Annotated in this window: 45 protein-coding genes (2 of these 45 cut by a window edge); 30 read left to right on the forward strand and 15 right to left on the reverse strand. The window is 54.3% G+C overall.

The window, feature by feature from the left end:
• Window positions 1-426 carry the beginning of a formate transporter FocA gene (focA, locus tag ACMV5I_RS15575; protein ID WP_121606466.1) on the reverse strand. It extends 435 nt beyond the left edge of the window, so 426 of the gene's 861 nt are visible here — the first part of the coding sequence; it begins with the start codon at window positions 424-426; its stop codon lies off the left edge, out of view.
• Between the two features lie 525 nt (window positions 427-951).
• Complete coding sequence (gene ycaO, locus ACMV5I_RS15580) at window positions 952-2,715, reverse strand: 30S ribosomal protein S12 methylthiotransferase accessory factor YcaO (RefSeq protein ID WP_414824766.1); 1,764 nt, start codon at window positions 2,713-2,715, stop codon at window positions 952-954.
• A gap of 148 nt (window positions 2,716-2,863) precedes the next feature.
• Between ycaO and ansB the strand changes: the two genes are divergently transcribed.
• The 10 genes from ansB (at window position 2,864) to lpxK (ending at window position 15,799) form a co-directional block, all read left to right on the forward strand.
• Window positions 2,864-3,910 (forward strand): L-asparaginase 2, encoded by a 1,047-nt coding sequence (gene ansB / locus ACMV5I_RS15585; RefSeq protein ID WP_414824767.1) that lies wholly within the window; start codon window positions 2,864-2,866, stop codon window positions 3,908-3,910.
• 86 nt (window positions 3,911-3,996) lie between these two features.
• Window positions 3,997-4,689 (forward strand): DUF421 domain-containing protein, encoded by a 693-nt coding sequence (locus tag ACMV5I_RS15590; RefSeq protein ID WP_248946599.1) that lies wholly within the window; start codon window positions 3,997-3,999, stop codon window positions 4,687-4,689.
• Window positions 4,690-4,937: 248 nt separating this feature from the next.
• Window positions 4,938-6,023, forward strand: a complete 1,086-nt coding sequence (serC, locus tag ACMV5I_RS15595) for a 3-phosphoserine/phosphohydroxythreonine transaminase (protein WP_024484605.1) — start codon at window positions 4,938-4,940, stop codon at window positions 6,021-6,023.
• Window positions 6,024-6,139: 116 nt separating this feature from the next.
• Window positions 6,140-7,426 carry a 3-phosphoshikimate 1-carboxyvinyltransferase gene (gene aroA, locus ACMV5I_RS15600; RefSeq protein ID WP_024484604.1) on the forward strand — a complete coding sequence of 429 codons (1,287 nt, stop codon included), beginning with the start codon at window positions 6,140-6,142 and terminating at the stop codon, window positions 7,424-7,426.
• A 192-nt stretch (window positions 7,427-7,618) separates the two neighbouring features.
• Window positions 7,619-8,308: a (d)CMP kinase gene (gene cmk / locus ACMV5I_RS15605; RefSeq protein WP_414824768.1), complete on the forward strand. Its 690-nt coding sequence runs from the start codon at window positions 7,619-7,621 to the stop codon at window positions 8,306-8,308.
• A 191-nt stretch (window positions 8,309-8,499) separates the two neighbouring features.
• Complete coding sequence (gene rpsA / locus ACMV5I_RS15610; protein WP_021804919.1) at window positions 8,500-10,176, forward strand: 30S ribosomal protein S1; 1,677 nt, start codon at window positions 8,500-8,502, stop codon at window positions 10,174-10,176.
• A 62-nt stretch (window positions 10,177-10,238) separates the two neighbouring features.
• Window positions 10,239-10,523 carry an integration host factor subunit beta gene (gene ihfB / locus ACMV5I_RS15615; RefSeq protein WP_004928264.1) on the forward strand — a complete coding sequence of 95 codons (285 nt, stop codon included), beginning with the start codon at window positions 10,239-10,241 and terminating at the stop codon, window positions 10,521-10,523.
• A 229-nt stretch (window positions 10,524-10,752) separates the two neighbouring features.
• Window positions 10,753-13,041: a ComEC family protein gene (locus ACMV5I_RS15620; protein WP_414824769.1), complete on the forward strand. Its 2,289-nt coding sequence runs from the start codon at window positions 10,753-10,755 to the stop codon at window positions 13,039-13,041.
• 35 nt (window positions 13,042-13,076) lie between these two features.
• Window positions 13,077-14,822 (forward strand): lipid A ABC transporter ATP-binding protein/permease MsbA, encoded by a 1,746-nt coding sequence (gene msbA, locus ACMV5I_RS15625; RefSeq protein ID WP_021804917.1) that lies wholly within the window; start codon window positions 13,077-13,079, stop codon window positions 14,820-14,822.
• On the forward strand, window positions 14,822-15,799 hold the full coding sequence (gene lpxK, locus ACMV5I_RS15630) for a tetraacyldisaccharide 4'-kinase (protein WP_141131820.1): 978 nt from the start codon (window positions 14,822-14,824) through the stop codon (window positions 15,797-15,799). The genes msbA and lpxK overlap by 1 nt, the downstream gene beginning before the upstream one ends.
• A 1-nt stretch (window position 15,800) precedes the next feature.
• Here lpxK and ACMV5I_RS15635 read toward each other — a convergent pair whose 3' ends face one another.
• A complete protein-coding gene (locus ACMV5I_RS15635) occupies window positions 15,801-17,207 on the reverse strand; it encodes a VOC family protein (RefSeq protein WP_261456970.1) in 1,407 nt (468 codons plus the stop codon).
• A 517-nt stretch (window positions 17,208-17,724) separates the two neighbouring features.
• Here ACMV5I_RS15635 and ACMV5I_RS15640 point away from each other — a divergent pair.
• The 6 genes from ACMV5I_RS15640 to ACMV5I_RS15665 all read left to right on the forward strand — a co-directional run bounded on the left by ACMV5I_RS15640 (window position 17,725) and on the right by ACMV5I_RS15665 (window position 21,946).
• The gene (locus ACMV5I_RS15640) at window positions 17,725-17,934 is read left to right on the forward strand and encodes a cold shock domain-containing protein (RefSeq protein WP_021804914.1); all 210 of its coding nucleotides are present in this window, start codon (window positions 17,725-17,727) and stop codon (window positions 17,932-17,934) included.
• 221 nt (window positions 17,935-18,155) lie between these two features.
• Window positions 18,156-18,377 (forward strand): cold-shock protein, encoded by a 222-nt coding sequence (locus ACMV5I_RS15645; RefSeq protein WP_021804913.1) that lies wholly within the window; start codon window positions 18,156-18,158, stop codon window positions 18,375-18,377.
• A gap of 110 nt (window positions 18,378-18,487) precedes the next feature.
• Window positions 18,488-19,714: a winged helix-turn-helix domain-containing protein gene (locus tag ACMV5I_RS15650; RefSeq protein ID WP_414824770.1), complete on the forward strand. Its 1,227-nt coding sequence runs from the start codon at window positions 18,488-18,490 to the stop codon at window positions 19,712-19,714.
• 272 nt (window positions 19,715-19,986) lie between these two features.
• The gene (locus ACMV5I_RS15655; RefSeq protein WP_021804911.1) at window positions 19,987-20,169 is read left to right on the forward strand and encodes a Trm112 family protein; all 183 of its coding nucleotides are present in this window, start codon (window positions 19,987-19,989) and stop codon (window positions 20,167-20,169) included.
• Window positions 20,166-20,915, forward strand: a complete 750-nt coding sequence (gene kdsB / locus ACMV5I_RS15660) for a 3-deoxy-manno-octulosonate cytidylyltransferase (protein ID WP_202672631.1) — start codon at window positions 20,166-20,168, stop codon at window positions 20,913-20,915. The genes ACMV5I_RS15655 and kdsB overlap by 4 nt, the downstream gene beginning before the upstream one ends.
• A gap of 134 nt (window positions 20,916-21,049) precedes the next feature.
• Window positions 21,050-21,946 carry a YcbJ family phosphotransferase gene (locus ACMV5I_RS15665; protein WP_059200397.1) on the forward strand — a complete coding sequence of 299 codons (897 nt, stop codon included), beginning with the start codon at window positions 21,050-21,052 and terminating at the stop codon, window positions 21,944-21,946.
• Here the strand turns inward: ACMV5I_RS15665 and elyC are convergent.
• Window positions 21,943-22,716 carry an envelope biogenesis factor ElyC gene (gene elyC / locus ACMV5I_RS15670; protein WP_121606473.1) on the reverse strand — a complete coding sequence of 258 codons (774 nt, stop codon included), beginning with the start codon at window positions 22,714-22,716 and terminating at the stop codon, window positions 21,943-21,945. The genes ACMV5I_RS15665 and elyC overlap by 4 nt on opposite strands.
• 152 nt (window positions 22,717-22,868) lie before the next feature.
• Here elyC and cmoM point away from each other — a divergent pair, with 152 nt between their 5' ends.
• The 7 genes from cmoM to ACMV5I_RS15705 all read left to right on the forward strand — a co-directional run bounded on the left by cmoM (window position 22,869) and on the right by ACMV5I_RS15705 (window position 33,635).
• The gene (gene cmoM / locus ACMV5I_RS15675) at window positions 22,869-23,654 is read left to right on the forward strand and encodes a tRNA uridine 5-oxyacetic acid(34) methyltransferase CmoM (protein ID WP_024484594.1); all 786 of its coding nucleotides are present in this window, start codon (window positions 22,869-22,871) and stop codon (window positions 23,652-23,654) included.
• A complete protein-coding gene (gene mukF, locus ACMV5I_RS15680) occupies window positions 23,651-24,973 on the forward strand; it encodes a chromosome partition protein MukF (protein WP_024484593.1) in 1,323 nt (440 codons plus the stop codon). Before cmoM ends, mukF begins: the two co-directional genes overlap by 4 nt.
• Entirely contained in the window at window positions 24,954-25,682 is a 729-nt protein-coding gene (gene mukE, locus ACMV5I_RS15685; protein WP_024484592.1) for a chromosome partition protein MukE, read from the forward strand. The genes mukF and mukE overlap by 20 nt, the downstream gene beginning before the upstream one ends.
• Entirely contained in the window at window positions 25,679-30,133 is a 4,455-nt protein-coding gene (gene mukB / locus ACMV5I_RS15690) for a chromosome partition protein MukB (protein ID WP_414824771.1), read from the forward strand. The genes mukE and mukB overlap by 4 nt, the downstream gene beginning before the upstream one ends.
• Before the next feature lie 205 nt (window positions 30,134-30,338).
• Complete coding sequence (gene ldtD / locus ACMV5I_RS15695; RefSeq protein ID WP_202712292.1) at window positions 30,339-32,189, forward strand: L,D-transpeptidase; 1,851 nt, start codon at window positions 30,339-30,341, stop codon at window positions 32,187-32,189.
• Window positions 32,190-32,370: 181 nt separating this feature from the next.
• Window positions 32,371-32,919, forward strand: a complete 549-nt coding sequence (locus ACMV5I_RS15700) for a YcbK family protein (protein ID WP_121606476.1) — start codon at window positions 32,371-32,373, stop codon at window positions 32,917-32,919.
• A gap of 68 nt (window positions 32,920-32,987) precedes the next feature.
• Window positions 32,988-33,635: an MBL fold metallo-hydrolase gene (locus tag ACMV5I_RS15705; RefSeq protein WP_021804900.1), complete on the forward strand. Its 648-nt coding sequence runs from the start codon at window positions 32,988-32,990 to the stop codon at window positions 33,633-33,635.
• Between the two features lie 226 nt (window positions 33,636-33,861).
• Here ACMV5I_RS15705 and ACMV5I_RS15710 read toward each other — a convergent pair whose 3' ends face one another.
• From ACMV5I_RS15710 to ACMV5I_RS15730, 5 genes are all read right to left on the reverse strand, one after another.
• Window positions 33,862-35,052 (reverse strand): amino acid aminotransferase, encoded by a 1,191-nt coding sequence (locus ACMV5I_RS15710; RefSeq protein ID WP_024484587.1) that lies wholly within the window; start codon window positions 35,050-35,052, stop codon window positions 33,862-33,864.
• A gap of 246 nt (window positions 35,053-35,298) precedes the next feature.
• Window positions 35,299-36,390: a porin OmpC gene (ompC, locus tag ACMV5I_RS15715; protein ID WP_414824784.1), complete on the reverse strand. Its 1,092-nt coding sequence runs from the start codon at window positions 36,388-36,390 to the stop codon at window positions 35,299-35,301.
• Between the two features lie 303 nt (window positions 36,391-36,693).
• On the reverse strand, window positions 36,694-38,094 hold the full coding sequence (asnS, locus tag ACMV5I_RS15720; RefSeq protein WP_141131828.1) for an asparagine--tRNA ligase: 1,401 nt from the start codon (window positions 38,092-38,094) through the stop codon (window positions 36,694-36,696).
• Window positions 38,095-38,371: 277 nt separating this feature from the next.
• On the reverse strand, window positions 38,372-39,577 hold the full coding sequence (gene pncB, locus ACMV5I_RS15725) for a nicotinate phosphoribosyltransferase (RefSeq protein WP_414824772.1): 1,206 nt from the start codon (window positions 39,575-39,577) through the stop codon (window positions 38,372-38,374).
• Window positions 39,578-39,830: 253 nt separating this feature from the next.
• The gene (locus ACMV5I_RS15730) at window positions 39,831-41,531 is read right to left on the reverse strand and encodes a GGDEF domain-containing protein (protein WP_414824773.1); all 1,701 of its coding nucleotides are present in this window, start codon (window positions 41,529-41,531) and stop codon (window positions 39,831-39,833) included.
• Window positions 41,532-41,875: 344 nt separating this feature from the next.
• Here ACMV5I_RS15730 and pepN point away from each other — a divergent pair, with 344 nt between their 5' ends.
• Window positions 41,876-44,491 carry an aminopeptidase N gene (gene pepN, locus ACMV5I_RS15735; protein ID WP_284121951.1) on the forward strand — a complete coding sequence of 872 codons (2,616 nt, stop codon included), beginning with the start codon at window positions 41,876-41,878 and terminating at the stop codon, window positions 44,489-44,491.
• A gap of 32 nt (window positions 44,492-44,523) precedes the next feature.
• Here the strand turns inward: pepN and ssuB are convergent, their stop codons facing one another.
• The 5 genes from ssuB to ssuE are packed head-to-tail and all read right to left on the reverse strand — an operon-like array spanning window position 44,524 to window position 48,818.
• A complete protein-coding gene (gene ssuB / locus ACMV5I_RS15740; protein WP_414824774.1) occupies window positions 44,524-45,297 on the reverse strand; it encodes an aliphatic sulfonates ABC transporter ATP-binding protein in 774 nt (257 codons plus the stop codon).
• Window positions 45,297-46,088 (reverse strand): aliphatic sulfonate ABC transporter permease SsuC, encoded by a 792-nt coding sequence (gene ssuC, locus ACMV5I_RS15745; protein ID WP_046808141.1) that lies wholly within the window; start codon window positions 46,086-46,088, stop codon window positions 45,297-45,299. The genes ssuB and ssuC overlap by 1 nt, the downstream gene beginning before the upstream one ends.
• 11 nt (window positions 46,089-46,099) lie before the next feature.
• The gene (gene ssuD, locus ACMV5I_RS15750) at window positions 46,100-47,248 is read right to left on the reverse strand and encodes an FMNH2-dependent alkanesulfonate monooxygenase (RefSeq protein WP_414824775.1); all 1,149 of its coding nucleotides are present in this window, start codon (window positions 47,246-47,248) and stop codon (window positions 46,100-46,102) included.
• Window positions 47,249-47,263: 15 nt separating this feature from the next.
• A complete protein-coding gene (locus ACMV5I_RS15755; RefSeq protein ID WP_414824776.1) occupies window positions 47,264-48,229 on the reverse strand; it encodes a sulfonate ABC transporter substrate-binding protein in 966 nt (321 codons plus the stop codon).
• 10 nt (window positions 48,230-48,239) lie between these two features.
• Entirely contained in the window at window positions 48,240-48,818 is a 579-nt protein-coding gene (gene ssuE, locus ACMV5I_RS15760; protein ID WP_414824777.1) for an NADPH-dependent FMN reductase, read from the reverse strand.
• A 476-nt stretch (window positions 48,819-49,294) separates the two neighbouring features.
• Here ssuE and pyrD point away from each other — a divergent pair, with 476 nt between their 5' ends.
• Together pyrD and ACMV5I_RS15770 are read left to right on the forward strand one after the other, a co-directional pair.
• Window positions 49,295-50,305 carry a quinone-dependent dihydroorotate dehydrogenase gene (gene pyrD, locus ACMV5I_RS15765; protein ID WP_414824778.1) on the forward strand — a complete coding sequence of 337 codons (1,011 nt, stop codon included), beginning with the start codon at window positions 49,295-49,297 and terminating at the stop codon, window positions 50,303-50,305.
• Window positions 50,306-50,461: 156 nt separating this feature from the next.
• A complete protein-coding gene (locus ACMV5I_RS15770; protein ID WP_024486044.1) occupies window positions 50,462-51,010 on the forward strand; it encodes a cell division protein ZapC in 549 nt (182 codons plus the stop codon).
• Window positions 51,011-51,016: 6 nt separating this feature from the next.
• On the opposite strand, the gene ACMV5I_RS15775 is transcribed toward ACMV5I_RS15770, so the two are convergent.
• Window positions 51,017-52,120 (reverse strand): YcbX family protein, encoded by a 1,104-nt coding sequence (locus ACMV5I_RS15775; RefSeq protein WP_414824779.1) that lies wholly within the window; start codon window positions 52,118-52,120, stop codon window positions 51,017-51,019.
• Between the two features lie 104 nt (window positions 52,121-52,224).
• Between ACMV5I_RS15775 and rlmKL the strand changes: the two genes are divergently transcribed.
• The 4 genes from rlmKL to pqiB all read left to right on the forward strand — a co-directional run.
• A complete protein-coding gene (rlmKL, locus tag ACMV5I_RS15780; protein ID WP_414824785.1) occupies window positions 52,225-54,345 on the forward strand; it encodes a bifunctional 23S rRNA (guanine(2069)-N(7))-methyltransferase RlmK/23S rRNA (guanine(2445)-N(2))-methyltransferase RlmL in 2,121 nt (706 codons plus the stop codon).
• 5 nt (window positions 54,346-54,350) lie between these two features.
• Window positions 54,351-56,255: an ABC transporter ATP-binding protein gene (locus tag ACMV5I_RS15785; RefSeq protein ID WP_024486047.1), complete on the forward strand. Its 1,905-nt coding sequence runs from the start codon at window positions 54,351-54,353 to the stop codon at window positions 56,253-56,255.
• A 118-nt stretch (window positions 56,256-56,373) separates the two neighbouring features.
• Complete coding sequence (gene pqiA, locus ACMV5I_RS15790) at window positions 56,374-57,648, forward strand: membrane integrity-associated transporter subunit PqiA (RefSeq protein ID WP_414824786.1); 1,275 nt, start codon at window positions 56,374-56,376, stop codon at window positions 57,646-57,648.
• Window positions 57,608-57,671 carry the 5' portion of an intermembrane transport protein PqiB gene (gene pqiB, locus ACMV5I_RS15795; protein WP_414824780.1) on the forward strand. It continues 1,610 nt past the right edge of the window, so 64 of the gene's 1,674 nt are visible here — the first part of the coding sequence; it begins with the start codon at window positions 57,608-57,610; the stop codon falls past the right edge of the window. Before pqiA ends, pqiB begins: the two co-directional genes overlap by 41 nt.

The raw sequence follows: 57,671 nt of genomic DNA on the forward strand, positions 1-57,671 counted from the left end.
ATTGGCTGCCATATACTCGCCAGAGAACCAGATCAGAGCAACGAAGAACAGGGCACCAATCAGGTTGCCAACATAGACGTTTAACCAGTTAAGGGCCAGTTGCCCCCAGGTAATACGCCCGCTGGCTTTGGCAATCACGGTCAGTACGGTGGAGGTAAACAGGTCCGCCCCGCAGACGACGACCAGCATTAACCCCATGGAGAAGCAGATACCACCCACCAGCTTGGCGAGGCCGAAAGGAATGGCGGCGGTGCCGGTGGTCGCTGTGATATAAAAAACAAAGGCGATAGAAATGAACACACCTGCGGTGATCGCTAAATAAAAAGTCGTCAGCGGATGCTTGGTGGCTTTATACACCCCCGCATCCTCGGCAACTTTCGCCATCGCGGCAGGTAACAGCATATCGAAGGGGTTGTCAGCTCTCACACTAACTCTCGCTCTTAAGGGTTATTACAACACACTGAGATACTAGCAAAGCAGTATAGGGTAAAAATTGACTTGGATCATAACGCGCGGAAGTAAAACGGCTTAAAACCGCAAAATTAGTAGGGTTTATTGAGTTATATTGTTGATTTTTATGTAAAAAATATTTTTTAATGTTTACAAATAATTTTGAAGTTAACGGCGTTTTGGGCTGGGAAGGGTTAAGTTTTTGTACTTATTGTCGCTTTTTGATGAATAAGCATTAATTGATGGTTAATTAATATTTCACACCGGCGTAACAATTGGCGATTTAATTATCCTGTTGGCTGATAAGTGCGCTTTTGATAAAAACATTCAACGCCAGGGTTTGCCTTTTTTTTGATCGGCAACCGAATAAAGGCTGCTTCTTGGGGAGTAACGCCGGTAAGGTTCTACCGGCGTATCAATCCAATTTATGACCAACTACATTGGCTCACAACATAAGGGCGCTGCATGCGGCGCCCCTACGGCCAAATTCAGCAATCAGGCTTATGCCTGCGCCCAGTGACGGCGTTTAGCGGTTTGCAGTTTTTCGTAAGCCGCCAACAGCGCTTGGTGGGCCGGCAGGGCTTTCAAATCACTGTCGATGGCAAACAGGCCGTTGAAGCGCTCTTCGCCGCTCATGGCCGCAGAGGCCGCGTCAACCGCATCCTGACCATACATCTTCACGAAGGCCGTGTGATATTGGGCAGGGTCGCGTTCTGGCTCCAACGCCAACAGCAGCAGCGTCTGTAGGCAACGGTAGTAGTTACTGCGCTCCGGGGTAAACAGCGAGGCGTTGAACTCCTGCGTCCACTCGGCCCAGATCAGTGCCTGCTCGAGATCGCCACCGGCCAATGCCAGCATGGATTTCAGTTCGCCAACACGCAGGGTGTACCAGGCGTTGTCTTTACCAGAGGCAATGCCCAGCAATTCACGTACGCGGGTGAAATCGTCCAGCCCTTCATCATCCAACTGCTGGATCAGAGCCAGGTACTCTTCTGGTTCCCATTCGCTGCCCGGCAGTTGCAGCAGGGTTTCACGCAGGTGTGCGCCCATACTGTTGTTTGCCAGCAGCAGATCCTCTGCCGGATAGATGTCGGACATCCCCGGAACGATGATGCGGCAGGCGTACACGTCCAGGTGCTCGTAATCGGCGATATACACTTCGGCATCTTCTTTATTAAAGATGCTCATCAGGGTGGCGAACTCTTCCTGCGTACTGCCGCTGAAACTCCAGTCGACAAACGGATAGTCGGCATCCTGTTTGAACAGATCCCAGGAGATCAAACCGCTGGAATCGATGAAGTGAGTTTCCAGGTTGGCGTGCTCGGCCACTTCTTCGTCATCGAAGGTCGGGGCGGTAAACACATCCAGATCTTTCAAGCCGCGGCCTTGCAGCAGCTCGGTAACGGTACGCTCCAGTGCGACCCCGAAATCAGGGTGAGCACCAAAGGAGGCAAAGCAGGTGCCGTTGGCGGGGTTGAACAACACCACGCAGATCACCGGGTAGTTGCCGCCTAACGAGGCATCATAAGAGAGGATCGGGAAGCCTTCGGCCTCCAGCTTGGCGATCGCCTCAACCACGTCAGGATAGCGGTTCAGCACTTCGCTCGGGATTTCCGGCAGGCTGATGGACTCGGCGATGATGCGGTTTTTCACATAACGCTCGAACACTTCGGAGAGGCCCTGAACCCGCGCTTCGTTGGCGGTATTGCCAGCGGACATGCCGTTGGACACATACAGGTTGCCGATGATGTTCATCGGAATATAAACGGTCTGCTGATCCGACTGGCGGGTGAATGGCAGGGCGCAGATGCCACGATCGCTATTGCCAGACTGCAGATCGATCAGATCGCCGGCTGTCAGTTCCTGCTCCGGATCATAGAAGGCGTGCGTGCGCTCATCCAGGATGCCTTTTGGCAGTGAGTTGTCAGCCGGGATCGGGAACCATTTCTCATTGGGATAGTGAACGAAATCGCCTTCGGCAATCTGTTGGCCCAAATAGAAATCGGCGAAGAAATAGTTGGTCGACAGGCGCTCGAAATACTCGCCCAGCGCGGAAGCCAGCGCGGCCTTCTTGCTGGCGCCCTTACCGTTGGTGAAGCACAGCGGGCAATCGCGATCGCGGATATGCACTGACCAGACGTGTGGCACCGGATTCAGCCAGGAGGCTTCTTCGATATTGAAACCCAGATCGGTTAATTTCTGCTGAAAACGGGCGATGGAGTCTTCCAGCGCAGCGTCTTTGCCAGGAATAAAAGTTTGCGTCATTGTCTTCACTTATATGGCGTACTAAAAACGCGCAATGATACGGGGTTTTGTTCTCAAGCTCCACGTATTCCGAAAGCCGATCAGATGTCACAGTAATTATGTGGATAAAGACGATAATTCAGCGGGTTATCAATAACGGAGAAACGTAATGAAATCAGTGAAACTTAGCGTATTGGCACTACTGTTGTCCGGGGTTTGTGGTTCGGCACTGGCGTTACCTAATATCACCTTGCTGGCCACCGGCGGTACTATCGCTGGCGGTGGCGACTCGGCCACCAAGTCTAACTACACTGCGGGTAAACTGGGTGTAGAGGCGTTGGTGGATGCGGTGCCGGAGTTGAAAAAAGTTGCCAACGTGCAGGGCGAGCAGGTGGTCAACATCGGTTCGCAGGATATGAATGACGAAGTCTGGCTCAAGCTGGTCAAGAAAATTAATGCGGACTGTGCCAAAACCGATGGTTTCGTGATCACCCACGGTACCGACACGCTGGAGGAGACCGCCTATTTCCTGGATCTCACCGTCAAATGCGATAAGCCGGTAGTGATCGTGGGGGCGATGCGCCCGGCAACGGCCATAAGTGCCGATGGCCCATTTAACTTGTATAACGCAGTTGTCACAGCCGCTGACCCTCAATCGGCCAAGCGTGGCGTGCTGGTGGTGATGAATGATACGGTGCTCGATGGCCGCGACGTGACCAAAACCAATACCACCGGCGTACAGACTTTCCAGTCACCTAATTTTGGCCCGTTGGGATACATCCACAACGGCAAAATTGACTACCAACGTTCGCCACAGCGCAAGCACACCAGCGAAACGCCGTTTAACGTCGACCAGATGAGTACGCTGCCGACGGTCGGTATTATCTATAACTATGCCAACGCGTCCGATGCACCGGCCAAGGCGCTGATCGCCGAAGGTTATCAAGGGATCGTCAGCGCCGGGGTGGGTAACGGCAACCTGTATAAAACCGTGTTTGATACACTGGCCACGGCGGCCCATAACGGCGTGGCGGTAGTGCGTTCCTCCCGCGTGCCTACCGGTTCCACCACCGAAGATGCGGAAGTGGATGATACTAAACTCGGTTTTGTGGCAGCTGGAACGCTGAATCCGCAAAAAGCGAGAATTTTGCTACAGCTGGCATTAACTCAAACCAAAGACGCTAAACAGATCCAGGCGATGTTTAATCAGTATTGATTCCTGACTCAAGTGGGGGCGTAATGCCCCCATTTTCCCCGCCCAGACTATGCTGTAGGAAATCACTTTTTCACAGGAATGATTTCATGCAGGCATTTGATATCCAAAGAATGGCATTTGACGAGACCACGCCAGAGTTCTTGGCCGAGGTGGCGCTACGCTGCCTGTTCACTTTTTTGCTGGTATTTATCTTTTTAAAAATGACCGGGCGGCGTGGCGTACGCCAAATGTCGCTGTTTGAAGTGCTGATCATCCTGACCCTGGGGTCCGCCGCTGGTGACGTTGCGTTTTATCACGATGTTCCTTTGCTACCGGTGCTGATGGTGTTTGTTTCCATCATGGTGATGTATCGCTTTTCCACCTGGCTGATGGATCGCTTTCAAAAACTCCAGACCTGGATGGAGGGTGAACCGTTGATTCTGGTCAGTGAAGGGCTGTTCGATTGGGACATCCTGTGCCGGGAAAATATCACTCATGATGAGTTCTTTATGGAACTCCGTCAGGCCGGTGTTGAGCACCTTGGGCAGGTGAGATTAGCCATCCTTGAGGTGAACGGCACCATATCTGTGTATTTTTACCCGGATGAGCAGGTACGGCCCGGGTTACCGGTATTACCGGCAAAATGCGTCAAAAGCGTGGTTGAGATTGATGTGGAGGGGGATTACGCCTGCGGCATGTGTAGCCTGATCTCCACCTTGACGCCATCACCGGAACACGACTGCCCACGCTGTGGCAACCGTAAATGGATCGCAGCCCTGTCCCATAGCCGGGTCAGCTGAATACAGCACAAAAAACCGCGTTAACCCGCTGAATACGCCAGTGTCACAGCGTTTTATGGCACAAATAAACCCTGAGGCCGCAGAGCCTGTTATTTGCGGCCTCGCCAGTTTCCCACCCTTGGAACAATAAGCATTGCAGCCGGGTTACGTGAGTGATAAAACCGATAGAGTTGGTTAACATCAGCGTTAACTTCGGGCATATGTCGAAAGCCGGTTTTTACGGCGCACAGTGAATGTGGTGAGGGGAAATGACTCAGGTTTATAATTTTAGCTCAGGCCCGGCGATGCTGCCGGTTGAAGTGTTGCGTCGTGCGGAACAAGAGCTGTGCAACTGGCACGGTCTTGGCACTTCGGTGATGGAAATCAGCCATCGCAGTAAAGAATTCATCGCCGTCGCCGAACAGTCCGAACAGGATCTGCGCGATCTGCTGAAAGTCCCCGCCAACTATAAAGTGCTGTTCTGCCACGGCGGTGCCCGTGCGCAATTCGCCGCGTTGCCACTGAACCTGTTGGGCGATAACACCACTGCCGACTATATCGATGGCGGTTACTGGGCGCACAGTGCTATCACCGAAGCGGAAAAATACTGCCAGCCCAACGTGATCGACGTTAAAACCACCGTTGATGGCTTAAGCGGCATCAAGCCAATGAAAGAGTGGCAGCTGAGCGATAACGCGGCTTACGTCCACTATTGCCCGAACGAAACCATCGACGGCGTGGCGATTGATGAAACGCCAGACTTTGGCGATAAAGTGGTGATTGGCGATTACTCTTCGACCATCCTTTCCCGTCCGTTGGATGTCAGCCGTTTCGGCGTTATCTATGCGGGCGCACAGAAAAACATTGGTCCCGCTGGCCTGACGCTGGTGATCGTGCGTGATGACCTGCTGGGTAAAGCACGTCGTGAAGTCCCGTCGATCCTGGATTACACCGTGTTGGCAGAAAATGACTCGATGTTCAATACGCCGCCAACCTTCGCCTGGTATCTGTCTGGCCTGGTCTTCAAATGGCTGAAAGAGCAGGGCGGCCTGGTGGAAATGCAAAAGCGCAACCAGGCCAAGGCCGAGTTGCTGTATAGCACTATCGATCAGTCGGACTTCTACCGTAGCCGCGTGGCCATTGCCAACCGCTCCTGGATGAACGTTCCATTCCAGCTTGCCGATCCTGCGCTGGATAAAGTGTTCCTGAGCGAAGCAGAAGCCATTGGCCTGCAGGCACTGAAGGGCCACCGCGTAGTAGGCGGCATGCGTGCTTCCATCTATAATGCGATGCCGCTGGCGGGCGTGAAGACCCTGACCGACTTTATGGTCGATTTTGAACGTCGCCATGGTTGATTGCCACCGCCCGCATTGAACGGGCGGTCGTACCGCTGTTGTCCTTTTGCATTAAAGCGGCTCCGGCATTATCCCGGGGCCGTTTCGTTTATCAGATTCTGGAGAGTTTTGTTCACATGGTGGATTCCCTGACGTTACAACCGGTTGCTTTGGTCGATGGCACCGTCAACTTACCCGGCTCCAAGAGCGTATCCAATCGGGCTTTGCTACTGGCTGCGCTGGCGCGGGGAACAACCCGGCTGACCAACCTGCTGGATAGCGACGACGTGCGTCATATGCTGAATGCCTTGCAAGCGCTGGGGGTGAGTTACCAGCTCTCCGACGATCGCACCACCTGTTCCGTTGAGGGTAACGCTGGCCCGTTGGTCGCCACGCAGCCGTTGGAGCTGTTCCTCGGTAATGCCGGTACGGCAATGCGTCCATTAGCGGCGGCACTGTGCCTGGGTGAGGGCGACGTGGTGTTGACCGGCGAACCGCGCATGAAAGAACGCCCGATCGGCCATCTGGTAGATGCCTTACGCCAGGGCGGAGCGCAAATCGATTACCTTGAACAAACCGATTATCCACCTGTGCGCCTGCGTGGCGGTTTCCGCGGCGGCGACGTCAGCGTTGACGGCAGCGTATCCAGCCAGTTCCTGACTGCCTTGCTGATGATGGCACCGTTGGCGGCCCAAGACACCGCTATCCATATTTTGGGGGAGCTGGTTTCCAAACCTTATATCGATATTACCCTGCACCTGATGAGTACTTTCGGCGTTGAAGTCACGCACGACAACTATCGCGTGTTCCATATCCGTGGGCAGCAGACTTACCGTTCGCCAGGCGACTATCTGGTGGAGGGTGATGCCTCTTCGGCATCCTATTTCCTGGCTGCTGCGGCGATTAAGGGCGGCACCGTGCGTGTCACCGGTATCGGTAAGAAAAGCGTGCAAGGCGATACCAAATTTGCCGATGTGCTGGAAAAAATGGGCGCGCGCATCACCTGGGGTGATGACTTTATCGAGTGTAGCCGCGGTGAGTTGAAAGGCATCGATATGGACATGAATCACATTCCAGATGCGGCGATGACCATTGCCACCACCGCGCTGTTCGCGACCGGGCCGACCACCATCCGCAATATCTACAACTGGCGGGTAAAAGAAACCGACCGTTTGGCGGCGATGGCAACAGAACTGCGCAAAGTGGGTGCAGAGGTCGATGAAGGTGAGGATTACATTCACGTCGTGCCGCCAAGCAAGCTGCAGTTTGCCGAGATTGGAACCTACAACGATCACCGCATGGCGATGTGTTTCTCGCTGGTGGCGCTGTCCGATACGCCGGTGACCATTCTTGATCCGAAGTGTACCGCCAAGACCTTCCCAGACTATTTTGAGCAGTTGGCGCGTATCAGCCAATTGGCCTAGTCTTCTCTATATTCGTTATCAATGGGCCTCGTTTGAGGCCTTTTTTGCGCATTGGTGCCCATCTTTTCGGCAATCAGACAGTTCGCGGTAACAGTAAACTCCACAGGCGCGTATAATACGCCCCCGAATCTGCTCCTATTTGGGCAGACAGCAGGCGTGTTCCTGTGAGGTTTCTACCTGAAGGAGAGAGAAATGACGGCTACAGTTCCGGTGATAACCGTTGATGGACCAAGTGGTGCAGGTAAAGGCACACTGTGCAAAGCGCTGGCAGAATCCCTTGGTTGGCGTTTGCTGGATTCCGGCGCGATTTATCGCGTCCTGGCCATGGCAGCGTTGCACCATCAGGTGGATATCACCTCTGAAGAGGCGTTAGTCCCCTTGGCCGCCCATCTCGACGTCCGCTTTGTTGCTCAGGACGGCAAGCTGCAGGTTATTTTGGAAGGTGAGGACGTCAGTAACGAGATCCGCACCGAAACCGTTGGCAATACGGCTTCGCAAACGGCCGCGTTCCCACGAGTTCGTGAGGCGCTGCTGCGCCGCCAACGCGCATTCCGCGAGGCTCCGGGCCTGATCGCCGATGGCCGTGACATGGGCACGGTGGTGTTCCCGGATGCGCCGGTTAAAATTTTCCTTGACGCCAGTTCCGAAGAGCGTGCGCATCGTCGCATGCTACAGTTGCAGGAAAAGGGCTTTAATGTTAACTTTGAACGTCTTTTAGCCGAGATAAAGGAACGGGATGACCGTGACCGTAATCGGGCTATTGCGCCACTGGTACCGGCTCTCGATGCCCTCGTGTTGGATTCTACCAGCATGTCGATCGAGGAAGTGATCCAGCGGGCGTTGGCATATGCACATGAAGTTTTGGCGTTGCCGCAGCAATAAGCGCGGCGGCGTTTTTAGCTTTTTGTTATATTTGTCATCGTACTGCATAGCAGTAACTGAATATATCGGGTAAAATTTTACCCCTGTAACCTAAACCTTGTCGGCAGGAAGCCAATGGCAAGGTATGTGAAACAACCCCATTCGGCGGGACGCTAAATGGACGTTAAACTATAGAACCCTGAAGATTAAACATGACTGAATCTTTCGCTCAACTCTTTGAAGAATCCCTGAAAACAATCGAAACCCGTCCGGGTTCCATCGTTCGTGGTGTTGTTGTTGCTATCGATAAAGATGTCGTACTGGTTGACGCCGGTCTGAAATCTGAATCTGCCATTCCGGCTGAGCAATTCAAAAACGCCCAGGGCGAGCTGGAAATCCAGGTTGGTGACGAAGTTGACGTTGCGCTGGACGCTGTTGAAGATGGCTTCGGTGAAACTCTGCTGTCCCGTGAGAAAGCTAAGCGTCACGAAGCTTGGATCACGCTGGAAAAAGCTTACGAAGAAGCTGAAACTGTCGTCGGTGTTATCAACGGCAAAGTTAAGGGTGGCTTCACTGTAGAGCTGAACGGTATTCGTGCGTTCCTGCCAGGTTCCCTGGTTGACGTGCGTCCAGTTCGCGACACTCTGCACCTGGAAGGCAAAGAGCTTGAGTTCAAAGTCATCAAGCTGGATCAGAAGCGCAACAACGTTGTTGTTTCTCGTCGTGCAGTAATCGAATCCGAAAACAGCGCAGAGCGCGATCAACTGCTGGAAAACCTGCAGGAAGGCATGGAAGTTAAAGGTATCGTTAAGAACCTCACTGACTACGGTGCATTCGTGGATCTGGGCGGCGTTGACGGCCTGCTGCACATCACTGACATGGCTTGGAAACGCGTTAAGCACCCAAGCGAAATTGTCAACGTGGGCGACGAAATCACTGTCAAGGTGCTGAAGTTCGACCGCGAGCGTACTCGTGTATCTCTGGGCCTGAAGCAACTGGGCGAAGATCCATGGGTTGCTATCGCTAAACGCTACCCAGAAGGCACCAAGCTGACTGGTCGTGTTACCAACCTGACTGATTACGGCTGCTTCGTGGAAATCGAAGAAGGCGTTGAAGGTCTGGTACACGTTTCTGAAATGGATTGGACCAACAAAAACATCCATCCGTCCAAAGTTGTTAACGTGGGCGATGTAGTGGAAGTGATGGTTCTGGACATCGATGAAGAGCGTCGTCGTATCTCCCTGGGCCTGAAGCAGTGCAAAAACAACCCATGGCAGCAGTTCGCAGAAACCCACAACAAGGGCGACCGCGTTGAAGGTAAAATCAAGTCTATCACTGACTTCGGTATCTTCATCGGCCTGGACGGCGGCATCGACGGCCTGGTTCACCTGTCTGACATCTCCTGGAACGTTGCAGGCGAAGAAGCAGTTCGTGAATACAAGAAAGGCGACGAAATCGCAGCTGTGGTTCTGCAAGTTGACGCAGAGCGCGAGCGTATCTCCCTGGGCGTGAAGCAACTGGCTGAAGATCCGTTCAATAACTACCTGTCTATGAACAAGAAAGGTACTATTGTTACTGGTAAAGTCACTGCAGTTGACGCCAAAGGTGCTACAGTTGAATTAGCAGGCGGCGTAGAAGGTTACCTGCGTGCTTCTGAAGCCTCTCGCGACCGTATTGAAGACGCAACTCTGGTTCTGAACGTTGGTGACGAAGTTGAAGCTAAATTCACTGGCGTTGACCGTAAGAACCGCGTTGTAAGCCTGTCCGTCCGTGCGAAGGACGAAGCTGACGAGAAAGATGCAATCGCTACGGTTAACAACACCAAGCCGGAAGAAAGCAACTTCTCTAACGCTATGGCTGAAGCCTTCAAAGCGGCTAAAGGCGAGTAATGACGGGGGGCGGTTTCTGACCGCCCCGATACGGTAGTTTAGCTGCAAAGCTTGGAGGAACTATGACCAAGTCTGAACTTATTGAAAGACTTGCTGGCCAGCAATCTCATATTCCGGCGAAGGCCGTTGAGGATGCAGTGAAAGAGATGCTCGAACACATGGCAGCTACGCTAGCCGAAGGTGAGCGCATCGAGATCCGCGGATTCGGCAGTTTTTCTCTTCACTACCGTGCTCCGCGCGTCGGCCGTAACCCTAAAACGGGTGATAAAGTTGAGTTGGACGGCAAGTACGTTCCTCACTTCAAGCCAGGTAAAGAGTTACGTGACCGTGCCAATATCTATGGCTAGTCGCTGACCACCCATAGTGTTGTTGCTTGTAAAGAATATAAAACGGTGCCTTAGGGTGCCGTTTTTTTTCGCCTAAAACCCCCCATACCTGCCAAAATTTGCGCTCTGCTACGCAACCTTTCCTGCAAATGCCAAATAGCCAACCGATTGTTTACGAACTGCTTTCCTGAGTAGCAACCTGCAACTGGCGGTTATCCGTCTGAGAAGTCACATTTGTTGCAGGATAAACTTGGCAAGGAGCGCGGAAATCAGGATCTCACTGGATAGGGCCGCCATCGCTTTGGTGATGGGGATGCTGCCAATACTGTTTTTGCCCCACTTACCGTCGTGGCTTTTATTGATGGGGCTAGCCGTTGCGGCTTTGTGGCTATGGCGATATAAACCGAATCCATGGCGTCAGGCACTGTGCTGCTGCCTACTGGGTTTTATTTACGCCACCGGCAGTGCCAGCCTGTTGATGCAACAAGTCGCAACGTTGACGACCAGCGGCGATAAAGCCGTGGTTGCTTCAGTGCGTAGCATTAGGCTGGACGGGGTTGAAACGCCACAGGTGCAACTGCGTATTGAGCAGGTTAGCGGGCGCTGGCTGGTGCCTGCACTGTCCTTTACGGCAAACTGGCGCGGCGAAAAGCCCTGTGCGGGGCAACGCTGGGCGATGAAGGTTCGCTTTCGCCCGGTACACAGCAGCCTGAATGAAGGGGGCTTTGACGGGCAGCGTTGGGCCATTGCTAATCGGCAACCGTTGCGTGGCTTTGTTCGTTCCGCAACGGCACTGGATAAGGGCTGCAACTGGCGCCAATTGATCGTCAAACAGAGGGATCGTTCGCTCATACCGCTGACGCAACGCCCAGTGTTGCTGGCGCTGGCGTTTGGCGAACGGACGCTGATGAGTAATGAGCTGCGTGGGCAACTGATGAAAACCGGCGTGGCTCACCTGATGGCGATTTCTGGCCTGCATATTTCCCTGGCCGCCGCCTTTGCCTGGGGGCTGGCGCGTGGCGTGCAGTTTTTATTGCCCGCGCGCTACATCGGCTACCGTCTGCCTCTGATCGTCAGTTGGTTGATGGCGCTGTGCTATGTGTGGCTGGCAGGTGGGCAACCTCCGGCAATGAGGGCCTTTATTGCCTTGTCTCTATGGCTCTGGTTGCGCCTCAAAGGGGTTTCCTGCACTTCCTGGCAAATCTGGCTGTGGTGTATCAGCCTGCTGTTGCTGTGCGATCCTATGTCAGTGCTTTCGGACAGCTTCTGGCTCTCTGCCCTGGCGGTTGCGGCCTTAATCTTTTGGTTCGAATGGGCGCCGTTGCCCAGGCGCTTCAGCACTTTTTTGGGGTGGGCACCTCTGCGTTGGCTACACATGCAACTAGGGATGACGCTGTTACTGATGCCGCTACAGTTTGGCCTGTTTCATGGCTTGAGCTGGACATCGTTACCCGCCAACCTTTGGGCGGTACCGATCGTTTCTCTGCTGTCGGTTCCGTTGATATTGTTAGCACTGATGCTGTTTTTTATTCCGCCGGTAAGTCGATGGTGTTGGCAATTGGCCGATCTTACCGTCAGTTGGGCCTTATGGCCGCTTCCCGGGCTCGAGCAAGGGTGGCTACAGGTTGGGGCTGCCTTGCTGCAATTTAGCGCCCTAGGGTGGTTAGCCGTGGTTTGCTGGCGTTTTCGCTGGTGGTATCACTTTCCTGTCGGTTGCGCCGTTGTGGTATTAAGTTGCCTGTTCTGGCGGGAAAGATCGCCAGATTATCGCTGGCGGGTCGATATGCTCGACGTAGGGCACGGCCTGGCGGTGGTAATCGAGAGGGAAGGAAAGGCCGTCATCTTTGATACGGGTAACCGCTGGCAAGCCTCTAGCGCGGCAGAGCGCAACATTTTGCCATTCCTGCGCTGGCGGCAGATCTCGCTGGAGCAAATCGTTATCAGCCATAGCCATCTGGATCATATCGGCGGCTTGCCGATATTGGCCGCCGCATTTCCACAGGCCAGCGTGCGTACGCCGATCGTTAACGTAGGCCACCTGCCTTGCGTACAAGGGCAACGGTGGGTGTGGCGAGAGCTAAACTTTCAGGTGTTGTGGCCACCTGCACGGGTGGATTATGCCGCTAACGATGATTCCTGCGTAGTGCGCGTCGATGACGGCAAGTTCAGCCTGTTGCTGACGGGTGATATTGAACGCCGGGCCGAGCAGGCGTTGCTGAAACAACGTGCGAATTTACCTAGCACTATCCTTCAGGTGCCTCATCATGGCAGCAAGACATCTTCAACGCCGCCATTTTTGCGTGCCGTTGCCCCCGAGCTGGCGTTTGCCTCGGCATCCCGCTATAACGCTTGGCGGTTACCGGCAGCAAAAATAGTCAAACGCTATCGGGAAAATCACATTCCCTGGCGTGATACGGCCCGCTCAGGGCAGCTCAGCGTGTTTTTTTATCGTCATGATTGGCAAGTTAAAGGCTTTCGCGAACAACTAAATCCACGTTGGTATCATCAGCGGTTTGGCGTTGAGGGGGATAATGAGTAGAATGGGCCGCTATTTCTTCCGATGCTGGTATTTGCATGATGAATGATAAAGATCTGTCCACCTGGCAGACGTTCCGCCGCCTCTGGCCGATGATCACACCTTTTAAAACCGGGTTGGTGGTCGCCGCCATTGCGCTGGTTTTAAACGCAGCGGGGGATACGTTAATGCTGTCCCTGCTCAAACCGTTATTAGACGACTTTGGTAAAGCCGATAGTCGAGTCTTGCATTGGATGCCGCTGGTCGTGATTGGACTGATGCTGATGCGTGGCATCACCAGCTATGTCTCCAGCTATTGTATTTCCTGGGTGTCTGGCATGGTGGTGATGCAGATGCGCCGTCGTCTGTTCGGCCATATGATGCGAATGCCGGTGGCCTTTTTTGACCAGCAATCGACAGGAACTCTGCTGTCACGTATTACCTACGACTCGGAACAGGTAGCTTCATCCTCTTCCAGCGCGTTGGTTACCGTGGTGCGTGAAGGGGCCTCGATCATCGGTCTGTTCATCATGATGTTTTATTACAGCTGGCAGCTCTCGCTGATCCTGATAGTGCTGGCACCGATCGTCTCCTTCGCGATCCGCCTGGTCTCCAAACGTTTCCGCAATATCAGTAAAAATATGCAAAACACCATGGGGCAGGTGACGACCAGTGCAGAACAGATGCTGAAAGGGCATAAAGAAGTGCTGATCTTTGGTGGCCAACAGGTGGAAACCGAGCGCTTCAACACCGTCAGTAACCGCATGCGCCAGCAGGGGATGAAGCTGGTTTCGGCTTCTTCTATTGCCGATCCTATTATTCAGTTGATCGCCTCATTGGCATTGGCGTTTGTGCTGTTTGCAGCAAGCTTCCCTAGCGTGATGGATACGCTGACAGCCGGTACCATTACCGTGGTGTTCTCCGCCATGATTGCCTTGATGCGCCCACTGAAATCCTTGACCAACGTGAATGCCCAGTTCCAGCGCGGGATGGCGGCTTGCCAGACGTTGTTCTCGATCCTGGATTTGGAACAGGAAAAGGATACCGGTACCCGCCAGGTTGAACGTGCCAAAGGTGATATCGAATTCCGTAATGTGACCTTTGCCTATCCGGGGCGCGAGATACCAGCGCTGCGTGATATCAATCTGAGCATTTCAGAAGGTAAAACGGTGGCGTTGGTTGGCCGTTCTGGTTCGGGTAAATCGACGATTGCCAACCTGTTGACGCGCTTCTACGACGTGCAGGAAGGGCAGATCCTGATGGATGGCCACGACCTGAGGGAATATACCCTGGCCTCGCTGCGCGATCAGGTTGCCCTGGTCTCACAGAACGTCCACCTGTTCAATGACACCATTGCCAACAACATTGCCTATGCTCGTGAAGAGCGCTACAGCCGCGAAGAGATTGAGAAAGCGGCGCGTATGGCCTATGCCACCGACTTCATTGATAAAATGGAGCAGGGTCTGGATACGGTGATCGGTGAGAACGGTGTGATGCTTTCCGGTGGTCAGCGTCAGCGTATTGCTATCGCTCGTGCCTTGCTGCGAGATTGCCCAATCCTGATCCTGGATGAAGCCACCTCCGCGCTGGATACCGAATCCGAGCGTGCGATCCAGGCGGCCTTGGACGAACTGCAGAAAAACCGTACCTCATTGGTGATTGCCCACCGTCTGTCGACTATCGAGAAAGCCGATGAGATCCTGGTGGTTGAAGATGGGCGTATCGTTGAACGTGGCCAGCATGCCGAGTTGATCGAGCAGAAAGGGGCTTACGCACAACTTCACCGCATGCAGTTTGGTCAGTAATGATAGAGCGCATCTGGTCCGGTAGTTCACTGGTTTACCTGCTGCTGTTGCCGCTCTCCTGGCTGTATGGCCTGGTGAGCGGCCTGATCCGCCTTAGCTACCGCTGTGGCTTGCGCAAGAGTTGGCGTGCGCCGGTACCGGTGGTTATCGTGGGGAACCTCACTGCGGGTGGCAACGGTAAAACACCGATGGTGATCTGGTTGGTTGAACAGCTGCAACAGCGTGGCTACCGGGTCGGCGTGGTTTCCAGAGGTTACGGCGGCAAATCGGCGGTCTATCCGCTGGTGCTGGATGCTCAGACTACCACCCGGCAGGCCGGTGATGAACCCGTGCTGATCTATCAGCGTACCGGGGCGCCGGTGGCTATTTCGCCAAAGCGCGCCGAAGCGGTGCAAGCCTTGTTGAATCAGGGCGAGCTTGATTTGATCATCACCGACGATGGCCTCCAGCACTACGCTTTACAGCGTGATTTTGAGCTGGTGGTGATCGATGGCGTTCGTCGCTTCGGCAATGGCTGGTGGCTGCCCGCTGGCCCAATGCGTGAGCGTGTATCCCGCTTAAAGACGGTGGATGCCTGTGTGGCAAATGGCGGAGTTGCCCAGCAGGGGGAAATCGCCATGAAGCTCCAGGCCCAGGATGCGGTGAATATCGCCAGCGGTGAACGCCGCCCGGCGATCGAATTGCCCCACGTGGTGGCGATGGCAGGGATCGGACATCCCCCAAGGTTTTTCGCCACGCTAGAAAAGTTGGGAGTTGAGGTCGAGCGCGAGGTGGCCTTTGCAGATCACCAGGAATACAACCACGGGCAGTTAGCCGCATTGGCGAGCCAAGGCCAAACGCTGCTGATGACCGAGAAGGATGCGGTGAAATGCCGTGCCTTTGCCCAGCCTGACTGGTGGTATTTACCGGTTGAAGCGATACTTCCCACCGAGCAGGCCGAGCAACTGTTGCAAGGAATTCAGAAGTTAATCAAATAATCTAAGCTTCCAAAGTGTGCAAGCCCAAGGCTTGCGCGCAAGCTTGCAGTGAGCGCTGCTGCGTTTGCTGATAAAGCGCCAATTCATCAATCACGCCTGCCCCTAATGCCTGTTCAAACGCCGCACGGCTTGATGACGCCGCGTATTGCGCATGGCTGCTCCCCCCCAGATTAGACTGAAAAATTCCGGCGGCGCTGACCGGCAGGAAATCCTCATACACCAACGGCTGGAAGCGGATGTAGTCCAATGCGATAAGCTGTTCGAGCGTGCTGTTCTGCTCAACGGTGTCTTTCGCTGCCAGCCCGCATTCGGTAGGGAAATAGCGGAACCAGGCTAATTGCTGCACGCGTAGTGCATCGTAATCATCCGGGAAGGCCTGGAAATGTTCAGCCAGCAGTTGGTAATAGCGTGGAGCATTATCTTCCGTAGCCGGAACCTGTAATGCATCCTGGGCGGCCTGCAGCAGGCGATCGTAAAGCGCACGCCCTTTGGCGGTCAGGGCGACTCCCCGTTGCTCAATTTCACCGAAACGCGCGGTATGATGCCCCATAACCTGATGACCGTCAGGTTCGATAAACAGGACTTGTTCCTCTAACGCTTTGAAACTGGTCTGGCGTAACAGAATAGGGCAGTGGCGCGTAGGCGGGCCTTCGATCACTGCTTTGGGCGGGATCCCGCGTTCTGGCATTGCCGCCTGTACCCGATCGATATCCAGCGTTCTTGGCGTCAGATGGTTGATATGTGGCCCTTTGAAGGCGACGATATCGGCGATCAGGCGATGTTGATTGTGCAACTGTTGATATTCACTGGCGCTGACGGTGGCCAAACGGTGCCAACGAAAGGTTTCGAGCGCCTGGGCGACGAATTCTTGCGCCTGCTCGGCATCCAGTCCGCCCTGGATTTCATGTAACGCTATCAACTCCAAAGCCCGCTCGGTAAAAATGCAGCGGCGATCCAGCAGCCGTTGTGCCAGCTCGCGCAGTGCCACGTTCTCAATCAGTTCCAGTCGTAGTAACGAAGTAAAGATGCGAAACGGGCTGACTTGCAGATCGGCTTCATGTACGGCACGAAAGGCGGTGGAGTGGACGGGGACGCCAGCAGCGGTCAGATCGTAATAACCCACCGCAGACATGCCCATGACGGCAAACAGTCGTCGTAAAGTCTGCAATTCAGCAGCCGTGCCGACGCGGATAGCGCCGTGGCGCTCCATCGATAATCGACCGATTTCACCGGTAATCTGTAACCCATGTGCCAAGGTTGAATCTTTACTCAGCACCTCCCGATTGGTTTCAGCGACCAGTTCTATCAAGTCACCGTACAGTGGCACCTCTTGTTGATACATGGCCGACATTGCCAGGGAAAATTTGGCGCGAATGTCATTCGGCGAGACGAAGTGCTGGTCGATCATACTGCTAGCTCCTTAGTTCAATAAAATCTGAAAAATGCGGTTTAGGCCGCCAATAGTGCTGGCTGGATGACACCTCACCGTGTTTTTGACTCAAGTCTAGTCAGTTGGTTCGTGATTTGTTATCGATTGGCTAACGATATTAGTGTTTTATGCGTTGGCTCTCATTTGCAGGCATCACCCCAAGTGGTGAGTGATAAGCGAGATGCTCCTTCGATGAGCTAAAAACATGAGGAATTTAAACTATTAAAATCAGTGTGATAGGAATGTTCTGGGCGGATGTGGCTAAAAAGTGTGATAAACCTCTTGTCTTGATGATGAGTTTATGAGTAAATGCATACCGGCCTGTGATGCAGCGCTATTTATGTACGAGTATAAATTAAGTAGTTCCTCCCAAGACGTTATCATCTGATTCCGCTTCAAAGACGAACCTTCTAAGTACCTCCCATAAGTAATGATTCTGAAAAACGGCCAAATTGCCATAGGGCAGGTTTTTGTAAATATTTAAAAGGTAATAGTAATGTCTAAGAAGACTGGTCAGGTTAAGTGGTTCAACGAAAGTAAAGGTTTTGGTTTCATTGAACAACAAGATGGCGGCAAAGATGTATTCGTACACTTCTCTGCAATCATGACCGAAGGTTTCAAGACTCTGGCAGAAGGCCAGCGTGTTGAGTATACCATTCAGGACAGCCCGCGCGGGCCGGCTGCCGCCAACGTTGTTGCTCTGTAAGTTTACAGGGAATAGCGTATAGAGAGCTTAATACAACCATAATGACGCGTTTATGCTGAGTTATGCGGAAGATATTAAGTTCAAACAGCCCGCCGTAGTGCGGGTTTTTTAATTTTTGCTCACGAGAGGTTTGTTACGAGAAACTTTAGGATGGGCTGGTAGCGTCCACACAATAACAAAAATAACGTTGTGAAGGATGCTCAAGTGAAAGGATATAAAATATGTTTAAGAATACAATGCTAAAAATGGGCCAAGTGAAATGGTTTGATCAGGCTCAAGGCTATGGTGTTATTTCACCGGTCGATGGTAGTGACGAAATTTATGTTAGCCGCCGTGCTATCGCCAATACCAAGAACAAGTCATTAAACGAAGGTCAGAACGTCGAGTTCTCGATTTATCGTAGCTCTCACGGGCTGTCAGCGGCAGACGTTATCGCGTTCTGACCCAAACTTTCCTCGCCAGTGCCGGTGCCGCCACCCCATGCACTGGCGAAGAAAATTTCTCCAGGATCCTCTATCATCAGGCCATTGCTCAATGACCCTTGGATATCAGGATGCCAATCCCCGTTATTTCGCTTTCCTCTGCCCGCGCGCTTCATCTTGCCGCTCAAGGGCTGCTATCCCCAATCAAACGCCAAGCTTGCCCCGATGATGTGATTACCGCCATCGATCGTATGGGGTTGCTGCAAATTGACACCATCAGCGTGGTGGCCCGCAGCCCTTACCTGGTGCTGTTCAGTCGCCTGGGCGATTATCGGCCAGAATGGCTGGAACAGGCTTTGGCTAGCCGCAAACTGTTCGAGTACTGGGCGCACGAAGCCTGCTTTCTTCCCATCGATGACTTTGGTCTGTTACGCCACCGCATGCTGCAACCGCAGGGGATGGGATGGAAATACTCGCAGGAATGGGTGCAACAGCACCAGCAGGCTATCGATGAACTGCTACAGCATATCGCGGTGCAGGGGCCGGTGCGTTCGGCCGATTTTAGCGCCGAAAAGAAAGGCGCAAACGGCTGGTGGGATTGGAAGCCGGAAAAGCGTCATCTGGAAATTCTGTTTACCTCTGGCAAGTTGATGGTGGCTGAACGCCGTAATTTTCACCGTGTCTACGATCTCACCGAACGTTTATTGCCGCAGTGGGATGATGATGTGCATGCCTTATCTCAGGCGACAGCGCAGCAACAGATGCTCACCCGCAGTTGCCGTTATCTCGGCGTGTTTAAAGCCGAATGGCTGGCAGATTATTACCGCTTGAAACGCGTCGCCCCCAAACCGTTGTTGGCGACGTTATTACAGCAGGGAGAGATCTCCCAGATCGCTATCGACGGGCTGGAAGGGGAATTTTATGTCCATCAGTCGCTGGCGGCCGAGTTGGCGCTGGCAGAACAAGGGAAGTTGACATCCACGGTAACCTGCCTGCTGTCTCCTTTTGATCCGGTGGTGTGGGATCGGCGGCGTGCGCTGGAACTGTTCAACTTTGACTATCGGCTGGAATGCTACACGCCAAAAGAAAAACGCCAGTACGGCTATTTCACCTTGCCGCTGTTACAGCGGGGCAAACTGATTGGCCGGGTAGATGCGAAAATGCACCGCAAGCAGGGCGTGTTTGAAGTGATCAGTTTCCATCTTGAATCTGGGGTCAAGCTGGGTAAGCAGCGTTGTCAGGATATTCGTCAGGCAATCACCCGTACGGCGAAATGGCACGGGGCGCAGCAGGTCACGCTAGGAGATGTACCAGCGCTGCTGGCCGCAGAGTGGGGGCAGGGCTGGGAAGTAGAATAGCTAACGCTCCTCGCCCTAAGCTTTGTTAGTTGCTGTAGTTGGCAAACAGCGCGATGATTTTATGAAGACGTTTGATCATTTGCAGGTTCTCATTTTTTTGTGATGTAAATCACAAAAAATTCTACGCCTGCGAATGGAGTGATTCAACCCCCGCAGAAAAATTTCCCGTTCGGCAACCGTCTCAGCAAATCAGGCGGTGATTAACCGGCCCTATGGCGTTATGCTATCCTCACGCACTTTCCCTAGTTAGCATATCTTCCCCTGGAGGAAGCATGGATCACCGTTTACTCGAAATCATTGCCTGCCCGGTTTGCAACGGTAAGCTCTATTTCAACAAAGAACATCAGGAACTGGTCTGTAAGCTGGACGGCCTGGCCTACCCACTGCGTGATGGTATTCCGGTATTGCTGGAAAACGAAGCGCGCACCATCCCACTGGACGAGAAACACGCATGAGTTTTATCGCTATCATCCCGGCGCGTTACGCGTCCACCCGCTTGCCGGGTAAACCGTTGGCGGATATCCACGGTAAGCCGATGGTGGTGCATGTGATGGAACGAGCCCGTGAATCAGGGGCTTCCCGCGTGATTGTCGCCACCGATCACCCAGAGGTGGCCAAAGCGGTCGAGGCTGCCGGCGGTGAAGTTTGCATGACCAGCCCGGACCACCATTCCGGCACCGAACGCCTGGCGGAAGTGATCGAGAAATGTGGTTTTGCCGATGATGAAATCATTGTCAATGTGCAAGGCGATGAGCCGATGATCCCGCCGGTTATCGTGCGTCAGGTGGCAGAAAACCTGGCTGCCAGCACTGCAGGGATGGCCACGCTGGCGGTGCCGATCGAAACCGCAGAAGAAGCCTTCAACCCGAATGCGGTCAAGGTGGTGATGGATGCGCAAGGCTATGCGCTCTATTTCTCACGCGCCACCATCCCTTGGGATCGCGAGCGTTTTGCTCAGTCAAAAGAGACTATTGGCAATAGCCTGCTGCGGCATATCGGCATTTACGCCTACCGTGCTGGTTTTGTCCGCCGCTATGTCAGTTGGCAACCAAGCCAACTGGAACAGATTGAACTGCTGGAGCAGCTGCGTGTGCTGTGGTACGGCGAAAAGATCCACGTCGCGGTGGCACAGGCCATTCCGAGCGTCGGTGTCGATACTCCAGAAGACCTGCAACGAGTGCGAGACAGCATCAAGCGTTGAGTCGTCTATTGGCCGGGGACCCCGGCCATCTCAATTCCCTGATTTCCCCCTTTTATTGATCTGCATTGAAGAATTTCTCCGCTCACCGTTCAATGATGACAGGTGCTTATCCTTAATCTGGAGGGGGTCGTCCCATGGAGCAGCTGCGTGCCGAATTGAGTATTGTGCTGGGAGAGTCCGTCGGTCGTCTGGAACGCGTCAGCGAACAGCCTTATGCCCATCTGTATTCACTGTACGATCGCCAGGATCATGCGATCCCGTTGATGGCGAAAAGCTTTGTCTGTGAGGGCATTGCCCAACAGGAAGCTTACAAACTATCTATGTTGGCGCGTGAAGGGGACATTCGTCTGCCAACGGTGTTTGGCGTGGTCTACACCCGACAAGCGCCCTACAAAGAGATTTTGCTGATAGAACGCCTGCGCGGCGTATCGGTCGAGGCGCCAACCCGGACTTTGGCCCGCTGGGAAGCCTTGATGGACCAGATTGTCGACGGCATGCTGGCCTGGCACCGAATCGACAGCCACGGCTGCGTGGGTACGGTAGACAGCACGCAGGAAAATGATTGGTGCAGTTGGTACCAGCAGCGTATCGAGGTACTTTGGTCAACTCTGGGTAATATGAACTCGCCGCTGTTAAGCATGGCAGATCGCCGTCTGCTGTACCGCACGCGCGAAATGCTGATAGACTTCTTTGCCGATTTTGACGACCCTTGCGTGTTGGTGCACGGCAATCTGGGGTTGCGCAGCATGTTGAAAGATGCCAAAACCGACCAACTGCTGGCGATGCTCAACCCTGGCATGATGCTGTGGGCGCCACGGGAATATGAGCTGTTCAGGCTTTGCGAGGCGGGAATGCCGGATCAACTGCTGTTCCACTATCTACAGCGTGCCCCGGTGGCGGAGTCTTTCCTGTCTCGTCGTTGGCTGTATGTGGTATGGGAAGCGGTAGCCAGGATGATCCATACCGGCAAGCTGGATCGCCCGGCGTTCGATCAGGCCGCGCAACAGCTACGGCCCTGGCTGGCTCACTAATCGCTGCTGGCCTCACCGTCACCTTTTAGCTGCTGCCACAGGCTACCCAGCGTTTCGTATGCCGCCCGTTCGCTGTGCCCAAGGAACATCGCGGAAGGCATCACCCGATCCCAGATATTCAGCGGTGAGGTAATGGCCAGTTGATTGGCCGGAGCCGGGACTGGGTGTAGACCTTGGGCCTCAAAGAAGCGCATGGCACGCGGCAAGTGATTGGCGGATGTCACCAGCGCAAACGGCTGTTTCCCCACCAATTTGGCGACTTCTACGGCTTCCTGTTCAGTATCCCGCGGGCGATCCACCAGCACGATGTCGCTGGCAGGTACGCCCAGGCTTTCCGCCACCAGTGCTGCGGTGGCCGCGCTGCTTTGCGTTTTCGCGCCTTTTCCACCGGTAAAGACCATCTTGCTACCTGGGTGCGACAGGTATAGCCTGACGCCTTCGGTCACCCGTGGCAGGCTGTTGTTGAGCAGGTTAGAGCTGGGAGCCCAGTCCGGGTTATAGGTGTAACCGCCGCCCAGCACCACGATATAGTCAATCGGGCCGTTGCCTCTATAGGTCGGGTAACTGGATTCTAACGGTTTCAACAGGCGATCGGCGACCGGTTGCAGGCTGAGCAACAGCAACAGCAGCCAGCTCAGGCTCAACATGACTTTGCCGCTTTTCTGCCAACGGGTAAACCACAGCAGCAATAATGCCAGCCCCATTAACAACAGCAGGGCGGGTAGAGGCATCATCAGGCCGCCAATAAATTTTTTTAAGTTAAATAACATCAAAAATCAGGTCCTTTTGGGCGAAAAAACGACATCTGGCCGCATTCATGCTGCAAGAAGATTTATTCTAAGCCAGTCTGTGCCAAAATAGCAGGTTTGAATGGGCAGGCGCTTTGCCGTCGGCCAAGATAAAATCAGCGGAGCCGTTGTCCATGCAGGATCGCAATTTTGACGATATTGCCGAGAAGTTTGCGCGTAATATTTACGGCACCACCAAGGGGAAAATCCGTCAGGCGGTGGTCTGGCAGGATCTGACCACGCTGCTGGCCCAGTTGCCACAGCGGCCGCTGCGTATTCTGGATGCTGGTGGAGGCGAAGGCCATATGGCCTGCCAACTGGCAGAATTAGGACATCAGGTCTTGTTGTGCGATCTTTCTGGTGAGATGATCCAACGCGCTGCGTTGCTGGCCGAGCAGAAAGGTGTGAGCCAGAACATGCAATTCATACAAAGTTCGGCGCAAGAGATTGGTCAGCATTTGGCACAACCGGTCGATCTGATATTGTTCCATGCGGTTTTGGAGTGGATCGCCGAACCACAGGTGGCATTACAGGCGTTGTTTGATTGTCTGGTGCCCGGCGGCGCACTGTCACTGATGTTCTTTAATGCCAACGGTTTGTTGATGCGTAATGTGGTGTTGGGCAATTTCCAACTGGTGGATCCCGAGGTCAGGCGGCGTCGCAAGCGTTCGCTGTCGCCGCAGTATCCACACAGCCCACCGCTGGTCTACGGCTGGTTGGAGCAGATGGGCATGCAGATTTCAGGCAAAACCGGCGTGAGGGTTTTCCATGATTATCTGCAAAGCAGGCAGCTACAGACCCAAAAATTTGAAGAGTTACTGGCGCTTGAACAGCTTTATTGTCGGCAAGAGCCTTACGTGAGTTTGGGGCGCTATATTCACGTCTCGGCGCATAAACCGAACCTGAAGGACGAACTATGAGTGAATTTTCCCAGACAGTACCCGAACTGGTCGCCTGGGCACGGAAAAATGATTTCTCTATTTCGCTCCCCACTGAGCGTCTTGCGTTTTTGCTGGCTATTGCCACGTTAAATGGTGAGCGGCTGGACGGCGAGATGAGCGAAGGTGAGCTGGTTGATGCATTTCGCCATGTCAGCAAAGGGTTTGAACAGACGCATGAAACGGTGGCGATACGCGCCAACAATGCGATTAACGACATGGTGCGCCAGCGCCTGTTGAACCGTTTTACCAGCGAGTTGGCGGACGGCAATGCCATCTATCGCCTGACTCCGCTGGGCATTGGTATTACCGATTACTATATCCGCCAGCGTGAGTTTTCGACCCTGCGCCTTTCCATGCAGCTGTCGATTGTGGCGGAAGAGTTAAAGCGTGCCGCAGACGCTGCCGAAGAGGGCGGCGATGATTTCCATTGGCACCGCAACGTCTTTGCTCCGCTGAAATACTCGGTAGCGGAGATCTTCGACAGTATCGATCTGACCCAGCGCCTGATGGATGAACAGCAGCAGAGCGTGAAAACCGATATTGCGGCGCTGCTCAACCAGGATTGGCGTGCGGCGATCTCCAGCTGTGAAATGCTGCTGTCGGAAACCTCCGGTACCTTGCGTGAACTTCAGGATACGCTGGAGGCCGCAGGTGATAAACTCCAGGCCAACCTGCTGCGCATTCAGGACGCCACGTTGGGTGAGATGGAGCTGGGCTTTGTCGATAAGCTGGTGTTTGATTTGCAAAGCAAGCTGGATCGCATCATCAGTTGGGGCCAACAGGCGATTGACCTGTGGATCGGCTATGACCGCCACGTGCACAAGTTTATCCGTACCGCCATCGATATGGATAAAAACCGCGTGTTCGCCCAACGCCTGCGCCAATCGGTACAAAACTACTTCGATAACCCTTGGACGCTGACCCATGCCAACGCCGATCGTCTGCTCGATATGCGAGACGAAGAGCTGGCGTTGCGCAGTGAGGAGGTCACCGGGGAGCTGCCGCCAGATCTGGAATATGAAGAGTTCAGCGAAATTCGCGAACAGTTGGCAGCGATGATCGAACAGGCACTGAAGGTTTACCAGGAACAAAAAATGCCGCTCGATTTAGGGGCAGTGATGCGCGATTATCTGGCGCAATATCCGCGTGTGCGTCACTTTGACGTTGCCCGCATAGTGGTCGACCAGGCAGTGCGCCTTGGTGTGGCTGAAGCTGATTTTTCAGGGTTGCCCGCGCAGTGGCAGGCAATCAATGATTACGGAGCCAAGGTACAGGCCCATGTCATCGACAAATATTGAACAAGTAATGCCAGTCAAACTGGCCAAGGCATTGTCTAACACGCTGTTTCCGGCGTTGGACAGCCAATTGCGCGCAGGTCGTCACATCGGTATCGATGAATTGGACAACCACGCATTCCTCATGGATTTTCAAGACGAGCTGGAAGAGTTTTATACCCGTTACAGCGTCGAGCTGATCCGGGCGCCGGAAGGGTTCTTCTATTTGCGCCCGCGCTCGACCACGCTCATTCCACGCTCGGTGCTTTCCGAGCTGGACATGATGGTCGGCAAGATCCTGTGCTACCTCTACCTGAGCCCCGAGCGCCTGGCGCACGAAGGCATTTTCAGCCAGCAGGAGCTGTATGATGAGCTGCTGAGCCTGGCGGATGAGAGCAAGCTGCTGAAGTTCGTCAACCAGCGCTCCACCGGTTCGGATCTCGATCGTCAGAAGCTGCACGAAAAAGTGCGCTCCTCGCTCAATCGCCTGCGCCGTCTGGGCATGGTGTATTTCATGGGCAATGACAACAGCAAATTCCGCATTACCGAGGCAGTGTTCCGCTTCGGTGCCGATGTGCGTAGCGGTGACGACCCGCGCGAAGCCCAGTTGCGGATGATCCGCGACGGTGAGGCGATGCCGGTTGAAAACAGCCTGTCACTGAACGATGACGTTGATGCGGAAGATGCGCAGGCAGAAGCCACCCCGGACAGTGCAGAGGATGAACAGGAATGATTGAACGCGGTAAATTTCGCTCACTGACGCTGGTTAACTGGAACGGTTTCTTTGCCCGAACCTTTGATCTCGATGAGCTGGTCACCACGCTTTCGGGCGGTAACGGGGCCGGTAAGTCAACCACCATGGCGGCGTTTGTCACGGCGCTGATCCCGGATCTGACGCTGCTGCACTTTCGTAACACCACCGAAGCCGGTGCCACCAGCGGTTCACGCGATAAAGGCCTGCACGGTAAATTGCGTGCCGGTGTCTGCTACTCAACGCTGGACGTAGTCAACTCACGCCACCAGCGTGTGGTGGTCGGGGTTCGTCTGCAACAGGTTGCGGGGCGCGATCGTAAGGTCGATATCAAACCTTTCACCATTCAGGGCCTGCCAACGGCGGTGCAACCGACCGAACTGCTGACCGAGACCGTGGGTGAGCGTCAGGCGCGAGTCCTTTCGTTGCAGGAACTGAAAGAGCGTGTTGAAGAGATGGAAGGGGTGCAGTTCAAGCAGTTCAACTCCATCACCGATTACCACGCCCTGATGTTTGATCTGGGGGTGCTGCCCAAGCGTCTACGCACTTCCTCCGACCGCAGCAAGTTCTATCGTCTGATCGAAGCCTCGCTGTACGGCGGGATTTCCAGCGCCATCACCCGTTCTCTGCGTGATTACCTGCTGCCGGAAAACGGCGGCGTGCGTAAAGCGTTCCAGGATATGGAAGCCGCACTGCGCGAGAACCGCATGACGTTGGAAGCGATTCGCGTCACCCAGTCGGACCGCGATCTGTTCAAGCATCTAATCTCCGAAGCGACCTCGTACGTTGCCGCAGACTACATGCGCCACGCTAATGAACGGCGTATCCATCTGGATGGAGCGCTGGTATTACGCAACGAGTTGCTGAGCAGCCGCAAACAGCTGGCCGCCGAGCAGTTCCGCCATGTTGAAATGGCTCGTGAGCTGGCTGAGCAAAGCGGTGCTGAATCCGATCTGGAAACCGATTATCAGGCCGCCAGCGATCACCTCAATCTGGTGCAGACCGCAATGCGCCAGCAGGAAAAGATCGAACGCTATGAAGGCGATCTGGAAGAGCTGACCTACCGTCTGGAAGAGCAGAATGAGGTTGTCGCCGAAGCGAGCGAACAGCAGGCGGAAAACGAAGCGCGTGCCGAAGCCGCAGAGCTGGAGGTGGATGAGCTGAAAAGCCAGCTCGCCGATTACCAGCAGGCGTTGGACGTGCAACAAACCCGCGCCATTCAATATCAGCAGGCACTCCAGGCGCTTGAGCGCGCCCGTGCGCTGTGTCAGGTGCCGGAACTGACCGCCGAAAATGCCGAAGAGTGGCTGGATACCTTCCAGGCGCGTGAGCAGGAAGCGACAGAATCCCTGTTGCAGTTGGAACAAAAGTTAAGCGTGGCGGATGCCGCTCACAGCCAGTTCGAGCAGGCCTACCAGTTGGTGGGTAAAATTGCGGGCGAAGTCAGCCGCAGTGAAGCCTGGCAAACCGCGCGTGAGTTATTGCGTGACTGGCCTTCGCAGCAGCATCAGGCCGAGCGTGTGCAGCCGTTGCGGATGCGTTTGAGCGAGTTGGAGCAACGCTTGCGCTCGCAGCAGGATGCCGAACGTCTGTTGCAGGAGTTCTGTAAACGCCACGGGCAGAGTTATCAACCGGATGAACTTGACGCCTTGCAGCAAGAGCTGGAAGAGCGTTTGGAATCGTTGTCGCAAAGCGTCAGCGAGGCCGGTGAGCGCCGGATGGAAATGCGCCAGGAGCTGGAGCAGATCCAGCAGCGCATCAAAGAGCTGACCGCCAGAGCACCGATTTGGCTGGCCGCGCAGGATTCACTGACCCAGCTCAGCGAGCAGAGCGGTGAAGCCTTCGAAGATGGTCAGCAGGTTACCGAATACATGCAGCAACTGCTGGAGCGCGAACGCGAAACCACGGTTGAACGTGATGAAGTGGCCAGCCGTAAGCGCGAAATCGAAGCGCAGGTTGAACGCCTCAGCCAGCCGAGCGGGGCAGAAGATCAGCGTCTGGTAACGCTGGCGGAGCGCTTTGGCGGCGTGCTGCTGTCAGAAATCTATGACGATGTCACCATTGACGATGCCCCGTACTTCTCCGCGCTGTACGGTCCATCGCGCCACGCTATTGTGGTGCCGGATCTGTCGCTGGTGCGCGAGATGCTGGAAGGGTTGGAAGACTGCCCGGAAGATCTCTACCTGATCGAAGGGGATCCGCAGTCGTTTGACGACAGCGTGTTCGCCGTCGAAGAACAAGAAAAAGCGGTGGTGGTGAAAATCGCCGATCGCCAGTGGCGTTACTCCCGCTACCCGGAAGTACCGTTGTTTGGCCGTGCCGCTCGGGAAAATCGCCTGGAAGTGCTGTACGCAGAGCGTGACTCATTGGCCGAACGCTACGCTACCTTGTCATTTGACGTGCAGAAAACCCAGCGTTCTCATCAGGCGTTCAGCCGCTTTATCGGTTCGCACCTCGCCGTGGCGTTTGACGCAGATCCTGAAGCGGATATCCGTGCTCTGAACAGCCGCCGTGGTGAAATTGAGCGTGCGCTGAATAACCACGAAGCGCAGAACCAACAGCAGCGTCAGCAATACGATCAGGCTAAAGAGGGCATTTCCGCACTCAACCGCCTGATGCCGCTGGTCTCGCTGCTGAATGATGAAACCTTGCAGGATCGTGTCGAAGAGATCCGCGAGGAAATGGAAGAGGCGCAGGATGCTGCGCGCTATATCCAACAGCACGGCGTTTCCTTGGCCAAGCTGGAGCCTATGTTATCGGTGCTGCAAAGCGATCCGGAACAGCATGAGCAACTACAGCAGGACTATGTGCAGGCCCAGGCCACCCAACGCCAGGCTAAACAGCAAGCCTTTGCCCTGACGGAAGTGGTACAGCGCCGCGCGCACTTCAGCTATACCGATTCTGCCGGTATGCAGAATGCCGATAACGATCTCAACGATAAACTGCGTCAACGCCTGGAACATGCGGAAGCGGAACGTACCCGCGCCCGCGAGCAACTGCGCCAGTATCAGACCCAGTTTACGCAATACAGCCAGGTACTGGCCTCGCTGAAAAGCTCTTATGACGCCAAACGCGACATGCTTAAAGAGCTGAGTCAGGAACTGGTGGACATTGGTGTGCAAGCCGATGCCAATGCCGAAGCCCGCGCGCGGCAGCGTCGGGACGAATTACATGCTTCGCTGAGTAATAACCGTAACCGCCGCAACCAGTTGGAGAAACAACTGACCTTCTGCGAAGCGGAAATGGACAGCCTGCAAAAGAGACTGCGCAAGCTGGAGCGTGATTATTACCAACTGCGTGAGCAAGTGGTGACCGCCAAGGCGGGCTGGTGTGCCGTGATGCGTCTGGTGAAAGACAACGGGGTTGAACGCCGTCTGCACCGTCGTGAACTGGCCTATATGGACGGTGACGAGCTGCGTTCGATGTCGGATAAGGCATTGGGTGCGCTGCGTCTGGCGGTGGCGGATAACGAACATCTGCGTGATGTGCTGCGCCTGTCGGAAGATCCGAAACGGCCAGAGCGCAAGATCCAGTTCTTTATCGCGGTCTATCAGCATCTGCGCGAGCGTATTCGTCAGGATATTATCCGCACTGACGATCCGGTCGAAGCTATCGAACAGATGGAGATCGAACTGGGCCGTCTGACCGAAGAGCTGACCGCGCGCGAACAGAAACTGGCGATCAGTTCGAAGAGCGTGGCGAACATTATCCGCAAGACCATTCAGCGTGAGCAGAACCGTATTCGGATGCTTAACCAGGGGCTGCAAGCAGTTTCCTTCGGTCAGGTGAAGAGCGTGCGGTTGAACGTCAACGTACGGGAAGCGCATGCCACCTTGCTGGATGTGCTCTCTGAGCAGCAGGAACAGCATCAGGATCTGTTTAACAGCAACCGTCTGACCTTCTCGGAAGCGTTGGCCAAGCTGTATCAGCGCCTGAACCCGCAGATCGATATGGGCCAGCGCACGCCACAAACCATCGGTGAAGAGCTGCTGGATTACCGTAACTATCTGGAGCTGGAAGTGGAAGTCTTCCGTGGCTCCGACGGCTGGCTGCGTGCGGAAAGTGGCGCGTTGTCTACCGGGGAAGCGATCGGTACCGGCATGTCAATTCTGGTCATGGTGGTGCAGAGCTGGGAAGAGGAATCACGCCGCCTGCGGGGTAAAGATATTTCACCTTGCCGCCTGCTGTTCCTTGATGAAGCCGCGCGTCTGGATGCCAAATCCATCGCCACGCTGTTTGAGCTGTGCGATCGTCTGGAGATGCAGTTGATTATCGCCGCGCCAGAAAACATCAGCCCGGAAAAAGGGACCACCTATAAACTGGTGCGTAAAGTGTTCCAGAACCATGAGCATGTGCACGTGGTTGGCCTGCGTGGGTTCGCCAGCGAACAACCGGCTTTAAACTCGGTGGCAGAAGAATCGCCACAAAGCTAAAATAAATGCCCTATAAATCTGAAAATAGCCGCCTGAAGGTGGCTATTTTTTTGCATGACGAGGATGATAGGCGTGTTTTTTTGCCGGTGGTAAGCTGGGATGAAACGGTTATTTACGGCGCTGAGAGCAAAAGCGCCGTTCTGTTTGTATACTGAAACTAATAATAGTCCGTGCGGTATTTTTGTGAGCCTACAGGGGGCAAGGGATGTTGCTTAAAAATGGAAACTCAGTACGACGTCTGGCATTGAGTTGCGCAATAGCGTGTGGTTTTGCCGTGTCGTTTTCCGCATGGGCAACTGTACCGGCGTTACCGGTGGCGTCATCGTCATCGGGAATGTCCGTGGCACAAAGTCGTGCCGAACTGCTGGCGGCATTGCCGAAAAGCGTTGTGCCGTATTATCTCTCCACGTTGGCACCGCTGTACGCCGCCAACCAGATGCAACCTATGTGGCAAGATCGGGAAGCGGTACAGCAATTTCAACAGCAACTGGCTGAGTTGGCCATTTCTGGCGTACAGCCGCAGTTTACTCAATGGGTAAAACTGCTGACCGATCCACTCATCACCGATATGGCACGTGATATTGTGCTGTCGGATGCGATGCTAGGTTATTTGCAGTTTGTCTCCTCAATCGGGGCCAACGGCAACAACTGGCTGTACAGCAATGTTCCTTACAAGCTGAAGGTGCCAGCGAATACGGTGATCAACCAGTGGCAGCTCTCGATACATCAGGGCAAAACGCTGGCGTATATTAATTCGTTGGCCCCGCAGCACCCTCAGTACGCCAAAATGCATTTGGCGCTGCGCGAAATGCTGGCGGCTGGGCGCCCGTGGCCACAAATGACCAATGGCGCAAGCCTGCGTCCCGGTCAGCTCAGCGACGATATTCCCGCACTGCGCGATATTCTGGCGCGTACCGGAATGCTAATCGCCACTCCGGCGGTAGCATCTGCTTCGCCTGAGCCTCAAGTCACCAACGCCAGCGCGACGACCCCAGCGGCGGATGACGATCTGTCGGTGGATGAAGAGAAGGATCGCGCTACCGCAGTGGCTGTCGTTAGCCCGGGCGCGGCATCGATCAAAGATCTTGCTCCCTCTCCAGAAGCGACCGCGCAGGTACAACCTGCCAGTCCGGTTTCGGTTATGGATAATCGTTACACCGAAGATCTGGTGGAAGGGGTCAAACGCTTCCAAACCTGGCAAGGGCTGACGCCTGATGGCGTCATCGGTGCCCGGACGCGTGAATGGCTGAACGTTTCGCCGCAAACTCGTGCTTCACTGCTGGCGTTGAATATCCAGCGCCTGCGCATTCTGCCAGGGCACGTTGATACCGGCATTATGGTCAACATCCCGAACTACTCGCTCACCTACTATCTGAATGGTAATGAAGTGTTATCTTCGCGGGTGATTGTTGGCCGTCCGAGCCGCAAAACACCATTGATGAGCAGCGCGCTGAATAACGTGGTGGTCAACCCGCCGTGGAACGTGCCAACCAAGCTGATCCGTGAAGATATCGTGCCCAAGGCCATGCATGATGCCAGCTACTTCCAGAAACACGGCTACCGTGTATTCTCTGGCTGGAGCAACGATGCGCAAGTGATCGATCCGGCAATGATTGACTGGAGTGTGGTTTCACCACGCAACTTCCCTTACCGTATCCAGCAGGCACCGGGGAGCAGCAACTCGTTAGGGCGTTTCAAATTCAACATGCCGAGCTCGGATGCCATCTATCTGCATGACACTCCGAACCACGGCCTGTTCCAGAAGGATATCCGGGCGTTAAGCTCTGGCTGTGTGCGCGTTAACAAGGCTTCCGATTTGGCCAATATGTTGTTGCAGGATGCCGGTTGGAACAACGCGCGTGTTTCCTCCACGCTGAAAGGCGGCAATACGACGTATGTGAACATCCGCCAGAACATCCCGGTGCAGCTGTATTATCTGACGGCTTGGGTCTCTGATGATGGTAAGCCACAGTTCCGCACAGATATTTACAATTATGATGCGACAGTGAGATCGGGTGCACAAATTTTGGCTCAGGCCGAAAAATTGATGCAATAAATGCAGTAATTCTAGATAAATAACGGTCTGAATGTCTGGCCAGTAGCAGGCTCTGTTTTTTGTGAGCACTGGTAAACCACAGCGTATCGCGGGTTGACTCCGCATACGCTGGCGGTTATGGTTCGGGCAGTGCGCAGTTTTGTGCATATATTTTGACATTCTTGCCGGGTTTAAAAGAGTCATGGACAAAATTGATCATCATCGCCGTAAATGGTTGGCGTTAGGTAGCGCCGCCGTGGGTATCGCGCTGCTCCCAGGGCAAGCGTTTGCCAGTCTTTCTACCGCTCGCCCACGTATTCTGTTGTTGAACAACCTCAATACTGGCGAATCCATCAAGGCCGAGTTCTTCAACGGTAAAGGTTACAATAAAGAAGAATTGGTGCGCCTGAACCATATCTTCCGTGACTATCGGGCCAACAAGGTCAAGAGCATCGATCCGGCTCTGTTTGATCATCTCTATCGCCTACAGGTGATGTTGGGCACCAGCAAACCGGTACAGCTGATTTCCGGCTACCGTTCAATGGCGACCAACACCGAAATGCGTGAGCACAGCCGTGGCGTGGCCAAGCAGAGCTACCACACCAAAGGCCAGGCGATGGATTTCCATATCGAAGGGATCCAGCTGAGTAATATCCGTAAGGCCGCGTTAAAAATGCGCGCTGGCGGGGTAGGCTATTATCCACGTAGTAACTTTGTGCACATCGATACCGGCCCGGTGCGGACCTGGTAATCATTGTGCATCATGATCGCTGAATGGCACCCGCCCCTTGGGCGTGGTGCCGTTGTCGTTGGAGCTTTATGAAATACCATATTATCCCCGTTACGGCGTTCAGTCAGAACTGTACGCTCATCTGGTGCGACGTGACCAAACAGGCGGCGCTGGTCGATCCTGGTGGCGATCCGGAAAAACTGAAGGCCGCCATTGCCGAAAAGGGCGTGCAGGTCAGCCAGATTTTGCTGACGCACGGCCATCTCGATCACGTAGGCGCAGCGGCAGAAATGGCCGAACATTATCAGGTGCCAATCTATGGGCCGGATAAGGAAGATGCCTTTTGGCTTGAAGGTTTGCCAGCACAGAGCCGTATGTTTGGCCTGGATGAATGCGCCGCTCTAACGCCGACCAAATGGCTGGAAGAGGGGGATAAAGTGCAGGTGGGCGAAATGTCGCTGAACGTACTGCATTGCCCTGGTCATACGCCTGGTCATATCGTTTTTATCAACGAACAGGCGCGTTTGGCATTAGTGGGTGACGTGTTGTTCAACGGTGGCGTTGGCCGCAGTGATTTCCCGCGCGGTGACCATCAGGCGCTAATCGCTTCAATCCGTAACAAATTACTGCCTCAGGGCGATGATATGGCGTTTATTCCAGGACATGGCCCGATGTCTACCTTTGGCCATGAACGTCAAACCAACCCGTTCCTGCGCGAAGAACCGGCCATCTGGTAAGGGTACTTCCCGATAAATAACAAAGGGGCGCAAATGCGCCCCTTCAGATTGATGACAAAGTGGCAATATTGCTGAATTGGTCGGGATCTATCTATACCAGTATTTGCTAACCCATTGATTATCCAGACGGGCGCAGCATGCAGCGCCCCTACATTGTAAGCCCGGTGAGGGTTTGTCAGCAGTCTCAAGGGGCGCAAATGCGCCCCTTTTTCAATGCCAAAACTGCTTACAGCACGGCAACGATGGCTTCGCACAGCGGCGCCATATTATCCGGCGTCATCCCCGCCACGTTAACGCGGCCGGAGTTAACGGCATACACGCCAAATTCATCACGCAGACGCAGAACCTGCTCTTTGGTCAGGCCGCTGAAAGAGAACATGCCGTTCTGGTTGATGATGAAGCTGAAATCCTGTTCCGCCCCTTTTTCCTGCAGGGTATTAACGAACAGCTGGCGCATGCGGTGAATGCGCTGGCGCATGTCAGTCAGCTCTTGTTCCCAAATGGCGCGCAACGCCGGGTTACCCAAGATGGTAGCAACTACGGCCGCACCGTGTGACGGCGGGTTCGAGTAGTTGGCACGGATCGCGGCTTTCACCTGGCTGAAGGCGCGCTCGGCGGTTTCTGCATCGGCAGCTACCACGGTGCAGGCACCGACACGCTCGTTATACAGGCCGAAGTTCTTCGAGTAGGAGCTGGCAACGATCAGTTCCTGATGTTTGGCAGCAAAGATACGCAGACCCTGTGCATCTTCCTCCAAGCCCTTGGCAAAGCCTTGGTAAGCGAAGTCGAACAGCGGCAACCAGCCCTTGGCTACGGACAGTTCAGCCAACTGAGCCCATTGTGCTTCGGTTGGATCGATACCGGTAGGGTTATGGCAGCAGCCGTGGAACAGCACCACGTCGCCGGCCTGAGCCTGGTTCAGGCTGGTGAGCAGACCGTCAAAGTCCAGCGCATGGTTGGCGGCGTCGTAATAGTTGTATTCCAACACTTCCAGGCCAACGGCACCAAAGACGTTTTTATGGTTTGGCCAGCTTGGGTTGCTGACCCAGATACGCTTGGCGCTGGTCTGGTTGGCAATAAAGTCGGCCGCGACACGCAGGGCACCGGTACCACCAGGGGTTTGCGCGGTACGGGCACGCTTGTCGGCAATGATTGGGCTCTGCTTGCCGAACAATAGCTCTTGCGTGCAGCTGGCAAATTCAGGAATACCTTCAATGCCCAGGTAGTTTTTGGTGGTCTCATTTTCCAGCAGATACTGCTCAGCTTTCTTGACGCTGGTCAGCACCGGCGTTTTGCCAGTTTCGTCTTTATAGACGCCAATACCCAGGTTGATTTTATTCTCACGCTTGTCGGCGCGGAAAATGTCGGTCAGACCCAGAATCGGATCGGCAGGTGCAGCGGTGATTTTTTCAAACATGTCAGATGCTTCCATGGCCTAGAGTTAAGCAGACAGAAACATCAGGGTAGCGCCAGTTATCGTCTTTGCCAACCGTTTGCGAGAAAAACACCTCGATCTTGTGACGGCGGCAGATTCAGCACAAAAAATGACGGGGAAGGGCGGATTGGCAGAATAAAAAATGGTGCAAAGCGCTAAAAACAAAAACAGGGCCGAAGCCCTGTTTTTTAACTTAGCTGACGGCGAGCCGTCATCAAGTGCAACAACTTAGAACTGGTAAACCAGACCGGTAGCTACGATGTTGTCAGTAGCGATCTTGTTAGCACGAGTGAAGTCGTTTTCGTCCAGCAGGTTGATTTTGTAATCAACGTAGGTAGACATGTTTTTGTTGAAGTAGTAAGTAGTACCTACGTCAATGTATTTAACCAGGTCTTGATCGTTGCCGTAAGCTGAACCCAGGTTTTTACCTTTAGACTGCAGGTAAGCGATAGATGGGCGCAGGCCGAAATCGAACTGGTACTGTGCTACCACTTCAAAGTTCTGAGTTTTGTTAGCGATAGTGTCAAAAGAATCGCCGTATGGAGTCATGTTGCGGGTTTCAGCATACATGGTTGCCAGGTAGACGTTGTTGGCGTCGTATTTAGCACCAACGGTCCATGCTTCAGCGTCTTTACCACCAGCAGTAGACAGATTGGTCTGAGCGTCAGTACGGTCAGAACCAGAGTATGCAGCACCTACGCTAACGCCTGAATCCAGGATTGCGTAAGTAGAGGAGATACCCCAACCGTCACCGTTTTGTTTCTTCAGAGCACGACCGTCGTTTTCGTTCTTGCCTTGGTACTGCACAGCGAAGTTCAGGCCATCAACCATACCGAAGAAGTTGTTGTTACGGTAAGTAGCAACACCGTTGGTACGGCCAGTCATGAAGTTGTCGGTAGTGGTGTAAGTATCGCCACCGAATTCTGGCAGCATATCTGTCCAGCCTTCAACGTCATACACAACGCCGTAGTTACGACCGTAATCGAATGAACCGTAGTCAGCAAATTTCAGACCCGCGAAGCCCAGACGAGTTTTAGTACCTTCGGTACCTTGTGACTCAGCGTGGTTAGCTTGCACGTTGTATTCCCACTGGCCGTAACCGGTCAGTTGGTCAGTAATCTGGGTTTCACCTTTGAAGCCAAAACGCACGTATGACTGGTCGCCATCGTTGTTTTTGTCGTTAGAGAAGTAGTGCAGACCGTCAACTTTACCGTACAGATCCAGTTTGTTGCCGTCTTTGTTGTAGATCTCAGCTGCGTTGGCTGCACCAGCTGCTAACAGAGCTGGGATCACTACTGCAAGAATGTTGCGCTTCATCATCATTATTACCCTCATTGGTTTTATTCGGACACCTTGCCACTGCCGCCAATAATTCTTTTGGAACTATTGTTGATAGATTGGTGTCGTCCTGTGTCTGCACGCAGTGTTCCATTCACGGGCAGGTTTATCTAGAACGAAAATGCTACCAATGTCGCAATCTGGTTTCAGAAAGCAACGATATGTAACAATTTGTGTATTTTAGGGAACTTTGTGATGCAGGTCAATAATCAAAAATGCGAAAGGCCAGCTTAGCTGGCCTTTATTATGTAAAAAAAATGTTTAAGTTATGCTGGGTTTTATGACTTAGAAGCTGGCGTTACGTGGCGTTCTTGGGAACGGGATCACGTCACGGACGTTCTGCACCCCGGTCACATAGGCGATTAAACGCTCAAAACCTAAGCCAAAACCAGAATGTGGCACGGTGCCATAGCGGCGCAGGTCACGATACCACCAATAATCTTCTTTATTGAGGCCCATCTCTGCCAGACGCTGATCCAGCACATCCAGACGTTCTTCACGCTGTGAACCACCGATGATTTCACCAATGCCCGGCGCTAGCACGTCCATCGCCGCGACGGTTTTGCCATCTTCGTTCATGCGCATATAGAAGGCTTTGATATCTTTCGGGTAGTTTTTCACAACTACCGGAGCCTTGAAGTGTTGCTCGGCCAGATAGCGTTCGTGTTCAGACGACAGATCGATACCCCAGGAAACCGGGTTCTCGAAGGTCTGGCCGGAAGCAATCAGGATCTCGACCGCCTCGGTGTAGTCCACCTGGGCGAAATCGGAAGAGACAAAGCGCTTCAGACGGTCGATGGCATCTTTATCTACACGCTCAGCAAAGAATTGCAGATCGTCGGCACGTTCATCCAGCACCGCCTGGAAGACATACTTCAGCATGCTTTCGGCCAGCCCGGCAACGTCGTCCAGGGAAGCAAAGGCGACTTCCGGTTCGATCATCCAGAATTCAGCCAGGTGACGGCTGGTGTTCGAGTTCTCGGCACGGAAGGTGGGGCCAAAGGTATAAATTTTTGACAGTGCACAGGCGTAGGTTTCGCCGTTCAACTGGCCGGATACGGTCAGGAAGGCTTCTTTACCGAAGAAATCCTGGCTGAAATCGACGGCACCTTTATCGGTGCGTGGCAGGTTTTCCATATCCAGCGTGGAGACGCGGAACATTTCACCGGCACCTTCGGTATCTGAGGCAGTGATCAGGGGAGTGGAAACCCAGAAATAACCGTTCTCGTGGAAGTAGCGGTGGATTGCCTGTGCCAAGGTGTGGCGAACGCGGGCAACCGCGCCAATCAGGTTGGTGCGTGGGCGCAGGTGAGCAACTTCGCGCAGGTATTCGATGCTGTGGCGTTTGGCCGCCATTGGATAGGTGTCAGGATCGTCAACCCAACCCACCACCTTGATGGCTGTGGCCTGCAGTTCGAAGCTCTGGCCTTCACCCGGCGAAGGTACCACGGTACCGGTCACTTCAATGGAACAGCCGGTGGTCAGGCGTAACACTTCGTCCTGATAATTCGGCAGAGAATCATTAACGACGGCCTGTAACGGATTAAAGCAGGAGCCGTCATAAACGGCGAGGAAGGAGATACCAGCTTTAGAATCTCTCCGGGTACGTACCCAACCGCGCACGGTGACTTCACTGTCAACCGCAGCACGACCTTGCAGTACGTCGACTACAGGCACTACGCTCATAGATTTCTCTCTTATAAGTTTTTCAGAAATAGGCTAACAACCCAAGAATTTGGGGATATTGCTATGTTACTTGCCGCGTTGCAGAGCACAAGTAGAAATCAACAGAATGGGACAACATTTATTGCAGTGAGGTAAAAAAACAGGAGGTATATAAAGGAAGAGTGGGATCGCTGGCGAAAAATGCCCACACGTTTGCATCACCAATTGGCTCCTGTTCCTTAATGCAGCTCCGTACCGCTCCCTCTCCCAGCGGGAGAGGGTTGGAGTGAAGGACGCCTTAACTGGCTTTCTTCACCAGCGGCAGATCGAAGGCTTTGCGCAGCGCTTTGACAAACGCAGGGTCCTGGCAGATGGTTTTGCCTGGGCTATCGGACAGTTTGGCCACCGGCTTGCCTTTACACTCGACCAGCTTGATCACGATATTCAACGGCTTGACGCCAGGGATATTGCAGGTCAGACGCGTACCGATGCCGAACGCCAGGTTGATACGCCGATCAAAGTGGCGATACAGCGCCAACGCCTTATCCAGATCCAGATTGTCTGAAAACACCAACGTCTTGCTCATGGGATCGATGCCCAATTGCTGGTAATGGGCAATGGCTTTTTCACCCCATTCGATCGGATCGCCAGAGTCGTGGCGCAACCCTTGATAACGCTGGGCAAACTGCTTGCCGAAATCACGCAGGAACGCATCCATGGTGATACAGTCGGTAAGTGCAATGCCGAGCTGATCGGGATATTCATCCAGCCAGGCCTGCAAGGCGGCACGTTGGCTGTTAGCCAGCACCGGGCTAATCTGTTGATGAGCCTGGAACCATTCATGGGCTTGCGTGCCAACCGGGATCAGATCCAACCGATGCGCCAAATCGTAGTTACTGGTGCCAACCAGATAGGGGAATTCGTTTTTCAACGTGCTGACAATGGCCTGTTGCACCTCGCGGGACAAGCGACGACGGCTGCCAAAGTCCATCAGCTTGAAGCGTGAGATATCAATATCCCCGCTTAGTTGCTTGAACTGCGCCAGGTTCTGGCGCAACTGGCTAATGGCCATCTCTGGCGTGGCCTGTGGCGAACGGTGGCGATGCACTACTTCGCTGATCACGGCCAACAACGGCACTTCCCACATAATCACTTCGCGCCAGGGGCCAGCGATGCGGATATGCAATTTGCCGTCGTGATTGCTAATGCTGACCTGCTGCGGATCGTAGCGAAACTCCCGCAGCCAGCTCAGGTAATCCTGATGGAAGAAAGGCAGGCTGGAGAGATAGCGGTGTTCGGCTTTGGTTAGCGCCAACTCGCTCATCATGGCAACCTGCGCGCGGATCTCGTCGGCATATTCGCCCAGCAGTTCGTCGCCACGGCAACGAAACTCCGCCGCAACGGTAATTGCGGGGTAGCGATGGAACACTGCTTGCTGCATATGAAGCTTGTAGGCGTCAGTATCAAGCAGTGAAGTCAAAATCGGGGAAGCGTATAGAGTCATATCGCGTTACAGCATCCTCGTCAGGCGCGTGTCCAAATCCGGATAATCAAAAAAGTGGGGGGAGTATACCCGGATTATCCTGTTATTGAAGCCTCATCACACCACAAATGGCCGGAACGGGTCGAGGATAAAACGTGCCTTTATTTTACCGGCGGCGCAACCTCAACCAGAAAAAGCCATTTAATCCAATAAACTGAATGGCTTAGTTGATTTACTCATAAAAATTATGAGGTTAATTATTTTAAACACAGATTCAGATAAAACCGGTTGGCGTATAAATACTGACCCGATTACGCCCGGTCTTCTTACAAAAATAGAGCGCTTCGTCGGCCTGTTTGATGGCTGGATGCAGTTGTGCCAGATCGCCTACGGCGGCAATACCACAGCTGATGGTAAAGCGCACCCGTTTTCCGTTGAGCAACTCCAGGCACATCTGTTGGGTTTGCTCACGCAGCGCTTCCATCATGCTGCGGGCATTTTCCAGGGAACAGTGGCCGAGCAGCAGGGCAAACTCCTCACCGCCATAGCGGCAAAAGATATCGCTGGAACGGAAGGTGTTACTTAACGACTGGGCGAACATCACCAGCACTCGGTCGCCGACATCGTGGCCATAGGTATCGTTAAGACGCTTGAAGTTATCGATATCGATCAGACAGAACGCCAGCGGGTAACTACTCTGGGCGAGCATCTCACACTCGAGGAAAAATTTGCGGCGGTTATAAATGTTGGTCAAGGGATCGAAGAATGACGAGACTTCCAGCTCTTTGATTAGCTGCTGCTTTTCGTTTTCCAGCGCGATCTTGACCTGATTGTATTGTTTGAGCTGGGTGATGGCATCACTGATGGCGATTAACTCTTTACTGTAAAAAGCGTCGTTTTCATCAATATTCATATCACCTTGTGACAGGCGCAGAATATTTTTATGCGTTTTGGTCAGCCAGCGGGTGATGTTGGAACAGAAGATCATGGAAGGCAGCAGGATGAACAAGGCAATCAGCCCACTCAGAGAAATCATGCCGTAGATGGCCGTCTGGCTATCATACTTTTTGGCTTCGGAAGCGGCCATCTCCAGCTCAAAGCTACGCTCATAGAGTCTTTGAGAAAGTTCGTCCATTTCTTCGATATAGCTGGCGATCAGGTTGATGTCATAGACGGTATTGTGGGTAATGGCTTGATATAACCCGTCGGAAATGTTGCTGATCCGATTGTTGGAGATGTTACGGAGTATCTCATCCACCAGTTCGGCAATCTGCGGATCGTTATAGGCCAGCTTTAAGAACGCCAAACGGGTACCGAGCGGGGTGAATACCCCGGTCAATTGGATGGCCTTCAGATAAGCATTCTTGCGTTCCAGGCTGCTGAGATTGACGTCGATAATCTGATCGATCAGCTCGGTCAGCGACATATTCAGCCGGTTATTAAGGCGAACGGCCTCCAAAAACAGAAATGAGTCAGCATTGATCAGCCGGGTGTCGTAGGTATAGCGGTAGAAGGCTTTGGTGGTCTGGACGATATAATAGGCGCTGTTGATATTGAACAGATTGCTGTTGGCAGTGTCGACTTGCGTGACTTGACGTGAATCGTTATCCAGCAGCCTTTCCATCCAATCGAGCATAGAAAGTATGGCAATCTTTTGCCGAATGCCTAGGCGCAGGGCGAGATCGGCGTCGACATTGGATTTAACAATCGCGATTTTATCACGCGCCTGTTTATCGGCCTGCTGCCATTCGGCTTGGGTGACGGATTTATCCGCCAGACCTAATCTTTTTAACCGATGTGCCAGCAGCGTAGCCTGAAAGGCCTCGGCCACTTCTTTAGTCCTGCTGATTTTATACAGGTTTTCCAGGCTTTGCTCATAGCTGTTCCGGGCCTTTATCAGCCCATTGGCAATAAAAACCGCAAAGGACAGCATGATGGCAAAGGTGAAGAAATAGATCAGGTATTTTACTTTCATGCCAATCTGTTTCTCCTACTGGCTCTTGGATGATTATATCATTGCTACCGCTGGTTTTCCTCCGCAATTCGGTTGTCAACGGGGACGGAACTGCGCCTGTTTAAGCATAAAATGCTGAGTTTGACGTTAAGTGAAGCGCCAGGGTAGCTGGAGCATAGCAAACAACAGCGAATGTCTGCGTGAGTCGTGTGATTTCTTGGTGCGATTTGCTGCCATTTCTGGGTTTTTTTTATAGCTGTGATACAGTTTATTCACAATCGGGCCATTGAGGTACCGCGTCGTCCTGGACGGCGGTACGCTCCGAGTCCGGGATCTGTAACTCACTGAGACGTCAAAGGGTTTTTATGACACAACAGCCACAGGCGAAGTATCGCCACGATTATCGCGCCCCAGATTATACCATCACCGATATCGACCTGGATTTTGAACTGGATGCAGACACCACGCGCGTTACCGCCGTCAGCCAGATCAAACGGCAGGGTGCCGCCGGTGCCCCGTTAACGTTGAATGGCGAAGACCTGACTCTGGTGAGTATTCAAGTGGATGGGCAGCCGTGGAGCGCCTATCACCAGCAAGAAAACCAACTGGTGATCGAACAGCTACCTGCCCAGTTTACCCTGACGATCGTCAACGACATCCATCCGGCCAAAAATAGCGCGTTGGAAGGGCTATACCTGTCTGGCGAAGCGCTGTGCACCCAATGCGAGGCCGAAGGCTTCCGCCATATCACCTTCTATCTGGATCGCCCAGACGTGCTGGCCCGTTTCACAACCCGCATCGTCGCCGATAAAGCGCGTTATCCGTTCCTGCTGTCGAACGGTAACCGGGTGGCTGAGGGTGACCTGGCAGATGGCCGTCACTGGGTACAATGGCAGGATCCGTTCCCTAAGCCTAGCTATCTGTTTGCGCTGGTGGCAGGGGATTTCGACGTGTTGCGCGATAGCTTCACCACCCGTTCTGGTCGTAAGGTGGCCTTGGAGCTGTTTGTCGATCGTGGCAACCTGGATCGTGCCGACTGGGCCATGACCTCGCTGAAAAACTCGATGAAGTGGGACGAAACCCGCTTTGGCCTGGAATACGATCTGGATATCTACATGATCGTCGCCGTGGATTTCTTCAACATGGGGGCGATGGAGAACAAAGGGTTAAATATCTTTAACTCGAAGTATGTGTTGGCCAAGGCCGAAACCGCCACCGACAAGGATTACCTGAATATTGAAGCGGTGATCGGCCACGAATATTTCCATAACTGGACCGGCAACCGCGTGACCTGCCGCGACTGGTTCCAACTGAGCCTGAAAGAAGGGCTGACGGTGTTCCGCGATCAGGAGTTCAGCTCCGACCTGGGCTCCCGTTCAGTCAACCGCATCGATAACGTGCGGGTGATGCGTGGGGCGCAGTTCGCCGAAGACGCCAGCCCGATGGCGCACGCGATCCGGCCGGATAAAGTGATCGAGATGAACAACTTCTACACCTTGACGGTGTATGAGAAAGGATCCGAAGTGATCCGCATGTTGCACACGCTGCTGGGGGAACAACAGTTCCAGGCGGGGATGCAGCTCTATTTCGAACGTCACGACGGCAGTGCGGCCACCTGCGATGATTTTGTGCAGGCAATGGAAGACGCTTCCAACGTCGATCTGTCGCTGTTCCGCCGCTGGTACAGCCAGTCTGGTACGCCGTTGCTGACGGTGCGTGATGACTATAGCGCCGAGGATCAGCAATACCGCTTGCACGTCAGCCAGAAAACCGCGCCGACGGCCGATCAGCCAGAAAAACTGCCGTTACATATCCCATTAGATATTGAGCTTTACGACAGCGAAGGCAACGTCATTGCCTTGCAGAAAGACGGTTCCCCGGTCAATAACGTGTTGAACGTCACCGCCGCCGAACAGACTTTTGTGTTTGATGGCGTCGCGCATAAGCCGGTTCCTTCGCTGCTGCGTGAGTTCTCGGCACCGGTCAAGCTGGATTATCCGTACAGCGATCAGCAACTGACCTTCCTGATGCAGCATGCGCGCAATGAGTTTTCCCGCTGGGATGCCGCGCAGAGCCTGCTGGCCATCTACATCAAGCTGAACGTCGCCAAATATCAGCAAAAGCAACCATTGTCGCTGCCGCTGCATGTGGCAGATGCCTTCCGGGCGGTGTTGCTGGATGAGAAGCTGGATCCGGCCTTGGCCGCGCAGATCCTCACGCTGCCATCGGAAAACGAAATTGCCGAGCTGTTCGCCATCATCGATCCGCAAGCCATTTCGGCGGTGCATGAAGCGATCACCCGTTGCCTGGCTAAAGAGCTGGCCGATGAGTGGCTGGCGGTGTATCACGCTAACAAAACCGAAGGGTACCGGGTTGAGCACGGCGATATTGCCAAACGTTCGCTGCGCAATATTTGTCTGCACTATCTGGCTTTCGGCGATGTAGAGCAGGCCGACAAGCTGGTGGTGCAACAGTTCCAGCAGGCCGATAACATGACCGATTCGCTGGCTGCACTGGCTGCGGCGATGGGGGCACAGTTGCCTTGCCGTGATGCCTTGATGGCCGAGTTTGATGAGCGCTGGCATCAGGATGGTCTGGTGATGGACAAGTGGTTCATCCTCCAGGCCACCAGCCCGGCGGCAGACGTGCTCGGCAAGGTGCGTGCGCTGCTGCAACACCGTTCATTCAGCCTGAGTAATCCAAACCGCACCCGCTCGCTGATTGGTGGGTTCGCCTCGGCTAACCCGGCGGCGTTCCATGCGGCAGACGGCAGTGGCTATCAGTTCCTGGTGGAGATCCTCAGCGATCTGAACAAGCGTAATCCACAGGTTGCCGCGCGGCTGATTGAACCTCTGATCCGTCTGAAGCGCTATGATGCCTCTCGTCAGGCGTTGATGCGTCAGGCGCTGGAGCAGTTGAAAGGGCTGGATAACCTGTCTGGCGATCTGTTTGAGAAGATCACCAAGGCGTTAGACGCATAAAAAGCAAGGGGACGGCATTTGCCGTCCCCTGATTAATTCGCCACCCGGCGGGAAGTTCCAACGGCTTGCGGTGGTGCCAACACTCTTGCCAACACTTCTGCTTCCAACTCCGCCAGCTTTGCCGAACCTTTGCGGCGCGGCCGTGGCAAATCAATAGTCAGATCCAGCCCGATACGTCCTTCTTCGATTAACAGCACCCGATCGGCCAGTGCGATCGCCTCACTAACGTCATGCGTGACCAGCAGTACGGTGAAGCCATGCTGTTGCCATAGCGTTTCGATCAGCCCCTGCATTTCTATACGCGTTAACGCATCCAGTGCCCCCAAGGGTTCATCCAACAGCAACAGCCGTGGGCGATGGATCAACGCACGGGCCAGGGCGACACGCTGTTTCTGCCCGCCAGACAGCGCGGCCGGCCATTCATTGGCACGGTCGGCCAGCCCAACGGTGGTTAACGCCTGCAATGCAGCATCACGCCAGTTACCGCGTAGGCCAAGCCCCACGTTATCGATCACCTTTTTCCACGGCAGCAGGCGAGCATCCTGAAACATCAGACGGGTATCGTCTTTGGCGTGGCTGAGCGGAGCATTACCACTCACCAGGGTCCCGCTGTTAGCCGTTTCCAGCCCTGCGAGCAGGCGTAATAAGGTGCTTTTACCACAGCCGCTGCGGCCAACCACGGCCACAAACTGGCCCGCGGTGATGCGGAGTTGCAGATCGTCCAGCACGGTGCGGTTGCCATAACGTTTGGCGATGGCTTCCAGCGTAATGGGGGTGCCTTGCGGGATGCGAGTCGGTGCCGTCATTATGCTTCTCCTGATTTCAGTTGATAGGCCGGATGCCAGCGTAACCAGACACGTTCGAGCAGCTGTGCGCAGGCATCGGCCAGTTTGCCTAGCAGGGCATATAGAATAATGGCGACCACCACCACGTCGGTCTGCAGGAATTCACGGGCGTTCATCGCCAGATAACCGATGCCCGAGTTGGCGGAGATGGTTTCGGCGACGATCAGCGTCAGCCACATAAACCCGAGGGCAAAACGCACGCCGACCATGATCGAAGGCAGCGCGCCGGGTAACACCACCTGCGTGAACAGGCTAAAGCCGCTCAGGCCGTAGCTGCGCGCCATTTCCAGCAGGCCACGGTCAATATTCTTGATACCGTGGTAGGTGTTCAGATAGATCGGGAATAGCGTACCCAGCGCCACCAGGAAGATTTTGGCGGACTCGTCGATGCCGAACCACAGGATCACCAACGGGATCAGCGCCAGATGTGGCACGTTACGGATCATCTGTACCGAACTGTCGAGCAGACGCTCTCCCCAGCGGGACAGGCCAGTAATGAATCCCAGCACCAGGCCAATGCTGCCACCGATACTGAAGCCAATCAGCGCACGCCAACTGCTGATGGTCAGGTGTTGCCACAGCTCGCCACTCTTGGTTAAGGCCCAAAAGGCAGCCACTACGGCGCTCGGCGCGGGCAAGATACGGTTAGATAACCAGCCAGCCTCAACGGCGGTCTGCCAGCCAATCACCAGCGCTACCGGCAAAGCCCAGGGGGCCAGCCGGTGCAGAATTTGTTGTGCACCGATCGCCATTACTGTTCTCCTCAGCTTTGTGACACTTTTTGTGGGATATAGATATTGGCGACCGCTTCGCCCTGCGGCTTGATCGCACGCAACTGGGTTGGTTGTTCGTTGGTTGCCAGATCGAGATGCGGGAACAGCAGTTCACCTACGCGATAGGCCTCTTCCAGATGCGGGTAACCGGAAAGAATAAAGGTATCGATACCCAGGTCGGCATATTCCTGAATACGCTCAGCGACCGTCGGACCATCCCCCACCAACGCCGTGCCTGCACCGCCACGCACCAATCCGACACCGGCCCACAGGTTAGGGCTGATTTCCAGATTGTCTTTCTTGCCGCCGTGTAAGGCCGCCATACGTTGTTGGCCAACGGAGTCGAAGCGGGCGAAGGCTTTTTGTGCATCCGCAATGGTTTGATCATCGAGGTTGGCGATCAAACGGTCGGCTGCCTGCCAGGCTTCTGCGGTGGTTTCGCGCACGATGACGTGCAGGCGGATACCGAAGCGGACTTTGCGCCCCAGGGCCGCTGCTTTGGCTCGTACTTCCTCTATTTTTTCTTTCACTTGGGCAGGGGGTTCTCCCCAGGTCAGATACAGTTCAACCTGCTCGGCTGCCAGATCCTGTGCTGCTTCTGAGGATCCGCCAAAATACAGCGGTGGGCGAGGTTGCTGCACTGGGGGGAACAACAGCTTGGCGCCTTTCACCTGAATATGCTTACCGGCGAAATCGACGGTTTCACCTTCCAGCACTTTGCGCCATACGTGGGTAAACTCGGCGGAGGCTTCATAGCGTTCGGTGTGGTTAAGGTGTAATCCTTCCGCTGCCAGCTCTTCCGGATCGCCACCGGTCACCAGATTGAACAGGGCGCGGCCATTGGAAAGGCGATCTAGCGTGGCGGCCTGCCTGGCTGCCAAGGTCGGGGATATGATGCCGGGGCGCAGGGCCACCAGGAATTTTAGCCGTTGCGTGACCGGAATTAACGAAGCGGCAACTAACCAAGAGTCTTCGCACGAACGCCCCGTTGGGATCAGCACGCCGCCGAAACCGAGCCGATCAGCGGCCTGGGCGATCTGCTGAAGATAACCGTAATCGACCGCACGTGCCCCTTCTGAACTCCCCAGATAGTGGCCATCTCCGTGAGTCGGTAAAAACCAGAATACGTTAATGCTCATAGCGTTTTCTCCTGATTATTGTGCGGCTGGGTGCCAGACGCGTTGAGAAATATCGACCTGAACCGGAACCAACCGGTTGGCGAAAAAGAGATCGGCGGTTTTTTGCTGGGCAGCAATGGTGGCGTCCCCTAAGGGTTTGATGGCCGTCGGTGGGCGATGATCCAGATAGCTGGCAATTACCGCTTCCGGTAAGCCCATCGCCTTGGCCAGCAAGGTAATGCTCTGCGCCCGATCGCTCTGCGTCAGCGCATCGGCCTGGGTCAGCACCGCCAGTACCTGCTGGATGAACGGGCCGTTGGCTTCGGTATAAGGGCGAGCGGCCAGGTAGAAAGAACCGGTCTGGTTCAGTTCGCTGCCATCGGTCAACACCCGTACTCCGCCTTGCAGCAATGCGGCTGAATAGTAGGGATCCCAGATCACCCAGGCATCAACGTTGCCCTGTTGGAATGCCGCTCTGGCATCGGCAGGCGTCAGATAAACCGGTTGTATATCGGTAAACTTCAGGCCGTCCCTTTGCAGTGCCCGCAGTAGCAGGTTGTGTGAGCTGGAGCCTTTCTGGAAGGCTACTTTGTGGCCTTTCAACTCGGCGACGCTGTGGATCGGGCTATTTTCCGGCACCAGGATCACTTCCGCCTTGGGTTTTGGCGGCTCTACGCCGACGTACAGCAGGTCGGCCCCGGCGGCTTGGGCAAAGATTGGCGGGATATCGCCGGTGCTGCCCAGATCGATGCTGCCGACGTTCAGCGCCTCGAGCATCTGCGGGCCCGCCGGGAATTCGATCCAGCTGATGTTGGTGGAGGGGAAACGCTGTTCCAGCAACTGATGGGTTTTGGCCAACACCAGACTCACCGAACCTTTTTGGTAGCCGATACGAAACTGAGCAGGTGCGTTATCTTGTGCGACAGCGGTATTGGTCAGCGCCAGCGCCATAATGGCGGCCAGCGCACCGGTGTTAAGCCAACGGCGCAAAGAGAGTGGCATGATGATTTCCTTAGGCAGTTTGCCGGGTTAACAGAGAGGCGGCGGTGTTTGGCACCGGCGGTTTACGGCGGCTGAGCGCCAGATAAAAACTGTCCAACGCTTCGTTCAGGCGTGCGGCCACCCCATCGGATAGCTGGGCCTGTTCACCGTTAAGCACTATCTGGCCGTCATCGGCAAACACGCCGTGCAGCACCTCCTGGGCTTTCAGTGCCGTCAGCACCGGTTTCAACGCATAGTCCACAGCCAGCATGTGGCCGATGGAACCGCCGGTGGCCAGCGGCAAAACCACTTTGTGTTCCAGCGCACGTTCAGGAAGCAGATCGAGTAAGGTTTTCAGCGCGCCAGAAAACGATGCCTTATAAACCGGCGTGGCGATCAAGAGGCCATCCGCAGCGGCCAGTTGCGCGGTGAAGGCTTTAATATCAGGGCTGTTAAAATTGGCGCGCAGCAGGTCTTCCGCCTGAAAATCGTGCAGGGTATAGGGGATCACTTCCACCTGCTGCTGTTGTAGCCAGCGTTGGCTCAGTTGTAACAGCGCCGCCGAGCGTGAGGGTAGCCTTGGGCTGCCAGCTAGAGATAAAACGCGCATCGTCACTCCTTATATCAAAAAGTTATCAATGTTAAATTAATGTTCGTAAGGTGTTTTAAAGCTAACAGCAAAAGGAGGTGATTTTTAAATCTCATTTTTTGATTTTGATATGCGTAAAGGGGGAAAAGCGGGGAAGTAGCACCATACAAGGGAAACGATTGCGCTAAACGCGCTTTTTTTGCCTTTAATCAATTCCAATTGGCGAGGGGATACCGGATAATACGCCCCCGGTCGACAGGCCTATCCTGCTGACTTGAGGTTGTCGCTAAATAACCGCAACACCGAAAGCCTGAAGCAGGTGGGGATCATGCAGGTTAGCCGACCGTTGAGCGCAAGGATGCGCGATTGCGAGCCCCCAGGGATGGGTTTACGGCGTGTCGGCGTTCTGCATGATCCCCACCTGTATCCCCATCAGGCACAGCGATTGACTTGCGACCTCAAGTCAGCAGGATATCACCGGGAAATCAGGAGAGTACATGTACTACCCCATCGTCAGGAAAGCCTTGTTCCAGCTCGATCCCGAGCGCGCTCACGAATTGACCTTCAGTCAACTACGCCGTATTACCGGCACCCCACTAGAGTTTCTTATCCGTCAGTCGGTGCCGAGCAAGCCGGTGAGCTGCATGGGGCTCTCTTTTAGCAACCCATTAGGTTTGGCCGCCGGTCTGGATAAAGACGGCGAGTGCATTGATGCCTTTGGCGCGATGGGCTTTGGCTTTGTTGAGGTCGGTACCGTTACGCCGCGTCCGCAAGCGGGCAATGATAAACCGCGTCTGTTCCGCCTGGTCCCGGCCGAAGGGCTGATCAACCGCATGGGGTTCAATAACCACGGCGTAGACAATCTGGTTGAAAACGTTAAAAAATCCCATTTTGGCGGCGTGCTGGGGATCAATATCGGCAAGAATAAAGACACGCCAGTCGAGCAGGGCAAAGACGATTATCTGATCTGTATGGATAAGGTTTATCCGTATGCGGGGTATATCGCGATTAATATCTCATCACCCAATACCCCGGGATTACGATGCTTACAGTATGGTGAAGCGCTGGACGATCTGCTAGCGGCGATAAAAAATAAGCAGGCTCAATTGCAGGCTCGCCATCACAAATATGTGCCGGTTGCGGTAAAGATCGCGCCGGATCTTTCAGAAGAAGAACTGATCCAAATAGCAGACAGTTTAGTGCGTCATAATATAGATGGGGTCATTGCCACCAATACCACTCTCGATCGTAAACTGGTTCAGGGGTTGAATTACTGCGATCAGGCAGGGGGATTAAGTGGCCGTCCGATACAGTTACGCAGCACCGAAGTGATCCGCCGTTTGTCGCAGGAGTTACAAGGGCGCTTGCCGATTATCGGCGTTGGCGGAATTGATTCCCTGACGGCGGCGCGGGAAAAAATGGAGGCCGGGGCAACGTTGGTACAAATTTATTCCGGTTTTATCTTCCACGGACCGCGTTTGATTAAAGATATCGTTACCCATATCTAATATTTTGCCTTTCATTTTCGACCGGGGGTTTATTTCTGCCCCCGGCTCGTCTATATTTTGTTCGGTAGCGGAATTATCCGATGTTTAAGCAACCTTTCTGGTGATAAAATCGCCTTTTGCGTAATACGCGTTGGCATGTGGTGAGAAGGATAAGCAATGAAGATAAAACCTGATGACAATTGGCGTTGGTATTTTGACGCTGAGCACGATCGACTGATGCTCGATTTAGCCAATGGTATGATCTTCCGTTCACGCTTTCCGGCAAAAATGCTAACCCCGGACGCCTTCGCTGAATGTGCATTCTGCGTCGATGATGCAGCGCTTTATTTTGATTATGAAGAACAGTGCAAACAGATAAAGCTCAGCCATGAACAACGTGCCGAGTTGGTATTAAATGCGCTGGTGGCCTTTCGTTTTCTTAAACCCCTGATGCCCAAGAGCTGGCATTTTGCTCAGCAACACTATCCGCTACGCCCTAAAAATGGCGAGTTGGCGGCGGTAAAGGTGATGGATAGCGGTGTCGATGCGCGTCTGCTGGTGGTGGAAGCCGGGGATAATGCCAGCCTGTGTTTGCTGGCACAAAATCAGCTGACGTTGGCTGGGCGCACCATGGTGCTGGGGGATGCGATCAAGGTGATGCACGATCGCCTGAAACCTTGCATCCCGGATGAACAGTCTGCCCCGGCTTACGACAGGGCAGTGTAATCCGCGTTATGCCAGCTTCACATCGCTTTTAGGAATACAGCTGCAACAGAGGATGGTGCCGTTGGCGGCCATTGCGCTTTTCTTTAGCGGTGCAACCTCGCCTTCCACCAGCGTTATCTTGCAACTGCCGCACAGGCCAGCCCGGCAGGAGTAAGGAATGCGAATGCCTTGCTGCTCCAACTGCTCTAACAAGATCTGCTGGTTATTACCGGCAAACACCTTTCCTTGATACTCAATGTTCACGCTGGTGGTGCTGTCCTGCGGTGCCTGTAGGCTTTCGACGACCTTGCCTGCCCCATACGGCCGCGGTGGTTTGGTTGACAGCACTTCAACGCTATCGCCGACGCGAATAATACCGCTGTTTCGGGCAATCATGTTTTGACCAAAGTCGACGTCGCCATTATCGGCAGTGCGGAACTGTTGCAGCGTACTCAATGGCTCGCCGCTCGGGTGTTTGCGGCCACGCTCCACGCTGACCGTGGTCAATACGCAGCGGCTGCAGGGTTTTACCAGATCGAACATCACGTCGCCGACGCGGATCACCTGCCAACCATCTTCTGCCCAGGCCGGGCTGCCGGTCACCACCAGGTTTGGGCGAAACTGCTCCAGCCTGATGCTGCTTGGGCAACGTTGCTGCAGATCCTGGAATGAGGCTTCATTAATCAGCAGATAAGGGTAACCGTCGGCAAAGGAGAGCGGAATTTCCGGGTGCTTCTTTACCCTGCGGGTTAATTCAGGCCCCACCCAGCGTAGCTGGACCTCTCGCTGAAAATAACCGCTTAGCCAACTGTTGATGGCCTCCGGCGCGATCAACGCGGTGAAATGGTTGCCCCACACCTCGGTTGGCTGCGCATCGGGGGCGAAATCAACGAAGCGGATCGCCGCGCTTTCACCGTCCGGTGCAGTCAGAAACAGGCCATCGGCCAACAACGCCGGGGTAAACAGCACCATCTGCGGGTATTGGCGGGCGGTGATGAAGGTACCGTCTGGCTCGGTGATCATGAAAGAGCGATCAAAAGCCAGGCCATTGCTGGCCACCTGGGCGTGAGAAAGCTGCAAACCCCGTAGTGATTTGACCGGATGAACGTAAAGTCGGGAGAGCGTGATCACCCCTGCCTCCGTGCGATAAATGAAATAGAAGGGAGCAACTTTATGACAAGCGGTCTGGATTAGCTATAATGCGCAACAATTTTCTTTTTGGTGATAAGCACGATATGAACACTCTGTTTGCCAGCACGGCGCGTGGACTGGAAGAACTGTTAAAAAGCGAACTGGAGCGGCTTGGCGCTCACTCCTGCAAAGTGGTGCAGGGGGGAGTACATTTTCAGGGTGACGATCGTCTTCTGTACCAAAGCCTGCTCTGGAGCCGCCTGGCTTCGCGTATTCTGTTGCCGCTGAATGAATTTCGCGTGCACAGCGATTTGGATTTGTACCTCGGTGTGCAGGCCATTGACTGGCCATCGATATTTGGCCTGGATAAAACCTTTGCCGTGCACTTCAGCGGCCTCAATGAAGAGATCCGCAATAGCCAATATGGCGCGTTGAAGGTCAAAGACGCCATTGTGGATAGCTTTACCCGCAAGCTCAACGATCGGCCAATGGTAGAGAAACAGCAGCCGGACATTCGCGTGAACGTTTTCCTGCAGCGTGATATGGCCAGCGTAGCGCTCGATTTGAGCGGTGAAGGTTTACACCAGCGCGGCTATCGCGATCTGACCGGCCAGGCTCCGTTGAAGGAAAACCTGGCGGCGGCGATTGTCCAACGTTCCGGTTGGCAACCAGGGGCGCCGATGCTGGACCCGATGTGTGGCTCCGGCACGCTGTTGATCGAAGCGGCGATGATCGCCTCCGATCGGGCGCCTGGCCTACATCGCCAACATTGGGGCTTTACCGCCTGGAACGGCCACAATGCCGAACTGTGGCGTGAAGTGATCACCGAAGCGCAGGTGCGGGCGAAACGTGGTCTGCAAGAAACCCCGTCACGCTTCTTTGGTTCGGATATCGATCGTCGCGTCATTGAAATGGCGAAGGGGAACGCCCGCCGCGCTGGCGTGGCTGAACTGATCACCTTTAACGTGAATGACGTCAGCAAACTGACCAACCCACTGCCGGAAGGCCCGGTAGGCACGGTGGTCAGCAACCCGCCATACGGTGAACGCCTTGAGAGCGAACCAGCCCTGATTGCGCTGCACAATATGTTAGGGCGCATCATGAAGAGCCACTTTGGTGGCTGGCAGCTTTCGTTGTTCAGCGCCTCACCGGAACTGCTCAGTTGCCTGCAGCTGCGCGCCGAGCGCCAGTTCAAAGCGAAAAACGGCCCGTTGGACTGCATACAGAAAAACTACCAGCTGGCAGAAAACCCGCAGGGTGCTGGTGGCGTGCAGGTGGCGGAAGACTTTGCCAACCGTCTGCGCAAGAATCTGAAGAAATTGGACAAATGGGCGAAGCAGCAGGGGATCGAATGCTATCGCCTGTATGATGCCGATCTGCCTGACTATAACGTGGCGGTAGATCGCTATGGCAGTAAGGTCGTGGTCCAGGAATACGCGCCGCCGAAAACCATCGACGCGCAGAAAGCCCGCCAGCGCCTGTTTGACGTGATTAACGCCACGTTGGCGGTGTTAGAGCTGCCTTCTAATCAGTTGATCCTGAAAACCCGCGAACGTCAGAAGGGCAAGAATCAGTATGAGAAGCTGGCGCAGAAGGGCGAGTTCCTGCTGGTAGAAGAGTTCAATGCCAAGCTGTGGGTCAACCTGACGGATTATCTCGATACCGGGTTATTCCTCGATCACCGCATCGCTCGCCGTATGCTGGGTGAGATGAGCAAAGGCAAAGACTTCCTCAACCTGTTTGCCTACACCGGCACCGCAAGCGTACATGCCGGGTTGGGGGGCGCACGTAGCACCACCACGGTGGATATGTCGCGTACCTATCTGGAATGGGCGGAGAAGAACCTGCGGGTTAACGGCCTGACCGGTAGACAGCACCGCTTGATCCAGGCAGATTGCCTGTCCTGGCTGCACAATGCCGACGAACAGTTCGATGTGATCTTTATCGATCCGCCGACGTTCTCCAACTCCAAGCGGATGGAGAACACCTTTGACGTACAGCGCGACCATCTGGCGCTGATGAAAGATTTACAACGGATACTGCGCCGTAACGGGACCATCATGTTCTCCAATAACAAACGCGGTTTCCAGATGGATCTGGCAGGTCTGAACGCACTGGGTCTGGAGGCGAAAGAAATTACCGCCAAGACGCAGTCAGAAGACTTTGCCCGTAACCGTCAGATCCACAACTGCTGGCTGGTCACCCACGCCGGCGAAGGAAAATAATTACTATGTCGTTAATCAGCATGTCCGGTGCCTGGCTCTCTTTCAGCGATGCACCTTTGTTAGACAACACCGAAATTCATATTGAAGACAATGAACGCGTCTGCTTGGTTGGGCGCAACGGGGCCGGTAAATCGACCCTGCTGAAGATCCTCGGTAAAGAGATCCCATTGGACGATGGGCGCATCATTTACGAGCAGGATCTGATTGTGGCGCGTTTGCAGCAGGATCCTCCGCGCAATATCGGCGGCACGGTGTTCGACTTTGTGGCCGAAGGCGTGGCCGAGCAGGCGGAACACCTGAAGGCGTATCACGCTATCTCGCACCAGGTAGAGCTGGATCCGAGCGAAAAGAACCTGACGCGTATGGCGCAGGTCATGGAAATCCTCGATCACCAGGGCTTATGGCAGTTGGACAGCCGTATCAGTGAAGTTCTGTTGCAACTGGGCCTGAACGGCGATGCGGAACTTTCCTCCCTGTCCGGTGGTTGGCTACGCAAAGCGGCACTGGGCCGGGCATTGGTCAGTTCACCGCGCGTGTTGCTGCTTGATGAACCTACCAACCACCTGGATATCACCACCATCGACTGGCTGGAAGGGTTCCTGAAAGAGTTCCAGGGCAGCATCGTCTTCATCTCGCACGACCGTTCGTTTATCCGCAATATGGCCACGCGCATTGTCGATCTCGATCGCGGCAAGCTGGTGTCATGGCCGGGTAACTACGAGCTGTATCTGGAAAGCAAAGAAGAAGCGCTGCGGGTCGAAGAGCTGCAGAACGCCGAATTTGACCGCAAACTGGCGCAGGAAGAAGTTTGGATCCGCCAGGGCATCAAGGCACGCCGCACGCGTAACGAAGGCCGGGTGCGCGCTCTGAAAGCGTTACGTAACGAGCGTTCACAACGTCGTGAAGTGATGGGCACCGCCAAGATGCAGGTGGAAGAGGCCGTGCGTTCGGGCAAGATTGTGTTCGAAATGGAAGACGTCAATTATCAGGTTGCCGACAAAGTGCTGGTCCGGGGCTTTAGCGCCCAGGTGCAGCGCGGTGACAAAATCGCGCTGGTGGGGCCAAACGGCTGTGGTAAAACCACCTTGCTGAAATTGATGCTCGGTCAACTGAAAGCCGACAGCGGGCGAGTGCACTGTGGCACCAAGCTGGAAGTGGCTTACTTTGACCAGCACCGCGCCGAGCTTGATCCAGAACGTACCGTGATGGATAACCTGGCGGAGGGTAAGCAGGAAGTGATGGTCAATGGCCGTTCGCGCCATGTGCTGGGCTATCTGCAGGACTTCCTGTTCCACCCTAAACGGGCAATGACGCCTGTCAAAGCGCTGTCGGGCGGGGAGCGTAACCGCCTACTGCTGGCTAAACTATTCCTCAAGCCGAGTAATTTGCTGATCCTCGATGAACCAACCAACGATCTGGACGTCGAAACGCTGGAACTGTTGGAAGAGATGATCGATAGCTACCAGGGCACCGTATTGCTGGTGAGCCACGATCGTCAGTTCGTTGATAACTCCGTGACCGAATGCTGGATTTTCGAAGGTAATGGCGTGATCGACACTTACGTCGGGGGCTACTACGATGCACACCATCAACGTGCCACCGCCAAGCCGATCCGCACGGTAGCCACCAGCCAAACCAAGGCAGCAGTGGAGAAAAAAACCGAGCAGCCTAAGAAATCAGCAGCCAAACTGAGTTATAACCTGCTGCGCGAACTGGAGCAGTTGCCACAGCGCCTTGAACAGCTGGAAATGGATATTGAAGCCTTGCAGGCACAGGTGAGTGACGCAGGGTTCTTCTCACGCCCACATAGCGAAACCCAGCAGGTGCTGGCCGATCTTGCCACTGCGGAGCAGGCACTGGAACAAGCCTTTGCCCGTTGGGAAGAGCTGGAAGCAATGAAAAACGGCTGATCGGTAACGGGTTGCCCGCACGCTGCTGCTGTGGGCAACCCAGGTGTACCGATGAGCGACACGGTTAAGGAGGATAATGGTGTGTTCCCACGAAAGTCATAAGCAGCAGAGTCATGCGATGCATGGCGAGCGTCAACAGGATAACCTGATACTGTGCCCACAATGCGATATGCTGGTGGCGTTGCCGCCTTTGCAATCAGGCTCCAAGGCCGTTTGTCCCCGTTGTAAAACGACACTCAGCGCCCGCTGGGCAGAACCGCGTAAACAACCGATTGGTTTTGCCCTCAGCGCATTATTCATGCTGGTGTTAGCCAATATATTCCCGTTTATCAACATGCGCGTTGCCGGTCTGGGCAATGAAATCAAACTGATCCAAATTCCTCAGGTGATGGTGGCAGAAGACTATGCCAGCATGGCCACCCTGTTTATGGTGTTTGTGCAACTGATCCCGGCATTTTGCATGTTGGCGATTATTCTGTTGTGTGCCAGGGTGCGGCTGCCACGACAATGGAAGATCTGGATGGCCAAGGTGCTGTTCCAGTTGAAGACCTGGTGCATGGTCGAGATCTTTCTGGCTGGCGTGCTGGTTAGCTTCGTCAAACTGATGGCCTATGGTGATATCGGCATTGGCTCCAGTTTCATCCCTTACTGTCTGTTTTGCCTGCTGCAGGTGCGAGCCTTCCAATGCGTCGATCGTCGCTGGCTGTGGCAGGATATTGAACCGGCCCCGTTGATTGAACAACCGTTGCAGGTTGGGCGTACCGGCCTGCGGCAAGGCGTTCGTTCCTGCTCCTGCTGTACGGCCATCCTGCCCGCCCAGCAGTCCAAATGCCCGCGTTGTCACACGGTGGGCTATGTACGCCGCCGCCACAGCCTGCAATGGACTATGGCGTTATTGGTTACCTCGATCATATTGTATATTCCGGCAATGCTGATGCCGATTATGATCACCGAGGCGTTGGGCAATAAAATGCCATCAACGGTCATGGCCGGGGTGGTGCTGCTATGGGGAGAAGGGTCCTATCCGGTGGCGATGGTGATTTTTATTGCCAGTATTATGGTGCCCTCGCTCAAGATGTTGGCGATTGGCTGGTTATGCCTGGATGCCAATGGCAAAGGCAAGGCCAAGGCCGATAGCGAGCGTATGCATCTGATTTATGAAGTGGTGGAGTTTGTTGGCCGTTGGTCAATGATTGACGTGTTTGTGATCGCCGTGCTTTCGGCGTTGGTACGTATGGGACAGTTGATGAGTATTTATCCAGACATTGGAGCGCTACTGTTCGCCATGGTGGTCATTCTCACCATGTTTGCTGCTATGGCGTTTGATCCCCGTTTAACCTGGGATCGCGCAAATGAAACAACAAAAAAGGAGCCGCAAGGTGACGGAAAGTAATCATGGCGTCGCGGATGTTGAGA

It is taken from the genome of Serratia sp. T13T92, assembly GCF_047530105.1.
Lineage (GTDB): Bacteria > Pseudomonadota > Gammaproteobacteria > Enterobacterales > Enterobacteriaceae > Chania > Chania fonticola.

Excerpts from the sequence above, each read along its gene's own strand:
- ycaO (WP_414824766.1), bottom strand. The coding sequence starts at position 2,715 with ATGACGCAAACTTTTATTCCTGGCAAAGACGCTGCGCTGGAAGACTCC.
- ansB (WP_414824767.1), top strand. The coding sequence starts at position 2,864 with ATGAAATCAGTGAAACTTAGCGTATTGGCACTACTGTTGTCCGGGGTT.
- ACMV5I_RS15590 (WP_248946599.1), top strand. The coding sequence starts at position 3,997 with ATGCAGGCATTTGATATCCAAAGAATGGCATTTGACGAGACCACGCCA.
- serC (WP_024484605.1), top strand. The coding sequence starts at position 4,938 with ATGACTCAGGTTTATAATTTTAGCTCAGGCCCGGCGATGCTGCCGGTT.
- aroA (WP_024484604.1), top strand. The coding sequence starts at position 6,140 with ATGGTGGATTCCCTGACGTTACAACCGGTTGCTTTGGTCGATGGCACC.
- cmk (WP_414824768.1), top strand. The coding sequence starts at position 7,619 with ATGACGGCTACAGTTCCGGTGATAACCGTTGATGGACCAAGTGGTGCA.
- rpsA (WP_021804919.1), top strand. The coding sequence starts at position 8,500 with ATGACTGAATCTTTCGCTCAACTCTTTGAAGAATCCCTGAAAACAATC.
- ihfB (WP_004928264.1), top strand. The coding sequence starts at position 10,239 with ATGACCAAGTCTGAACTTATTGAAAGACTTGCTGGCCAGCAATCTCAT.
- msbA (WP_021804917.1), top strand. The coding sequence starts at position 13,077 with ATGATGAATGATAAAGATCTGTCCACCTGGCAGACGTTCCGCCGCCTC.
- lpxK (WP_141131820.1), top strand. The coding sequence starts at position 14,822 with ATGATAGAGCGCATCTGGTCCGGTAGTTCACTGGTTTACCTGCTGCTG.
- ACMV5I_RS15635 (WP_261456970.1), bottom strand. The coding sequence starts at position 17,207 with ATGATCGACCAGCACTTCGTCTCGCCGAATGACATTCGCGCCAAATTT.
- ACMV5I_RS15640 (WP_021804914.1), top strand. The coding sequence starts at position 17,725 with ATGTCTAAGAAGACTGGTCAGGTTAAGTGGTTCAACGAAAGTAAAGGT.
- ACMV5I_RS15645 (WP_021804913.1), top strand. The coding sequence starts at position 18,156 with ATGTTTAAGAATACAATGCTAAAAATGGGCCAAGTGAAATGGTTTGAT.
- ACMV5I_RS15650 (WP_414824770.1), top strand. The coding sequence starts at position 18,488 with ATGCCAATCCCCGTTATTTCGCTTTCCTCTGCCCGCGCGCTTCATCTT.
- ACMV5I_RS15655 (WP_021804911.1), top strand. The coding sequence starts at position 19,987 with ATGGATCACCGTTTACTCGAAATCATTGCCTGCCCGGTTTGCAACGGT.
- kdsB (WP_202672631.1), top strand. The coding sequence starts at position 20,166 with ATGAGTTTTATCGCTATCATCCCGGCGCGTTACGCGTCCACCCGCTTG.
- ACMV5I_RS15665 (WP_059200397.1), top strand. The coding sequence starts at position 21,050 with ATGGAGCAGCTGCGTGCCGAATTGAGTATTGTGCTGGGAGAGTCCGTC.
- elyC (WP_121606473.1), bottom strand. The coding sequence starts at position 22,716 with ATGTTATTTAACTTAAAAAAATTTATTGGCGGCCTGATGATGCCTCTA.
- cmoM (WP_024484594.1), top strand. The coding sequence starts at position 22,869 with ATGCAGGATCGCAATTTTGACGATATTGCCGAGAAGTTTGCGCGTAAT.
- mukF (WP_024484593.1), top strand. The coding sequence starts at position 23,651 with ATGAGTGAATTTTCCCAGACAGTACCCGAACTGGTCGCCTGGGCACGG.
- mukE (WP_024484592.1), top strand. The coding sequence starts at position 24,954 with ATGTCATCGACAAATATTGAACAAGTAATGCCAGTCAAACTGGCCAAG.
- mukB (WP_414824771.1), top strand. The coding sequence starts at position 25,679 with ATGATTGAACGCGGTAAATTTCGCTCACTGACGCTGGTTAACTGGAAC.
- ldtD (WP_202712292.1), top strand. The coding sequence starts at position 30,339 with ATGTTGCTTAAAAATGGAAACTCAGTACGACGTCTGGCATTGAGTTGC.
- ACMV5I_RS15700 (WP_121606476.1), top strand. The coding sequence starts at position 32,371 with ATGGACAAAATTGATCATCATCGCCGTAAATGGTTGGCGTTAGGTAGC.
- ACMV5I_RS15705 (WP_021804900.1), top strand. The coding sequence starts at position 32,988 with ATGAAATACCATATTATCCCCGTTACGGCGTTCAGTCAGAACTGTACG.
- ACMV5I_RS15710 (WP_024484587.1), bottom strand. The coding sequence starts at position 35,052 with ATGTTTGAAAAAATCACCGCTGCACCTGCCGATCCGATTCTGGGTCTG.
- ompC (WP_414824784.1), bottom strand. The coding sequence starts at position 36,390 with ATGATGAAGCGCAACATTCTTGCAGTAGTGATCCCAGCTCTGTTAGCA.
- asnS (WP_141131828.1), bottom strand. The coding sequence starts at position 38,094 with ATGAGCGTAGTGCCTGTAGTCGACGTACTGCAAGGTCGTGCTGCGGTT.
- pncB (WP_414824772.1), bottom strand. The coding sequence starts at position 39,577 with ATGACTCTATACGCTTCCCCGATTTTGACTTCACTGCTTGATACTGAC.
- ACMV5I_RS15730 (WP_414824773.1), bottom strand. The coding sequence starts at position 41,531 with ATGAAAGTAAAATACCTGATCTATTTCTTCACCTTTGCCATCATGCTG.
- pepN (WP_284121951.1), top strand. The coding sequence starts at position 41,876 with ATGACACAACAGCCACAGGCGAAGTATCGCCACGATTATCGCGCCCCA.
- ssuB (WP_414824774.1), bottom strand. The coding sequence starts at position 45,297 with ATGACGGCACCGACTCGCATCCCGCAAGGCACCCCCATTACGCTGGAA.
- ssuC (WP_046808141.1), bottom strand. The coding sequence starts at position 46,088 with ATGGCGATCGGTGCACAACAAATTCTGCACCGGCTGGCCCCCTGGGCT.
- ssuD (WP_414824775.1), bottom strand. The coding sequence starts at position 47,248 with ATGAGCATTAACGTATTCTGGTTTTTACCGACTCACGGAGATGGCCAC.
- ACMV5I_RS15755 (WP_414824776.1), bottom strand. The coding sequence starts at position 48,229 with ATGCCACTCTCTTTGCGCCGTTGGCTTAACACCGGTGCGCTGGCCGCC.
- ssuE (WP_414824777.1), bottom strand. The coding sequence starts at position 48,818 with ATGCGCGTTTTATCTCTAGCTGGCAGCCCAAGGCTACCCTCACGCTCG.
- pyrD (WP_414824778.1), top strand. The coding sequence starts at position 49,295 with ATGTACTACCCCATCGTCAGGAAAGCCTTGTTCCAGCTCGATCCCGAG.
- ACMV5I_RS15770 (WP_024486044.1), top strand. The coding sequence starts at position 50,462 with ATGAAGATAAAACCTGATGACAATTGGCGTTGGTATTTTGACGCTGAG.
- rlmKL (WP_414824785.1), top strand. The coding sequence starts at position 52,225 with ATGAACACTCTGTTTGCCAGCACGGCGCGTGGACTGGAAGAACTGTTA.
- ACMV5I_RS15785 (WP_024486047.1), top strand. The coding sequence starts at position 54,351 with ATGTCGTTAATCAGCATGTCCGGTGCCTGGCTCTCTTTCAGCGATGCA.
- pqiA (WP_414824786.1), top strand. The coding sequence starts at position 56,374 with ATGCATGGCGAGCGTCAACAGGATAACCTGATACTGTGCCCACAATGC.